This is a genomic window from Micromonospora gifhornensis, assembly GCF_016863515.1.
GTDB classification, from domain to species: Bacteria; Actinomycetota; Actinomycetes; order Mycobacteriales; family Micromonosporaceae; genus Micromonospora; species Micromonospora gifhornensis.
The window spans coordinates 113,844-170,472 of sequence record NZ_BOPA01000021.1 but is presented as its reverse complement, the minus strand read 5'-3'; the positions used below and the strand labels follow the sequence as shown (position 1 = coordinate 170,472).

The window sequence follows — 56,629 nt, the reverse complement described above, 5'->3', positions numbered from 1 at the left end:
GCGTCACCTCGCGCGCCGTCGCCCGCGCCGTCTCCAGCTCCGGTACGGCGGCGGTGACCGCCGTGGCCAGCTCGGTCATCCGCGCGACCTGCTCGGTGGCCCGTTCCAGGGTGGCGTCGTCGGTGTCGGCGAGCCCGGCGAGCAACTGGTCGACCGTCTCCAGCTTCGCCTCGGCCTGCGCGGCCCGCCCGGTGGCCCGCTGCTGCACCTGCTCGTAGACGCCGAGGCCGAGCAGGTTGACCAGGATCTGCTGCCGGGTGGCCGGCCGGGCGTGCAGGAAGTCGGCGAACTGCCCCTGCGGCAGCACCACGCAACTGGTGAACTGTTCGTACGGCAGGCCGACCGCCGCCAGCACCGCCTCGTCCATCTCGCCCGGGGTGCCGGCGACCACCTCGCCGAGATCCTCCGGGCTCAGCCCGGTGTCCAGCTTGGTGACGTCGAAGCCGTCCGGCATCAACTGCAACCCGGCGTTGGCGGTCTTCACATTGCCCCGGCCGTCGCGGCGCACCACCCGGGTCGCGACGTACCGGGCCCCGGCCGACTCGAACACCAGCCGCACCCGGGCCTCCGTCGCCGACGGAGCCAGCGCGTTACCCAACCCGCGCGTGCCACCCCAGCGGGGCACCGTGCCGTAGAGGGCGAAGCAGATCGCGTCGAGCACCGTCGACTTGCCGGAACCGGTGGGCCCGACCAGGGCGAAGAAGTCCGCGTCGGTGAAGTCGATGGTGGTCTCGTCGCGGAACACGGTGAAACCGGCCAGGTCCAGTCGCATCGGCCGCATCAGTGCTCGACCTCCTCGAGCAACTCGTCGAAGAGGTCCCGGACACCGTCGTCGGCGTGCCCCCGACTGTCCAGGTAGTCGGCGAACAACTGCCGGGGGGAACGCCCGGATCGTTGGGCGACCCGGGTGCCGCTGCCCGGCGCCGGCACCAGCTCCGGGTCGATGCGGATCTCCAGCGCCCGGGGGAACAACTCCTGCACCTCCTCGCGCAGCCCGGCGCGGGGCTGCTCGCGCACGTACACCCGCAGCCAACCCTCCGGTGCGGTGATCCCGGCGAGCTGCGCCAGCGTGCCGCGTACGGTGTGCAGCGCCGTCGCCGCCGTCACCGGCACCTCCCGCACCTGCGCCGCGGTGGTCGCGCTCACCTCGACCAGGGTCACCGACGGGACGTTCTCCTGCTCGCCGAAGTCCACCGCGAGGGGTGCCCCGCTGTAGCGGATCGGGCACGGCCCCTGCACCCGCTGGGCGCGGTGCAGATGCCCGAGCGCGACGTAGTGCGCGGTGCCGGGGAAGACCGTGGCGGGCACCGCGTACCCCATCACCGTGTGCGCGTCCCGTTCACCGCCGCCGGTGGCCGCCCCGACCACGGTCAGGTGGGCGGTGACCAGGTGGACGCGGTCCGGCTCGGTGAAGCCCTCGGTCAGCCGGGACAGGATGCGGCCCAGGTGATCGGCGTAGGTCTGGGTGGTCTCCGCGGCGGTCAGCTCGTACATCTCCACCGCGCGGATGGCGTACCGCTGGGACAGGAACGGCAGGGCGGCCAGCTGCCAGCGTTCCCCGCCGGCGGTGGTGCCGTCGATGACGTGCTCGGCCGGGTCCTCGCGGACCGCGCCGCGCAAGGTGATGCCGGCGGCCTCGGCCCAGGGACGCAGCGCGTCAAGCGCCGGGCCGTTGTCGTGGTTGCCGCCGATGGCGACCACGTCCGCGCCGGTACGCCGCAGCGCGGTCAACGCCCGGGTGACCAGCCGGGTCGCCTCCGCCGTCGGCGCGGCGGTGTCGTAGAGGTCACCGGCGATGACGACCAGGTCCGGCCGCTCCTGCCGGGCGATGTCGATGACCCCGGCCAGCACGTTCTTGTGCTCCTCGGCCCGTGACTGTCCCTTGAGGACCTTGCCCACGTGCCAGTCGGAGGTGTGCAGGATCTTCACTGGGCCGGCCTCCTCGCGCTCACCACAACCAAGCTCCTCAGAACGGGATGTCGTCGTCGACGCTGCCGCCACCGGAGCCGACCACGGCGAACGGGTCGGCGGACTGGGTGATCGAGCGCAGTGTCTGCGACGGCGCGGCCCCGGCCTCGGAGACCCGGGTCGCCCAGGCCGGGAAGGGGAACTCCAGGCAGAGCGGGACCGGGATGTCCGGCTGGTTGACGAACATCGTGCCCGGCTTGGCCAGCAACGCGCGTTGCCGCTGGGCCGGCGGGAGGAAACCGTACTCGGGACGGGACGCCTCGGCCGGGTCGAGCCGACCCACCACCCGGATCGCCGAGTTGGTGACGATGCGGCGTTCCACCTCGCTGGCGGTCTGCTGGGCCCCGATCAGGATCACCCCGAGCGAGCGGCCCCGCTCGGCGATGTCGAGCAGCACCTCCTTGATCGGGGAGGAGCCCTCCCGCGGGGCGTACTTGTTCAGTTCGTCGAGCACCACGAACAGCAGTGGCTTGGCGGTGCCGGCCTTCTCCTTGCGCTCGAATTCGCTCTTGAGCGTCACACCCACCACGAACCGCTGCGCGCGGTCGGGCAGGTTGTGCAGGTCGACCACTGTCACCTGGGCGCTCTCCGCGGTGTTGATCGAGTGCGGGCGGCGGGTGGCCAGGTCGCCCCGGATCAGCCGGGACAGGTCCTTCTTGCTGCCGATCAACCGCCGGGCGAAGGCGTTGACCGTGCCCAGGCCGACCGCGCTTCCGGCCCACTCGCCGCGGGTCTCGTCGTCGCTGAGCTGCTCGACGATGTGGTCGACCAGGTCGCCGTAGCTGCCCAGGCGCACCCCGTCGAGGCTCACCCCGCCGTCGGCCGGCTGGGCGTAGCGGGCCAGGTGGGCGGCGACCGAGTGGACCACCATCGTGTACTGCTGGCGTTCGTCGTCGGCGTCGGCGAAGACGTACGGCAGGAGCCGGTCGGCGCAGAACTCCGACAGCGTCCAGTAGAAGCTGTCGACCCCGGTCAGTCGGCTGCTCACGTCGGGGGTGCCGGAGGAGTCACCGACTCGGGGCGGGGCGTACACCCGTACGTCACCGAAGGCGTCGGCGACCAGGCCGAGGCGGGCGTACGCGGCCCGGGTGGCGTCGTCGAGCCGGGTGTTCGGGTGGTCGAGGAAGAGCAGGTCCTCGCCCTTCACGTTGAAGATCAGCGCCTTGGCGTTTACCGCGTCACCGCCCAACTGGCCGGAGCGGAACACCGAGTAGAGCAGGAAGGTGGCGAAGCTGGTCTTGGTGGCCACCCCGGAGATGCCGGAGATCGACACGTGGGCACCCCGGGTGCCGTCCAGGAAGTCGGCGTTGAGGTAGACCGGCACCCCGTCGCGGCCGGTGCCCATCGGGATGCGGCGCTCCATCCGGTCGAAGTGCAGCGCCCGCGCCCGGGCGTCACCCTCGGCCCGGTGCACCACCGCGCCGGGCTGCGGCGGCACGTAGAACTCCGGGTCGACCCGGGTGGTGGTGATCTCGGCGGCCTCCTGCACCTGGGCGGGCAGGGTGCCGTCGGCGATGGCGAACACGTCGGAGTCGAACTGGGCGCCCTCGTGCCGCGCCCGGACCTGGGTGACCACCCCGGCGATGGTCACCGGCTCCCGGTCGGGCAGCTCCCGGCGGGTCACCACCACGTCGTCGAGTTGCAGATAGCTGCCGGGGGCGACGGCCGTCCAGAACTGCAGGGGAGTGGCGTCGGCGGTGCCGAGCACCCGGCCGACCCCTTCGCCCGGACCCTCGCCCGTGACGTCGAACCCCGGGTCAGTCATCGGGCGGCTCCTCCTGAGCGGTCTTCGCGGTCGGCACGCACGCCCTGCATCCTGCCGGAGGAGTACGACACACCGCCACGCGACGCGGCGGAGGCCACGTCGGGACTCCGGGGCCGACCGCGCAGCGCGACGACGCCCCCACCGCGCGTGCCGGTAGGCGGGATTCCTACCGGTCCGGGCCGAGGTGGAGCAGGTCCGGGTCGAGTCGCCCGGCCAACTGCCGTACGGCAGCCTCGTACTGCGGATCGGTGTGGTACGGCCAATGCTGGTCGATGCGGGGCGGCACGGTGTCGTCCGGCGGCACGGTGACCTCGACCGGGTCCCGCAACCGGCGGTCGACGGTGCCGGCCGGCGGCGGCACCCGGGGCGGCTGCCCGGGCCAGTGCGCGGAGAAGACGGGACCGCCGATCGGGTCGGTGTCGCGCCACAGGTTGATCCATCGCCAGCCGACCCGGTCGCCGACCTCGTGCAGCACGTCGTCACCGAGGAAGGCCGGACAGAGCCGCGAGTAGAGCCGGTGCAACGGGCTGCCGTGGGTCAGCAACGCCACCCGGGGCAGCACCTCCGGCGGCAACTGGAGCAGGGTGGCGGCGGCGAGCACCGAGCCGTGGGAGTGCCCGGAGAGGATCACCCCTCCTTTGCGGGCCAGTGCGCTGACCCGCTTGGCGAGTTCCGGCACGGCCCGCTCGGCGTAGCAGGGCGGCGCGAACGGATGCACCGTACGTGGCCAGAACGTGCCCAGGTCCCAGAGCACCGCGACCGAGCGGCGGGTGCCCTCCGAGCGGTAGGAGACCACCCCGAGGACCACGATCCCGACCGCGACCAGCCCGATCACGTAGATCCCGGCGTCGGTCGCGAGCGCCAGGTTGGTGGTCGCCTGACCGTCGGTCCTGGCCAGGTGCCGTGACAGCTCCGACGGCCCGATGCCGATCAGGTCCAGGGCGACGATCGCCACGCCGAGCAGGGACAGCACCAGGAAGACGACGAAGATCGGCCCGAGTTGTTCGGTGAACGCCGCCCGGGCGACGACCTCCCGGACGGCGGTGCGCTGGGCCAACGCCTCCGGCGGGGGATCGGGGAAGTCTCGTCGGACGATCTGCTCGGCCAACCGGCGTCGCCGTCGCCTTGTCGCGACGATCCGCCAGAGTGCCGCGATCGCGACGACCATGATCGCCGCCAGCCCGGCAAGTGCCGCCCAGCGGTAGGAGACCGGTGGCTCCAGCGGTGGTGCGCCGGGTCGTACCGGCCGTGCCGGGTTCGGGATGTCGCTGCGGTCGAGAAAATCGGCCACCCGGTACACCAGCGCGGCGGCGAATCCGTAGGCGGCGGCGACCGCCGCGGTGGCGAGCATCGGGCCGGCCAGACCACCCAGCCACAACGAGGTTCCCGCGCGGCTGCGCCGCCGCTGGTGCCAGGTGGTGACGGTAAGCGCGATCAGCAGGCCGGCCTGGACCGCGATCAACGCGGCCACCGCGCCCTCGTATCCGGGTAGTTGCCCGTGCGGTGGCTCCGGTTCCAACGGCACCACGGTGTAGGCGAGCGACAGCAGGGTGACCACCGTCGTGGCCTGGCGCAGCCGCCGTACGCCCCGCATGTCGACAGGTCCCCGGCCCGGCCCCTCGTCGACGGCGCGGGCCGGGCGGCAGAGCAGGACGGCCGCGACGGCGAGCAGACACCAGGCCGCACCGAAGAGCACGTACACCACGGGCGTGGGACGGAGGTGGATCTGCGCGCCGAGCAGGATCGTGTCGAGGGTGCCGAGCCCGACCGCGACGTGCAGTGTCAGCAGTCGACGCACCACGATCGCGTCGTTCCAGAAGCCGGGTTCGTCGATGCGGTCCTCGCCGAGGGCGTCGCGCGCCTGCCCGGGCACGGCCGGGAACGCTTCGAAGGCCCGGGACGAACGTGCGCCGAGCCACCACAGCAGCCGCAGCGCGGCGATGGGCGCCAGCGCGAGGATCGCCAGGCGTGGCCCGAGGGGGATGCTGCCGAGCCAGGCCAGGTAGCCGCGGCCCGCCCGGCAGGGCTGGTAGCCGACGCACTGCCAGCCGACCAGGTCGATGCTCACCCCCACGACGGACAGCACGAACGCCGCGGTCAGGGTGGCGGCGAGCAGCCGGCACAGCGGGCCGATCAACCCGCCGGCCCCGCCGGTCGCCGGCCGCGCCCAGACGGCGAGGTTGACAAGCATGAACGGCAACAGGAACAGCAGGGAGAGGGTACGCACCGTGGCGCCGGCGGTGAGCGCCCCCCAGCGGTACGCTTCGATCTTCAGTCCGCCGGGCCGGTCGCTGATGCCGAACCCGGGCCGGGGGCGGTAGAAGGCGGCGTTGTCGTCACCGGCGACCCGGATCACCACCGGGTGGTCCAGCAGCGTCTCGGCGGAGGTGCCCGAGACGCCGTGCACCCGTAGTTCGACCACCTCGTGCGTCAACGTCCCGTCCTCCGGCACCTGCCGATCCCGGTTCACGGTATTGAGCTGACCTGGGCGCCGTTGGCGGTTCGGCCATTTCCGCCGACACTCGTGCAAGCGGTCAGGCGGCTGTCGCGCAGGTGGCTGCCGTGCTGTTGGCTGTCGTGCTGGTGGCTGCCGGGGCCGGCGTCAGGGGCGGGCGTGGCGCAACAGCAGGGTGCCGTCGCCCGCGAGCAGCACGTGGCGCAGCGGCAGGTGCCGTGCCGGGCTCGGCGTACCGGCGGTGATCCGGCCGGCGCCGGCACCGGCGAGCAGCGGCGCCACCGACAGGCAGACCTCGTCGACCAGGTCGGCGGCGGTGAGCGCGCCGAACAGGTGCGGGCCGCCTTCGCAGAGCACCTGTTCGAGGCCACGCCGCCGCAGTTCGGCCAGGCCGACGGCGAGGTCGACCTCGTCGGCGCCGCAGTGCACCAGGTCGGCCACGGCGGCCAGGTCCGGTGCCGCAGGCGCGCCGTCGCGGGTGAGCACCATCGGGCGTACCGGCGCGTCGGCGAAGGCGGCCTGGGCGGGGTCGAGGTCGAGGCTGTTGGAGACCACCACGAGCGTCGGATATTCGGCCAGTCCGTGCCGGCGTCGCCAGGCGCGGCGCTGTTCGTCGAGCCGCAGCGCCCGGTAACCCTCGTGGCGCAGCGTGCCGGCGGCCACCAGCAGCGCGTCGCAGACCATGCGCAGTAGCCGGAAGACCCGCTTGTCGGGCTCGCCGGACAACCCGGCCGAGTAGCCGTCGAGGCTCACCGCGCCGTCGACGCTTGTCACGAAGTTCATCCGCAGCTGCGGCGTGTCGGCCCGGCGATAGAGCGCGGTCAGCGCATCGTCGTCCAGCGGGGCGGGTGACGGATCCGGCCAGAGGGCGGAAATCGGCGCGTCGGCGGTCATTCGCTGGCCGGACCGGTGACGACGGGGGTGGGTCGAGGGGTACGGTGCTGGCAGTCGCACCAGTTCCGGCCCGGGCAGTCGTCGTGCCGCCGCGCCCGGCACGCTCGGCAGATCATGCTCGCAGCCTATGCCGAGGAAGGATGGGACACGCATGCCGCGTCAGATCTTCCAGCTGAGGATCTCGCTGTCCGGGGTTCGTCCCACGATCTGGCGGCGGGTGCTCGTGCCCGGTGGCTACACGTTGGATCGCCTGCACCGGGTGGTGCAGCACGCGATGGGTTGGCGCGACTGTCATCTGCACTCGTTCGAGATCGACGGCGTGCAGTACGGCGAACCGGACCCCGACGGCGATCTGGCGCTGGACGACGAGTTGACCCTGCACGACGAGTTGGACGTGCGGCTGGACGCGGTGGCGGGCAAGGGCAGCCGGTTGCAGTACACGTACGACTTCGGTGACTGGTGGGAGCACGACCTGCTGGTGGAGGACGTGGTCACCGCCGATGCCGACGAGCGTTACCCGAGGTGTGTCGACGGCGAGCGGGCCGCTCCGCCGGAGAGCGTCGGCGGTGCGCAGGGGCACCTGCTGCTGCTCGCCGCACTCGCCGATCCGGGGCACCCGGAGCACGCGGCGATGCGCGCGTGGGCCGGTGACGGTTTCGACCCGGAGGCATTCGACGCCGGCCGGGTGACCACACTGCTGCGGCGCTTCTGCTGATCAAGGACGTTCCGGCAACGTGGCCGGCCGGTCTTCGAGGCTGGCACGAAGCGGGATCAAACCGGTTCGGTGGTAACGATCTGGGAACGCTCCCAATGGCCTATTGACACTCCTGATACCTCCCGGCAATCTCATGGGAGCGTTCCCAAGGGGCGTAGATCACATCTCAGCGCGCCCCGGGGCGTCGACGACCGGCTGACCAGCCGGCGGCCGGCAGACGCTGCGGTACCCCCCCCCACCACATAAACCAGCCTCACCACTGAAAGAGGGGTCAGGATGAACCTCACCAAGCGGCGTGCCCGCCTGGCGGCAGCCACCGTGGCGGCGATCACCGCCGTCGGTGGCCTCGCGGCCTGCGGTAACGACGACGACAACACCTCGACTGACGGCGGCAAGCCCGCCAAGCTGGTCGTCGACACCTTCGGCGAGATGGGCTACGACGAGCTCGTCAAGCAGTACGAGCAGCAGACCGGCATCAAGGTCGAGCTGCGCAAGACCGCCCAGCTCGGTGAGTACCGGCCCAAGCTGGTCCGCTACCTGGCCACCGGCAAGGGCGCGGCGGACGTGACCGCCCTGGAGGAGGGCATCCTCAACGAGTTCAAGGCCAACCCGCGTAACTGGGTCGACCTGAACCCGCTGATCGACTCCGGCATCACCGACGACTACCTGCCCTGGAAGTGGGAGCTGGGCAAGGCGCCGGACGGGCGACTCATCGGTCTGCCCACCGACGTCGGCAGCCTCGCCGTCTGCTACCGCAAGGACCTCTTCGAGCAGGCCGGCCTGCCCACCGAGCGGGACCAGGTCGCGGCCCTCTGGCCGGACTGGAACGGCTACCACGAGGCCGGCAAGAAGTACAAGCAGGCCACCGGCAAGGCCTTCGTCGACTCGATCACCGCAGTCTCGAACGGCGTGCTGTTCCAGCAGGGCAGCGACCTGTTCTACGACAAGGAGAACAACATCATCGCGGACAGCAGCCCCGCGGTGAAGAACGCCTGGGAGACCGCCACCTCGATGGTGGACATCTCCGCCAAGGCGTCCACCTGGTCGGCGGAGTGGAACGGCGGCTTCAAGCAGGGCACCTTCGCGACCACCTTCTGCCCGTCCTGGATGCTCGGCATCGTGCAGGACAACTCCGGCGCCGAGAACAAGGGCAAGTGGGACGTGGCGGCCGTGCCGGGCGGCGGCGGCAACTGGGGCGGCTCCTGGCTGGCCGTGCCGGAACAGAGCAAGCACCAGAAGGAGGCGGCGAAGCTCGCCGAGTTCCTGACCAACGCCACCAGCCAGGTGGAGGCCTTCAAGGCCAAGGGTCCGCTGCCGACCAACCTGGAGGCGCTGAAGAACGAGGAGTTCCTCAGCTACACCAACGAGTACTTCAGCAACGCCCCGACCGGCAAGATCTTCGGGGAGAGCGTCGCCAAGATCGAGCCCGTGCACCTCGGCCCGAAGCACCAGGCCGTCAAGGAGAACGCGTACGAGCCGGCACTGCGAGCGTTCGAGAACGGTCAGGCCGACAAGAACAAGGCCTGGGAGCAGTTCACGAAGGACGCAGCGACTCAGGGTGCCTTCTGAGTGAATCCTGACACCGGTGGCGTTCGGGGACGGGGCCCGAACGCCACCGGTCGGTCCCCATCCGGGTAGCCCCCTGCGTGTGGGCTACCCGGGCCTTGCCGGCAAAGGAAACCAAGCCATGAGCCTCTCGGCCACGACGGCGCCGCCGTCGCCCGCACCACCGCCTTCGGAGACACCACCTCGGCGGCGGGGGAGTCTGCTCAACCGCCTCGACATGAAGTACTCGCCGTACCTCTACATCGCGCCGTTCTTCGTGATCTTCGGCGTTTTCTCGCTGTACCCGATGGTCCGTACCGCCTGGATGTCCCTGCACGACTGGGACATGATCGGCGAGAAGGAGTTCATCGGGCTCGACAACTACACCGCGCTGCTGTCCGACGACTACTTCTGGAACGCGCTGGGCAACACCTTCGGCATCTTCGCGCTGTCGACCATCCCGCAGTTGCTGCTGGCGCTCTTCCTGGCGAACCTGCTCAACCGCTCCATGCTGCGGGCCAAGACCTTCTTCCGGATGGCGATCTTCGTCCCGAACGTGGTCTCGGTGGCCGCGGTCGCGATCGTCTTCGGCATGCTGTTCCAGCGCGACTTCGGTCTGTTCAACTGGCTGCTCAGCACCGTCGGGGTGGACGCGATCGACTGGCGCAACCAGACGTGGAGCTCCTGGACCGCGATCGCCACCATGGTCAACTGGCGGTGGACCGGTTACAACACGCTGATCCTGCTCGCCGGCATGCAGGCCATTCCGAAGGACCTGTACGAGGCCGCCGCGATCGACGGGGCCAGCCAGTGGCGACAGTTCTGGCAGATCACCCTGCCGATGCTCAAGCCCACCTTCCTCTTCGTGGTCATCCTCTCCACGATCGGCGGCATGCAGCTCTTCACCGAGCCGCTGCTCTTCGCCAACGGCAGCGTCATCGGCGGCAACCAGCGGGAGTACCAGACGCTGGCGATGTACATGTTCGAAAAGGGCATCTACAACCTGAGCACCGCCGGCTACGGCGCCGCGGTGGCCTGGGCGATCTTCATGATCATCGTGTTGGTGTCGCTGGTCAACTTCCTACTCGTGCGCCGCTCGGCCAAGTGAGGAGAGATCGGAAATGATCTCGGCTTCCCAGCGCCTGTGGCGCACCAGTCCGCTGACCTACGTCGCGCTCGTGATGGCGGCGCTGTTCTCCATCTACCCCTTGTACTACATGGTGGTGGTCAGCACCCGCACGTTGGACTCGATCAACGACGTGCCGCCGCCGATGACCCCGGGCGGAGCCTTCGGAGACAACTTCGGCCGAGTGCTCGACAACGAGGCGGCCAACTTCCTCACCGGTCTGATGAACTCGATCATCGTGTCCTCGGTGGTCACCCTCGCGGTGGTGCTCACCGGCTCGCTGGCCGGCTTCGCCTTCGCCAAGCTGCGTTTCCGGGGCCGCAACATCCTGCTGCTGTCGATCATCGTCACCATGATGATCCCGACCCAGATGGGCCTCATCCCGCTCTGGGGCATGATGCAGACCCTGGGGTGGTACGACAGCCTGCTCGCGGTCACCGTGCCGTTCCTGGTCACCGCCTTCGGCGTGTTCATGATGCGGCAGTACGCCACTCAGGCGATCTCCGACGAGCTGATCGAGGCCGGTCGGGTCGACGGCGCCAGCACCTTCCGGATCTACTGGAACATCGTGCTCCCCGCGCTGCGTCCCGCCGCCGCCGTGCTCGGTCTGCTGACCTTCATGGAGCAGTGGAACTCCTTCCTCTGGCCGTACGCGATCCTCACCCCGGAGAACCCGACCCTCCAGGTCTCGCTCTCCTTCCTCTCGTACGCCTACTACACCGACTACTCCCAGGTCTTCGCCGCCACCGCGGTCGGCACCCTGCCGTTGGTGATCGTGTTCATCGTGTTCGGCCGTCAGATCATCGGCGGCATCATGGAAGGTGCAGTCAAGTCGTGAGCAACCCTGCCACCCCGCCCGCAGTCGGCGTCCTCGACGAGCGTGCGCCGCTGACCTTCCCGCCGGGCTTCCTCTGGGGAGCGGCCACCGCCGCCTACCAGATCGAGGGGGCCGCGGCCGAAGGTGGGCGTACCCCGTCGATCTGGGACACCTTCAGCCACACCGAGGGACGCACGGTCGCCGGGCACACCGGTGACGTCGCCTGCGACCACTACCACCGGGTCGGCGACGACGTACGGCTGATGGCCGAGCTGGGGCTCAAGTCGTACCGGTTCTCGGTCTCCTGGCCCCGGGTGCAGCCCGGCGGGTCCGGTCCCGTCAACCCCGAGGGGCTCGACTTCTACAAGCGGCTGGTCGACGACCTGCTGGCCAACGGGATCGAGCCCTGGCTCACCCTCTACCACTGGGACCTGCCCCAGGAGTTGGAGGACGCCGGGGGCTGGCCCGCCCGCGACACCGCCGCCCGCTTCGCCGAGTACGCGCAGTTGATGGCGAACGCCCTCGGCGACCGGGTGAAGTACTGGACCACGCTCAACGAGCCCTGGTGCTCGGCCTTCCTCGGCTACGGCTCCGGGGTGCACGCCCCGGGCCGTACCGACGGGGCGGCTTCGGTCCAGGCCGGGCATCACCTGATGCTCGGGCACGGGCTCGCCGTGCAGGCGCTGCGTGCCACGCTGCCCCAGGCGCAACTCGGTGTCACCGTGAACCTCTACCCGGTCACCCCGGCCAGCGACGCGCCCGGCGACGTCGACGCCGCGCGACGCATCGACGGGTTGGCCAACCGGTTCTTCCTCGACCCGATGCTGCGGGGCCAGTACCCCGACGACCTGGTCGCCGACCTGGCGAAGGTGACCGACTTCGGGCACGTCCGCGACGGGGACCTGGCCGTCATCTCCACGCCGATGGACCTGGTCGGGGTGAACTACTACAGCCGGCACGTGGTCGCCGCGCCGGTCCCCGGTGAGCAGCCCGAGCGGTACTGGCGGGCACCGACCAACTGGCCGGGCAGCGAGGACGTGCGGTTCGTCACCCGGGGCGTGCCGGTCACCGACATGGACTGGGAGATCGATGCTCCCGGGCTGGTGGAGACGCTGCGTCGGGTGCACGAGGAGTACACGGATCTCCCGCTCTACGTGACGGAGAACGGTTCCGCGTTCGTCGACGCGGTGATCGACGGCCAGGTCGACGATGTCGATCGACTGGCGTACTTCGACGCGCACCTGCGTGCCGCGCACGAGGCGATCAGCGCCGGTGTCCCCCTGCAGGGATACTTCGCATGGTCACTGTTGGATAATTTTGAGTGGGCCTGGGGCTACACCAAGCGGTTCGGCATGATCTACGTCGACTACGACAGCCAGACTCGCATCCCCAAGTCCAGCGCCAGGTGGTACGCAGAGGTGATCCGACGCAACGGTCTGGCCGCACAATAAGGCGACGGCCAGTCAGTAACGGGCGGCCCGGCACCGACGCTCGACCAGGTGCCGGTGCCGCCTGACGTCGGAGGAGCAGACGATGACAACGCAGCGCACCCGGTCACTCGGGCGCCCGACCCTGGACGCGGTCGCGGCGCGTGCGGGTGTTGGCCGTGGGACTGTCTCCCGCGTGGTCAACGGCTCTCCCCAGGTGAGCCCGGAGGCCCGTGCCGCCGTGCAACAGGCCATCGCCGAACTGGGGTACGTGCCGAACCGGGCCGCCCGCGCGCTGGTCACCCAGCGGACCGACTCGGTGGCGCTGGTGGTCAGCGAGTCCGGTGAGCGGATCTTCGCCGAGCCGTTCTTCGCCGGCATCGTGCGGGGGATCAGCTCGACCCTGCTGGAGACCCCGCTTCAGCTCTGGCTGGCCATGGCGCAGTCCCCGCTGGAGCGGGAGCGGGTCGAGCACCACCTGACCAACCAGCACGTCGACGGCGTACTGCTGCTGTCGCTGCACGACGACGACCCGTTGCCCACGCTGCTGGAGGAGCGCGGCCTGCCGACGGTGCTCGGTGGTCGGCCCGCGCGGATGCTGCACCCGGAGGCCCAACCCGCCTCCTTCGTCGACGTGGACAACGTCGGCGGGGCCCGCCAGGCCGTGGAATACCTGGCCGGTCGCGGCCGGCGACGCATCGCCACCATCGCCGGCCCGCAGGACATGGGCGCCGGTCTGGCCCGCCTCTCCGGCTACCGGGACGCGGTCCGCAGCGCCGGGTTCGGCATCAACCCCGACCTGATCGGGTACGGCGACTTCAGCGAGGAGAGCGGCGCGACCGCCATGCGGCACCTGTTGGAGCGCTGCCCCGACCTGGACGCGGTCTTCGTCGCGGCCGACCTGATGGCGTTCGGCGCGATGCGTACGTTGCGGGAGTCCGGCCGCCGGATACCCGAGGACGTGGCGGTGATCGGCTTCGACGACGCGCCCATCGCCCGGCAGGCGGTCCCTCCGTTGACCTCGGTCTTCCAGCCGGTGGAGGAGATGGGACGGCAGATGGCCCGGCTGCTGGTCGCCCGGATCCGCGGTGACGAGATCCCCGCCCCGCACATCGTGCTCCAGACGCAGCTGGTGGAACGCGCCTCCACCTGACCAGCGCTTCAGTCCGCAGCCCAGCGGCGTAGTTCGCGTCTGGCGAGGCTGGCGCGGTGCACCTCGTCGGGGCCGTCGGCGAGCCGCAGCGTGCGGGCCTGGGCCCAGAGCGCGGCCAGCGGGGTGTCCTGACTGACCCCGGCGGCGCCGTGTGCCTGGACGGCCTTGTCGATCACCCACTCGGCCATCGCCGGGGTGGCGATCTTGATTGCCTGGATCTCGGTGTGCGCGCCCTTGTTGCCGACCGTGTCCATCAGCCAGGCGGTCTTGAGCACCAGCAGGCGGGCCTGCTCGATGCGGACCCGGGACTCGGCGATCCACTCGCGTACCACGCCCTGCTCGGCAAGCGGGCGGCCGAACGCGACCCGCTCGGTGACCCGCCGGCAGAGCAGTTCCAGTGCCCGTTCGGCCATCCCGACCAGCCGCATGCAGTGGTGGATCCGGCCGGGGCCGAGGCGGGCCTGGGCGATGGCGAAACCGGTGCCCTCGGTGCCGATCAGGTTTTCCACCGGCACCCGTACGCCTGTGAAGTCGATCTCGGCGTGCCCGCCGTGCGGGCCGTCGCTGTAGCCGTACACCGTCATGCCTCGGCGGACCGTGACGCCCGGGGTGTCCCGGGGGACCAGGACCATGCTCTGCTGCCGGTGCCGCTCGGCGCCCGGATCGGTCTTGCCCATCACGATGAACAGCTCGCAGGCCGGATCCATCGCCCCGGACGACCACCACTTGCGTCCGTCGATCACATAGTGGTCGCCGTCGCGGCGGATCGAGGTGGCGATGTTCGTGGCGTCGGAGGAGGCCACCTCCGGCTCGGTCATGCAGAACGCGGACCGGATCTCACCGGCCAACAGCGGGGCCAGCCAGCGTTCCCGTTGGGCGGGGGAGCCGAACTCGGCGAGCAGTTCCATGTTGCCGGTGTCCGGTGCCGCGCAGTTGAGCGCCTCCGGGGCGAGATGCGGGCTGCGGCCGGTCAGCTCGGCCAGCGGGGCGTACTGGAGGTTGGTCAGCCCGGCACCGTAGCGCGGGTCGGGCAGGAAGAGGTTCCACAGGCCGCGCCGGCGGGCCTCGGCCTTCAACTCGGCAAGCACCGGCGGACGGACCCACGGGTCACCGGCGGCGGCCACCTGCGCCGCGTGCACCGCCTCGGCCGGGTGGACGTGCTGGTCGAGGAAGTCCGTCAGCTCCGCGCGCAACTGCTCGGTGCGGGCGTCGTACCCGAAGTCCATCAGCTCTCCCTTACCGCGTTCAGTCCGTGCGTGACCAGCGGCGCCACCATGTCCCCGATGGTGTCGAAGCCCTCACCGAGGGTCTGCCCGAGGGTGTACCGGTAGTGGATGCCCTCGCAGATCACCGCGAGCTTGAAGCAACCGAGGGCGATGTGCCAGTGCAGCGGGCCGACGTCGACGGCGCTGCGGTCGACGTACCGGTCGATCAGTTCGGTGCCGGTGGGGAAGCCGGCCCGTGGGCCCAGGCCGTCGGCGACCGGGTTGCCGTCGGCGATGTCGCTGCCGCCGAGCACCTCCCAGTACGTCAGCAGCAGACCGAGGTCGGCCAGCGGGTCGCCGAGGGTGGCCATCTCCCAGTCCAGTACGCCCGCCACGGTCACCGGATCGACAGTCGCGAGCAGGTTGTCCAGGCGGTAGTCGCCGTGCACGATGCGGCCGGCGTTGCGGCCCTCGGGTGCGGTGGTGGCGAGCAGGTCGCGCAGGTCGTCGATGCCGGGCAGCGGCCGGCTGCGGGAGCGGTCCAACTGCCCGGCCCAGCGGCGTACCTGCCGGGCGAGGTAACCCTCGGGGCGGCCGAAGTCGGCCAGGTCGACCGCCTCCGGTTCGACCGTGTGCAGGGCCGCGAGGGTGTCCATCATCGCCATGGCCAGCCCGTGTCGCTGCGCGGCGGTGAGCCGGTCGGTCTGCCGCCGGCTGCGGAACACCTCGCCGGGCACCCGTCGCATCAGGTAGAAGGGCGCGCCGAGCACGTCCGGGTCCGAGCACAGCAACACCGCGTCCGGCACCGGTACGTCGGTCGGGGCGAGCGCCGAGATCACCCGGAACTCCCGGGCCATGTCGTGCGCGGTGGCCAGCACGTGCCCGAGCGGCGGACGGCGCAGCACCAACTCCTGTCCGCCGGCCCACAGCAGGTAGGTCAGGTTGGACCGGCCGCCGGTGATCAGCTCGGCCCGCAGCGGGGCGGTGGCCAGTTCGGGTCGGTGTTCGGCCAGGTAGCGGCCGAGTCGACCCAGGTCCAGACCGGCGGGGGAGTCGCCGTCGGTGTCCCGGTGCCGCTCCGGCGTCGGGTGGCGGGTGGCCGGATCGGTCATCCGGACAGTTCAGGGCAGCTCGGACCGCTTGTCAAGGTCAGGTTTGACCCTCGGGTCATGCCGCCGCAACAGGGACGAAATGGTCACCTGGCAGCCTGGTGATCAGCCTGCCGGCCCTGGTGCTGGCCCGCCGAGCGGAGGGGTTCGAGATGTTGTTGCGCGTACGGGTCACCCTGCCGGACCGCCCGGGCACACTCGGCCAGGTGGCCCGCACCCTCGGGGTGTCGGGCGCGGACATCGTCCAGGTGGTCGTGCTGGAACGGCTCGGCGGGCGCGCGGTCGACGACTTCACCGTGGTGTGGCCCGGCGCCGCTCGGGTCGAACGGCTGCTGGCGGGCCTGGCGGCGATCCCCGGCGTCCGGGTGGACGGGGTGTGGCGGGCGATCGGCGCGCCCACCACCACCGGCCAGGACGCCGAACTGTTGGCACAGGTCGCCGCCAACCCGACCGACGGGCTGGCCACCCTTGTCGACGCGGTGCCCGGACTGCTCGCCGCCGACTGGGCGGTCGCCGCGGTGGTGCCCGTCGACTGGGCCAGCCGCACCGGCGGCGGTGGGGCCACGGTCGCGCACGCCAGCTGGCGTACGCCGGTGCCGCCGTGCCTGCCGGAGGTGACCCCGCTGCGGGCCCGGTCGATGACCATGCGCGACGGCGGGCACTTCGCGGTCGCGCCGTTCGGTCGGGCCGGGCTGGTCATGGTCGTGTGCCGCGAGCACAGCGAGTCGTTGACCCCGGCCACGTTCCACTCCACCGAGGTGGACCGGCTGGCGCAGCTGGTCCGGGCCAGCGCGGTGATCCTCGGCGACCGGCTGGACCTGGTCGACGTTCCGCCGATCACCGCCACGCCGTGACCGCCCCTGGCCAGCTGTGACGTACGCCGCAGGGCCGGACGCGGCTCGACACGGCGGGGCAATCGGCCGGCAACAGGCGGGCGCGAGGGTGGTACGCGAAGGGAGGCACCAATGACCCTCTGGCGAATTCGGGCCACCGTCGACGACCGACCGGGCTACCTGTCGGTGCTCACGGCGAGCCTCGCGTTGCGCGGCGTCAACATCCTCACCGTGCAGGTGCACACCACCGAGCACGGTGCCGTCGACGATTTCCTTGTCGACGCGCCGGACACCCTCGACGAGGCGGACCTCGTCGCCGCTGTCGAGCGGGGTCGGGGGCGGGACTGCTGGGTGGCGCGCAGCGAGGCGCGTGGCCTGGTCGACCAGCCGACCCGGGTGCTCGCTCTGGCGACCCGGTTGGTGCGTGACCCGGACGCGACCGGGGAGGTGTTGCGGGCCCTGCTCGGTGCCGACGAGGTGACCTGGCGCCCGGCGTCCGAGGCGGCCCGGTGTGGGATCGACGGCCTGACGATGCTGCTGGCCGACCCCAACGGGGGCGCGTACCACCTGCGTCGGGCCGCGCCGAGCTTCACCCCTGCGGAGTACGCGCGAGCCCAGGCGTTGCTGGAGTTGGGCGCCACCGCGGCGGGCCGGGGCGCTGACCAGATCACCGTCGTTCTGCCCGACGGGGCCGAGTTGACAGTCCGTCCGGCGGTCGCCGAGGACCTGACCGCGGTGGTCGAGCTGCACGAGGCCTGCTCGGCCCGTACCCGCCAGCGGCGCTACCTGGGTGGGGCGGCGTCGCCGACACCGGCGCGGCTGCGGCGGCTGCTGGAGCCGACCCGTGGACTGACTCTCGTCGCGGTCACCAACGACGCCGATCCGTCGACGGAGACGGTGGTGGCGATGGCGAACCTGCTCGCCGAGGGCGACGAGGCCGAGTTGGCGCTGCTGGTACGCGACGACTGGCAGCGGCGTGGGCTGGGTTCGATGCTGTTGCGGCGGCTGGTCCGGCAGGCCGAGTCGAGTGGGTACGCGGCCACGGTGCTGCACACCCAGGCCGACAACACGCCGATGCTGCGTACGCTGCGCCGGCTGCACCGACCGACCACGATCGAGCAGGACGGTGGCCTGCTGACCGTGACGGTGCCCCTGGTCGCCGAGGTGCCGGCGGAGAGCGCGGGCTGACCGGGGGAATCAGACGACCGACCTCCGATGCGGAGGACGGTGAGAAGGGCAGGACTTCCGGTGCGGAGGCCCTGCCCTTCGCCTGTGGCACGACAAAAACGGCCGCCGGAGGGACACCGGCGGCCGTTTTCTGGTGGTTGGTATGCAGCGAGCTTTCCCGACCTGGTCGGGGGATGACACAAGTTTGCCTGCCGACCGCCCGTGTTGATCTCAGGTGAACGGTCTGACCTGGGCGGACGGGAGGATCTCCTGTCGCGACGACGGAGACGATTCGAGGGCTCAAGACGGCGTGTCGGCGTAACACGCCGGGCCTGCTCGGCGCTGCTCGCGGCTCCGCGTCGGCCTTCCCAAAGTGGTCGGTGCCAGATTACATTGCTACCTATCCATGGGAGCGCTCCCGGTCCTGCTGGATCCCATCCTCCGCCACCTTGCCGGCAGCCGTCCATCCCGACGCGGCACGCGTCGGCGCTGCCTGCCCCGCACCGACAGGAGCAGCCGCATGCACCACACCAGAGGGCCGCGTCGCGCCCGCGGCGACGAGCCCGGCCACCACCAGCCCTGGTCCCGCCGGCTCCGAACCGCCGGCACCGCCCTCGCCACCGGGCTCGCGCTGGTGCTCGGCGTACCGGCGGCCGGTGTCGCCGCGCCGACCACCGGCGACGCCTCGACCAGCGCCGCCGCGCCCGCCTTCAACTACGCCGAGGCGCTGCAGAAGTCCCTGCTGTTCTACGAGGCGCAGCAGTCCGGGAAGCTGCCGGACTGGAACCGGGTCTCCTGGCGCGGCGACTCCGGCCTGCGCGACGGCTCCGACGTCGGGCTCGACCTGACCGGCGGCTGGTACGACGCCGGTGACCACGTCAAGTTCGGCTTCCCGATGGCGTTCACCACCACCATGCTCGCCTGGGGTGCGGTGGAGTACCGGTCCGGCTACGCCGCCTCCGGTCAGCTCACCCACCTGCTGAACAACCTGCGGTTCGTCAACGACTACTTCGTCAAGGCGCACCCGGCCCCGAACGTGCTCTACGGGCAGGTGGGCAAGGGCGACGACGACCACAAGTGGTGGGGCCCGGCCGAGGTGATGCCGATGGCGCGGCCCGCGTACAAGATCGATGCCAGCTGTGGCGGCGCGGACCTGGCCGGGGAGACGGCGGCGGCGATGGCCGCCTCCTCGATGGTGTTCCGACCCACCGATGCCGCGTACGCCGACAAGCTGCTCACCCACGCGCGGCAGCTCTACACCTTCGCCGACACGGTGCGCAAGAACTACCACGAGTGCATCACCGACGCGACAAGCTTCTACCGCTCCTGGAGCGGCTACCAGGACGAGTTGGTCTGGGGTGCGATCTGGCTGTACCGGGCCACCGGCGACGCCACCTACCTGGCCAAGGCCGAGAGCGAGTACGACAAGCTCGGCACCGAGCCGCAGACCACCACCCGCTCCTACAAGTGGACGGTGGCCTGGGACAACAAGCAGTTCGGGGCGTACGTGCTGCTGGCCAACCTGACCGGCAAGCAGAAGTACATCGACGACGCCAACCGCTGGCTGGACTTCTGGACCGTCGGCGTCAACGGCGAGCGGGTGCGCTACTCGCCCGGCGGGATGGCCGTGCTCGACTCCTGGGGCGCGCTGCGCTACGCGGCCAACACCGCGTTCGCCGCCCTGGTCTACAGCGACAAGACCACCGACGCGACCCGCAAGGCCCGCTACAAGGACTTCGCCGTCCGGCAGATCAACTACGCGCTCGGCGACAACCCGCGCAACTCCAGCTACGTGATCGGCTTCGGCGCCAACTCCCCGAAGAACCCGCACCACCGCACCGCGCACGGCTCCTGGTGGGACAGCATGACCGTACCCACCGAGACCCGGCACACCCTCTACGGCGCCCTGGTCGGCGGGCCGTCCTCGCCGAACGACGCGTACACCGACAACCGGTCGGACTACGTGATGAACGAGGTCGCCACCGACTACAACGCCGGCTTCACCTCCGCGCTGGCCCGACTGACCCAGGAGTACGGCGGCACCCCGTTGGCCAACTTCCCGGTCGCCGAGCAGCCCGACATCGACGAGCTGACCGTGGAGACCACGGTCATGCAGAACGAGACCCGGGCCACCGGGATCAAGGCCATCGTCTACAACAAGTCGGCCTTCCCGGCGCGGGCGCTGACCGACGCCAAGTTCCGCTACTACTTCCGGGTCAGCGGCCTCGGCCTGTCGCCGGTGGTGGTCACCCCCGGCTACACCCAGGGCTGCCCGGCGCCCACCTCCGCCCGCAACGTAAGCGGCGATCTCTATTACGTCGAGGTCGACTGCACCGGGCACACCATCGCGCCGGCCGGTCAGTCGCAGCACCGGATGGAGGTGCAGTTCAAGATCGGCGTCCCCGAGGGTGTCGCGTGGGACCCGAGCGACGACCCGTCGTACCAGGCCACCGCCGGGCCCAACCGCAAGGTGCCGCTGTACGTCGGCGGCCAGCGGGTGTGGGGCGAGGAGCCTGCCACCAGTACGGACACCACACCGCCGACCGTTCCCGGCACGCCCGTGGCGACCTCGGTCGCCTCCCGTTCGGTGAGCCTGACCTGGGCGCCGTCGACCGACAGCGGCAGCGGTGTCGACGTCTACATCGTCAACACCCACGTGGTCGGCAGCGACACCTACAGCTGGTATCCCGCGAGCACGAACTCGCTGGTGCTCAGCGTGTCGCCGGGACGCACCTACGAGATCAACGTGCAGGCTCGGGACAAGGCCGGCAACACCTCGTCCCACTCGCCGACGCTGACCGTGACCGTGCCGGCCGTCGACGACGGGGACAACCAGCCACCCACCGCGCCCGGCTCGTTGACCGCTTCGCAGATCACCACGACCGGGGTGACCCTGAACTGGACGCCGTCGACCGACAACGTGGGCGTGACCGGCTATCGGATCTACCGGGGACCGGCGCTCGGTGACGTTCTGGTCGCCACGGTCACCGGCACCACGTACCAGGTGACCGGCCTGGAGCCGGACATCACGTACTACTTCTACGTGGTGGCGATCGACGCGGCCGGCAACGCCTCGTCGCCCTCGGACCGGGTGACCGTGACGACGTCGGCACCGCTGCCGACCTCGCCCTGCCGGATCACCTACGGCACCAACGACTGGGGCACCGGCTTCACCGCCAACATCACCATCGCCAACACCGGCACCACGGCGATCAACGGCTGGACCCTGGCGTTCACCTTCCCGCACAGCGGCCAACGGGTCGGCCAGAGCTGGTCGGCGACCTTCCAGCAGACCGGCACCTCGGTGACCGCCACCAACATGTCCTACAACGGCACCATCGCGCCGGGTGCCTCGACAAGCATCGGCTTCAACGGCACCCACACCGGCAGCAACCCGAGGCCGACCAGCTTCACCCTCAACGGCAACACCTGCACCATCGGCTGACGGACGCATCGTGGGTCGGGGCGGCTCACCGACCGGTGAGCCGCCCCGCCCTCGTCCACATCCGCCGGCGGGATCCCAGCGGCTATGGTGCCGGCATGCCGATCAGCGATGCGGACCTGGTCGTTGCCGCGGCGCAGGCCGGGGCGGCGGTCGTCCGCTCGCACTACGGGTCGGCGCTGACGCACTTCCCGAAGTTCGCTGGTGACTTCGCCACCACGGCCGACGTCGAGGCGGAGGCGGCGATCCTCGACGTCCTGCGCAGCGCGCGCCCGAATGATCTTTTCGTGGGCGAGGAGAGCGGACGCACAGGTACCGGTGTCAGCGGCCGCGTGTGGTTTGTCGATCCGCTGTGCGGAACCCTGAACTACGCGGTCAGGAACATGCTGGCCGCGGTGAACGTGGCTCTGCGGGTCGGGGAGCAGGTCACCGTGGCCGCCTCTGCCGACCCGTTCAGTCATGAGGTGTTCTGGACCGACGGTGCCGGTGCGTACGTGCGTCACGGTGGTGTGGACCAGCGACTCGATCCGTCATCCGAGTCAAGGCTGGTCGACGTCAATCTCGACCCGCCCTTTCCCAACATCGACGTCTTCTCGGCTGCCCGGTTGCTCGCCGACCAGGGCTTCATCGACACCTTCCGCCCGCGGGTGGTCTCCACCACCCTGGCCGTGGCCTGGGTCGCCGCCGGTCGCCGAGCCGCCTACATCACCGACGGCCACCTGCGCGACAACGTGCATTTCGCGGCCGGCATCGCACTGTGCCAGGCGGCCGGCTGCGTGGTCACCGGCATCGACGGCAAGCCGCTCCACACCGGCCTCGGCGGCCTCGTCGTAGCTGCCGACGAGCAGACACACGCCGCCCTGCTCACTCTCGTCCGAAACCAAAGTGCAAGATCACGCTCGATCTGAGATCGAGTGGTCTTCGAGCGGCACGGTAACCACTCGATCCGACATCGAGCGTGATGTTGGGACCGTGGAGGCGCGTGCCGTCCAGGGGACGTCAGTCGGCCAGTTCGTCGGCGAGCAGGTCCATCAGCAGGCCGTCGTGCCAGCGGCCGTCGGCACCGCGCTCGTAGCGGCGCAGCACCCCGACCGGACGGAAACCGACCTTGGCGTACGCCCGGATCGCGGGGGTGTTCGCTGCGGCCGGGTCGATGGTGAACCGGTGATGGCCGTGGTCGTCGATCAGGTGTCGGACCAGGGTGCGGATGGCGTCGCCGCCGAGCCCGGCACCGCGTACCGCCGGGTCGAGGAAGATGTCCAGGCTGGCGTGCCGGTAGTCGCGGTCGTCCTCGGCGTACCACTGGATCGCGCCGACCACCCGGCCGCCGTGCTCGATGGCGTACACGGTCAGGTCGTGGTCGGCGAGATCGGCGGCGACGGCGGCGGCCAGGTCGTCGTCGCCGCGCCACCAGCGGCGCACCTCCGGCTCGGCGCGGATCGCCGCGAGAGCCGGTACGTCCGCTGCGGTCACCGGTCGCAGCACCACCGATCGTCCCCGCAGCAGCATGCTCAGCCTCGCAACTCGCCGTGTTCGACACAGACCGCCGACCAGCCGACCGGCAGCACCTGCACCTTCATCCGGCGCCGGCAGTGCGCACAGTAGCGCGGCGGCTCCAGCGCGCGCGCCGCCGCGCAACCCGGGTGGGTGCCGGTCGTCGCGGCCTCGCCGCACCTGTCACACCACATCCCGATCGCCTCGTCCATCGGGATCACAGCGTCGCCGACAGCGCCTTGACCGGCATCTTCAGGTCGTCGAGCAGCTTCAGGTCGTCGGTGGCGGATCGACCCAGGGTGGTCAGGTAGTTGCCGACGATCACCGCGTTGATGCCACCGAGCAGCCCGTCGCGGGTGCCCAGGTCACCCAGGGTGATCTCGCGGCCACCCGCGTATCGCAGGATGGTGCGCGGCATGGCCAGCCGGAACGCGGCGATGGCCCGCAGCGCGTCCTTGCCCTCGACCACCGGCCGGTCGCCGAGCGGCGTGCCGGGGCGGGGGTTGAGGAAGTTCAACGGCACCTCGTGCGGGTCCAGCTCGGCCAGCTGGGCGGCGAACTCGGCCCGCTGCTCCACCGTCTCGCCGAGGCCGAGGATGCCGCCGCAGCAGACCTCCATGCCGGATTCGCGGACCATCCGCAGGGTCTCCCAGCGCTCCTCCCAGGAGTGCGTGGTGACCACGTTCGGGAAGTAGGAGCGGCAGGTCTCCAGGTTGTGGTTGTAGCGGTGCACACCCATGTCGACAAGCTCGTCGACCTGCTCCTTCGTGAGCATGCCCAGCGAGGCGGCGACCTGGATGTCGACCTCGGCCTTGATCGCTGCCACGCCCTCGCGCATCTGCTTCATCAGCCGGGCGTCCGGGCCGCGTACGGCGGCCACGATGCAGAACTCGGTCGCCCCGGTGGCCGCGGTCTGCTTGGCCGCCTTGACCAGCGACGGGATGTCCAGCCACACCGACCGCACCGGGGAGGTGAACAGGCCGGACTGGGAGCAGAAGTGGCAGTCCTCCGGGCAGCCGCCGGTCTTCAGCGAGACGATGCCCTCGACCTCCACCTCCGGGCCGCACCAGCGCATCCGCACCTCGTGGGCGAGTTGAAGCGTGGCGGTCAGGTGCTCGTCGGGAAGGTTGAGCACCGCGAGGACGCCCGCCTGGTCGAGGCCGACGCCGCCCTCCAGCACCTGGTTACGGGCCTGGTCGAGGATCTCTGGCATGGCACGTACCCTACAAGGCCGCCAGACGGGCGGAAACGGGCGCGGCGAGCCAGCACGAACGGACGGCCGGCGTTGCCCGGCGAGCCGTACTGCGCCACGCCGGGCTCGACCGTACGGGTGGTAATTTCGCCCGGCGGAAACCCGGGGGAGGGACGTGGCGGTGGCGGACTGGCTGGCGGCGCTGACCCGCCGCGCCGACTTGCGGGCGAAGGCCGGACTGACCCGCCGGCTGCATCCGCGTGCCGCCGCCGACGCCGTGGTCGACCTCGCCGGCAACGACTACCTGGGCCTGTCCACGCACCCTCAGGTGATCGCCGCCGCGACGCAGGCGCTGTCCCGGTACGGGCTGGGGGCGACCGGCTCCCGCCTGGTCCGTGGCTCCACCGAGGCGCACCACGCGTTGGAGGACTCCCTCGCCGGTTGGCTCGGCACCGATCGGGCTCTGGTCTTCTCCTCCGGCTACCTGGCCAACGTCGGTGCCGTCCGGGCGCTGGTGCGTCCCCGTACGCTGCTGGTCTCCGACGCGCACAACCACGCCAGCCTGATCGACGGGTGCCGCATCTCCGGTGCGGAGACCGTGGTCACCCCGCACGCCGACGTGGCGGCCGTCGCGGCGGCGCTGGCCGCGGCACCCGGACGGCCGGCGGTGGTGGTCACCGAGTCGGTCTTCTCCGTCGACGGTGACCTGGCCCCGCTGGTGAGTCTGCACCGGGTCGCCCGCGAACACGGGGCGTTGCTGCTTGTCGACGACGCCCACGGGCTCGGCGTTACCGGGCCGGCCGGTGCCGGTGCGGTGGCCGCCGCCGGGCTGGCCGGCGAGCCGGACGTGGTGGTCACCGCCACGCTGTCCAAGGCGCTCGGCGGCGCGGGTGGCGTGGTGGCCGGCCCGGCCGAGTTCGTCCGGCATCTGGTGGAGACCGCCCGCACCTTCATCTACGACACCGCCCTGCCGCCGGCGGTGGCCGCCGGGGTGCACGCCGCCGTCGAGGTGGCCCGCACCGGCGACGACAGGCGCGCCGTCCTGACCGAGCGGGCCGCGACTGCGGTGCGTCGGCTGCGCGCCGCCGGCCTGGACGTCTCCAACCCCGATGCCGCCGTCGTGTCGGTCACCGCCCCCGGCCCGCAGGCGGCCACCGAGTGGGCCGCCGCCTGTCGGGACCGGGGTGTGGCGGTCGGCTGTTTCCGTCCGCCCTCCACCCCGGACAGCCGCTCCCGGTTGCGGTTGACGATCGGTGCCGGGGTGCCGCGGGCGGACTTCGAGCATGCCCTGGAGGTCATCGTGGAATGTGCGCCATGACGGATCAGTGGCGGGGACCGGTGCTGGTCACCGGGACCGACACCGAGGTCGGCAAGACTGTGGTGACGGCGGCCATCACCGCCGCCGCGCAGGCGGCCGGGCTGCGGGTCGCGGTGGTCAAACCAGGTCAGACAGGTACGGCCACCGGCGAGCCCGGTGATGTCGAGGCGGTCACCCGGTTGGCCGCCCCGATGACCGGCCGTACCCTGGCCAGCTTCCCCGACCCGCTAGCCCCGCTGGTCGCCGCCCGGGTGGCCGAACTGCCGCCCCTGGAGCTGTACAACGCGGTCGACGCGATCCGCGACGAGGCCGACAAACACGACCTGGTGCTGGTCGAGGGGGCCGGTGGGCTGCTCGTACCGATGGGGGTGCGCCCCTCCGGCGAGCCGTGGACGGTGGCCGACCTGGCCGTGTCGCTGGGCGCCCCGGCGGTGGTGGTGGCCCGCGCCGGGCTCGGCACCCTCAACCACACCGCGCTCACCCTGGAGGCGCTCGACCGGCGGGCCGTGCCGGCCGGGGTGGTGATCGGCGCCTGGCCGACCGATCCGGAGCTGGTGCACTGGGCCAACCTGAGCGACCTGCTGCCGAACCTGCTCGGGGCCCTGCCCGCCGGTGCCGGCGCGATGGACCCGGGAGTGTTCCGCCGGTCCGCGCCGGGCTGGTTGACCCCGGCGTTGTACGGCGTCCTCGACGACTGGCGCGCCTGGGCCGACGAGATCAACTGATCGGCGCGCCGGTCAGCGGGCCACCAGGAAGGTGTCCGGCATCCGGAAGGTGAGGTTGTCCGGGTACCAGGGTGCGCGCAGCACGCGGACCTCGGCCAGCAGCGGGGCCACCTCCGCCACCACCGTCGCGGCTTCCATCCGGGCCAACTGGTCGCCGACGCAGCGGTGTGTGCCTGCCCCGAAGGCCAGGTGCCGGCGCGACCCGCGCTGGCCCGGCCGGAACTCCTCGGGTGACTCCACCACCGCCGGGTCCCGCCCGGCACCAACCAGCCACAACACCACACTGGTGCCCGCCGAGACCGCCGTCCCGCCCAGCGTGGTGTCCACGGCGGCGACCCGCCGCCAGGTGACGATCGGCGGCTCCAGCCGCAGCCCTTCCTCGACCACGTCGGTGACCGCGACCGAGCCGTCCCGCAGCCCGGCGAGCACGGCCGGCTCGCCGACGAGTCGGTGCATCAGCAGGGTGAGGAACTGGGACGTGGTCTCCTGGCCGGCGACCAGCAGGAAGAACAGCGCGCCGACGACCACGTCGGGTGGGTGCCCGGCGGCCCGCAGAGCGCCGGCCAGCCCGCCGCCGGTGGTCGCGAACTCGCGCAGCACCCGGTGGAAGCGACCCACCTCGGCGGCGAGCTGCTGCTGCCGGTCGGCGTCCAGCGGTGCCCAGAACAGCTCCAGGGCCGCGCGGGCGAAGCTCTTCACCGCGGTGACCGGGGTGTCGGGCAGCTCGACCAGCCGGGCCAGGACCAGCAACGGCAGGTCGGCGGCGAGCCCGGCGTACAGGTCGACCGGTCGGCCCGCGTCCAGCTCGGCGGTCAGCGTCGCCACCCGCCGGCGGACCAGCGCGGTCAGCCAGTCCCGCTGGTCGGCCACCCGCTTCGGGTGCAGGGCGTCGGCGACCAGCGCCCGGATGCTCGGATGGCTGGCGTCGCCGTTGTTGGCAAGCGTCGGCGGCAGCCGGAACCGGTGTGCGGCGAGGATCCGCAGTGCGGCTACCGGTATCGGGGTCACCGCGTCCAGGGCGTTGTCGGGCCGGTACGTGTGCGGGTCGGTGAGCACCTGCCGGACCAGCGCGTGCCGGGTCACCAGCAGATGCTCGACCCCCACGTGATCGACGACGCGGGCCACGCCGCTGCCGGCCCAGGCGTCGTCGTGCACCGCCGGGGCCTGCTCCCAGCTGCGGAACAGCACGCGCGCCACGCTAGCCGGTCGTCTCCGGCCGTCCCGCGCGGAGCTGCCACACGGTGGTGCGCTTCACCCGTACGCTCTCCAGCGCCTCGCTGACCGGTACGTCGTAGCTGGCGAGTTCGTCGAAGCGGTCCCGGGGCAGGAAGGCCCGGCCGGGGTCACCGACGAACACCTGTGCTCCGCCGCGGGCGGCGCGCAGCAGGAAGCGCAGCACCCGGTTGGTCATGGCCGCGCTGTAGAAGACGTCCCCGGCGAAGATCACCTCGGCGTCGCCGGCGTCGCCATCGAGGATGTCGGCGAGTTCGGCGTCGACGCGTACCCCGTTGGCTTCGGCGTTGAGGGTGATCGCCGCGACGGCCAGGGGGTCGATCTCCACCGCGCGCACCGCGGCGGCGCCGACCCGGGCGGCGGCGATGGCCACCAGCCCGGAGCCGGACGCCAGGTCGAGCACCCGGCGGCCGGCGGACAGCTGCGGATGGTCGGTGACGTACCGGGCCAGGCCCTGCCCGCCGGCCCAGGCGAAGGCCCAGAACGGTGGCGGCTGGTCGCTGCGGAACTCGCCCTCGGTCAACTCCCACAACCCGATCGGCTCGTCGGCCTGATGCAGTCGCACCTCGGGCACGAAGGCGACGGGCGCGAGCCGGGCGTGCAGCCGGACGAAGGCGGTGGAGAGCGCGGACATCCGGTGATTGTCCATCGGTGCGTTTTCCGGCGTGTCGCGGGTCGGCGGTGAGCGGTTCAATACCGTACGTGAAAACGGGCATCTTGCTTCACCATCCGTGCGAACACACCCGTCTACCGGGTGGCCTCCGGCGCTCCTAGCGTTGCCGATGGAGACGACCAACGGGAGGGCGGATCGTGAAGAGGCTGTGGCACAGCACGCTACGGATCGGGGTGGTGCTGGCCTGTCTCACCGGGGTGGACGTCGCCATGGCCGCGCCCGCGCACGCGGCGTTCGCCACCGAGCTCAGCGGTCTGCCGGAGCGGTTCACGGCGGGCGGGCAGGCGGCGACGGTGTCCGCCGTGGTGTCCCGCGACGATCCCGGCGGCTGCCTGAAGGTCCGCTGGTCGCTGGTGCTCGCGGTGCAGGGGCTGCGCCTCGATCAGGTGCGGGTGGACCGGATCGAGGAGACCGGCTCGTTCCCGGTGCAGGTGCGCATCGACGGTGACGTGGCACGGTTGACCGACCGGCAACTGGACCCGGGCACGCTCTGCCGGGGGCGTACGGTGACCGCCCAGTACCGGATCGGGTTCGCCGCGGATGCAACTGAGGGCAGGGTGAGCCTGGCCGCCGAGGCGTACGACCGCAACCTGCGGCTGTTGTCGCGCCAGACGGCGACGCGCGAGGTGATCGGCCGGGCTGCGGTGGCGCCACCCACCACGGCGGCGCCGACACCGAGTTCGGTGCCGACGGTTGACCCGACCGACGAGCCGACCGAGGTGCCGACGGTGGATCCGGTCGACGAGGAGGTCGACACCGCCGACGAGGCGGACGCGGGCGCTGCGGCCGATCCGCCGGCGGCCGGCAACCAGGTTTCGCAGTCCGGCACCGGGATCGGTCTGACCGAGGCCGCCTTCCTGCTCGGTGGACTGCTGCTCTTCCTCGGCGTCGGCCTGCTCATGCGGCTGCGGCAGTTGACCCGCGAGCCGGAGGTGCCCGAGCCCGCGACCGTCACCGTCGGCCCGGGTCGGGTCGGGGAGTGGGAACGGCCGCCCGGCGAGTGGGAACAGCCGCCGGACCGACGGCGATGGCGGACGGTGCCCCGCTGATCGGGCGTCCGGTGGTGTCGGTGGCCGACCGGGCCGTCACGGGACCCAGTCGGGGTCACGGCCGAAGGCGGCGATGAGCCGGTCCTGTTCGTCGGCTTCGGCCGGAACACCCACCTCGGCGTGGACCAGGCCGTTGCTCCGGTAGGCGTCGACCTCCCCGGCGAACCAGCGGGCGCACTCGGCGACGGCCTCGGCGTCCAGCTTCGGATCGGCGCCGATCGCCACGGCGAGGTCCCAGCCGTGCACGAGGTGTTCGGCGATCAGTTGACGCAGGTACTCCTCGGCCGGGGTGTCGCCGGCCGACAGGTGCACGGTGGCGTCCCGCGCCCCGGGGCGGGTGGCGGCCAGCTCGGCCTGCGCCGCCGCGTCGCGGGCGGCCTCGACCGGGTCCGCGCCGAGTTGGTCACCGTCGTACCGGTCGCCGACTTCGGCGATGGTCCGCCCGGCGAGCAGGGCGACGCTCCAGCGGTCCTCGCCGACCACGTGGTTGACCAGCGTTCGGACGTCCCAGTCGGCGCACGGGGTGGGCGCCGACCATTGTCCGGGGGCGACAAGCGGCACCCGGTCGGCGAACTCGGCCACACTGCGCCGGTACGTTTCCAGCAGGTCCATGGCGTCATTGTGGCCGCCAGGAGCGCCGCCGGTGACCGGTTCCCGGGCTCAGTCCAGTTGTGTCGGGTCGAGTCCGAGTTCCCGGGCGGTCACCAGGCGTACCCATTCGGCGAACTGCCGGCGGGAGATCACCCGCTCGTGCACCGCGAGTTGCACCGCCAGGCCGTCCATCACCGCGCTGATCCGCCACGCCGCGCCGGCCGGGTCCGCGCACTCGAAGACCCCGTCGCGTACGCCGTCGGAGATGACCGCGGCGAGGTCCTGCCGCCAGCGCAGGTCCAGGCGGCGGGACAACTTCTCCAGCTCGGGGGTACGCAGTGACTCCGACCAGCCGTCGATCCACATCGACCAGGAGGTGGGCCGCCCGGTCGGGGTGTAGAGCCGCAGGATGCGCCGCAGTTTGGTCAACGGCGGGGCGTTGGACCGTGTGATCGTGTCCAGCCGGGCCAGATCCTGCTCGACGGCGTAGGCGAACGCCTGCGCGAGCAGGCGTTCCTTGGTGGCGAAGTGGTAGAAGACAAGTGCCTGACTCACCCCGGCGGCCTGCGCCACATCCGCCGTGCGGGTGTTCGCCAATCCGCGCTGCGCAATCACGTCACACGCGGTGCGTAGCAGGGCATCCAGGCGGATTTCAGCCGCACGTCTCGTCACGTCCGTCACCGTAGCCCATCGAAGCGGATACGGCCTGTCACCAAAGCCCGGTAGATCCATCTTGCGACAGTCGGACACCAGACAATTGTTCGTGGGGAATTTTCTCGTTTGGCATTCACCTTCCCGACCTGCGCGGCAAGCCCACCTACCCATCCTCCTAGGAAGCCCGGCGGTGGAGGTTTCCGACGGGGCGGAGCGTTCCTGACTCGCCGGAGGGCGGTACCCGATTTGGCAACCGTTCCATGGCTCGGCTAAAGTTCTCATCCGTCACCGGAGAACGCTCCGGGGGCACGCGGACGTAGCGCAGCTGGTAGCGCATCACCTTGCCAAGGTGAGGGTCGCGGGTTCGAATCCCGTCGTCCGCTCGGAGCTGCCGCCACGCTTGACGGGGGCAACCTCGGTGGGGTGGCCGAGAGGCGAGGCAACGGCCTGCAAAGCCGTGTACGCGGGTTCAAATCCCGTCCCCACCTCGGACAACAGCAAGGGCGATTGGCGCAGTGGGAGCGCGCTTCCTTGACACGGAAGAGGTCACTGGTTCAAACCCAGTATCGCCCACCAGAAGAATTCGACGACGAAGCCCGTCACCGGACAGCGGTGACGGGCTTCGTCGCACCACAGGAAACCGTCCGGGACAGCGCCCGACCCGAGCGGACCGTGTACGCGATCACCGACGAGGGTCGGCACGAGGTGCACGACTGGCTGCGTACGCTGCTCGCCCAGCCACGCCAGGAGTACCCGCACTTCGCCGTCGCGCTGTCCCTGTTGAGCCTGTTGCCGCCCGACGAGGCAGTCGAGGTGCTGCGCCGTCGCTCGGCGGCGCTGGCCGGACAGATCGAGGAGACCCGGACCACCGTGGCCGAGGCCCGCGCCGACGGTCTCGCCTGGATCTACCTGGTCGAGGAGGAGTACAGCCTCGCCCTGCTGGAGGCGGAGCGGCGTTTCGTCGCCGACCTCATCGAGTCGCTCAAGCAGCCGGACTACGCCAGGTCCTGGCAGGAAACCATGGGGGATCGAACATGACAGCTGTCCGTACCGCCCTGGTCGTCGGCGGTGGCATCGCCGGACCGGTGACCGCGATGGCCCTGCGCCGCGCCGGGATCGAAGCCACCGTGTACGAGGGCCACCCGTCGGCCGCCGAAGGCGTCGGCGTCACCCTGACCCTGGCCCCCAACGGGCTCGCCGCGCTGCGCGCCGTCGACGCCGAACAGGCCGTCCGGGAGGTCGGCCTGCCGATGCGCCGGACGGTGATCACCGACGGTCGCGGCGGGCTGATCGGCACCCTTCCACACGTCGCGGTGGAGCCGGTCACCGTCGGTCTGTGGCGCGACGACCTGGCGCGGGCCCTGCGCGAGCGGGCCGAGGCGCAGGGCGTGCCCATCGTGTACGGCAAGCGTCTCGTCGACGCCGAGTCGACCGCCGACGGGGTGCTGGCCCGGTTCGGCGACGGCTCGACCGCCACCGCCGACCTGCTGATCGGTGCCGACGGCATCCGCTCCCGGGTGCGTACCCTGATCGATCCGGCCGCCCCCGACCCGCAGGTGCTGCCGCTGCTCAACCTCGGCGGCGCCGCCCGGTACGCGGTGCCCGACGCCGACCCGGAGGCGATGTACCTGCTCTTCGGAGCCCGGGGTTTCTTCGGCTACTGGGTCGAGCCGGACGGCCGGACGGCCTGGTTCGCCAACGTGCCCGACCCGCGACCGACCACCTGGGCCGAGGCCAACCAGACCCCGTCGGACCAGTGGCTGCACCGGCTGCGTGAGGTGTACGCCGACGACGTGCCGGCCCACCAGGTGCTCGCCCACACCGAGCCCGCCGACGTGGTGGCGATCGGGTCGATCGAGAGCATGCCGTCGGTGCCGCGCTGGTACCGCGACCGGATGGTTCTGGTCGGCGACGCGGTGCACGCCCCGTCACCCAGTTCCGGCCAGGGCGCGTCACTGGCCGTGGAGAGCGCCGTACAGTTGGCGCGCTGCCTGCGCGACCACCCGGACCTGCCGGCGGCGTTCACCGCCTACGAACGGTTGCGTCGCCCGCGGGTGGAGAAGGTGGTCCGCCGTGGCCGGCAGACCACCTCCACCAAGACGGCCGGACCGGTCGCGAAGCGGATGATGCGGATCATGATGCCGCTGGCGCTGCGGACCTTCCTCAACCCGGAGCGGTCCCTCGGCGCCGAACAGCGTTACCGCATCGACTGGGACGCCCCGGTCAGCGCGGAGTTGGCGCAACACTGACCGGCGGCGCTGCGATCCGTGCTCGGACACGACGGTGGCGGCCACCAACCTGGTGGCCGCCACCGCTCGTCGATCGCTCAACTTGTTGGGCCGCTTGTCACAGCGGCGGTGCGACGTCCCGACGCTCCTCGACCCGGCGGTACTCCACCGGCTCCTCGGTGGTGGCGACGACCTCACGCCGGCGTCCCCAGACGAGCGTGGTCATGATCAGGCCGACCACACCGGCTGCCATCAGAATCCAGCCGACGACGTCCAGGTCCAGACCGCCGATGCTGGCGTTGAGCGCGAAGGTGAGGATGGCGCCCACCGCGAGCAGAAAAATACTGGTGCCGATACCCATGACAGCCTCCTTTTCCGGGGGATGCGGTGTGCTGTCGAAGGGCTCTGTACCCCGGCGGTGACCGGCGCAATCACCCGCACTGTGGGGTGGCCGCTCGGGCGATCTTGTCATCGGGTACAGTTGGCCCGTCCCCGGCGGTGCCGGGGCAGGCGGACGTAGCGCAGCTGGTAGCGCATCACCTTGCCAAGGTGAGGGTCGCGGGTTCGAATCCCGTCGTCCGCTCGCGATTCGCCCACACCCGATCGGGTGTGGCGGTCACCACGGGCGATTGGCGCAGTGGGAGCGCGCTTCCTTGACACGGAAGAGGTCACTGGTTCAAACCCAGTATCGCCCACTCGAAACGCACCTCATCCTCGGAACGTGCGACGGTAGGTGTCCGGCGGTACGCCGACGGTGCGGTGGAAGTGGCGGCGCAGGGTCGTCGCAGTGCCCATGCCCGCAGTCGAGGCGATGGTGTCGACGCTGTCGTCCGTGGTCTCCAGCAGTTCCTGCGCGCGGCGGATCCGCTGCGTCAACAGCCACTGCAACGGGGTGGTGCCGGTTACCGCGTGGAAGTGGCGGGCCAGGTGGCGCGAGCTCATGTTCGCCTGGCGGGCCAGGTCCTCCACGGTCAGCGGCTGGTCCAGCCGCCGCATCACCCAGGGGAGCAACGTGGCGAGCGGATGGTCGTCGTGGGCGGGTACCGGTGTGGTGACGAACTGGGCCTGGCCACCGGCCCGGTGCGGCGGCACGACCAGGCGGCGGGCGACGACGTTGGCGACTGCCGAGCCGTGGTCGCGGCGGACGAGATGGAGGCACAGGTCCATCGCCGCAGCCTTGCCCGCGGACGTGAGCACGCTGCCGTTGTCGACATAGAGCACATCCGGGTCGACCTTCACCAGGGGATAGCGCGTGGCCAGTTGCTCGGTGTGGGCCCAGTGCGTGGTCGCGCACAACCCGTCGAGCAGACCGGCGGCGGCGAGCACGAACACGCCCGTACACAGGGAGACCACCCGCGCGCCTGACGCGTGGGCCGCACGTACCGCCTCGACCAGGTCGGCCGGTGGCTCCTCGTCGACATCGGCCAGGGCGGGGACGATCACGGTGCCGGCATCTGCCAGCCGGTCGAGCGCGCAGTCCGGCTCCAGCAGGAACCGGCCGACCCGGACGGTCTCCGTGCCACACACCCGGACGTCGTACCAGGGGCCGGGCACGGCGTCCGACTTGGAGCCGAAGACTTCGTAGGCCAGGCCCAGCTCGAAGTGCAGCATCCCGTGGGTAGCGGCGAGCGCAACGGAGCGCCGCGCAGAACTCATGTCGGGAATTGTACGAGGCGTGTCGTTTCAGACACTGGTCCGGGTGGGTCGACGGGGAAAGGATTGTCCGCAGTGGATCACTTCGAGTACCTGGGAGTAAGCGTGGGATCAGGTCAGACCGTGGCGGTGTTCGGCGCGTACGGGCACACTGGGCGCTTCGTGGTCGCGGAGTTACGCGAGCGTGGATACGTACCGCTGCTCCTCGGCCGCGACCAGGACAAGTTGCGGGCGCTTGCGCAGACCCACCCGGGGCTCGGGGTGCGTCAGGCGTCGGTCGACGATCCGGCCTCGCTCGACCGCGCGCTGCAGGGCGCAGCCGCCGTGATCAACTGTGCGGGGCCCTTCGCCGCCACGGCGGCCCCGATTGTCGAGGCGGCGCTGCGCGCCGGCATCGCGTACGTCGACGTGGCGGCCGAGATCGAGGCGAACCTCGACACCTTCGCGCACTTCGCGGAGCGCGCCAACGCCGCGGGCACCGTGGTGGTGCCGGCGATGGCTTTCTACGGTGGCCTCGGTGACCTGCTGGTCACCACCGCGATGGGCGACTGGACGACGGCCGACGAGGTGCACGTCGCCTACGGCCTGAGCAGTTGGAGCCCCACCGGCGGAACTGTCGCCTCGGGTGTGGTGTCGCAGCAGCGACGCGGTGGCCGGCGGGTCCGCTACACCGGCGGACAGGTGGAGTACCACGACGACGCTCTGCCGACCGTGCAGTGGGACTTCCCTGCTCCGCTCGGCTCCCAGAGCGTCATCGCGGAGTTCACCATGGCCGACATCGTCACCATTGCCAGCCACCTGGCCGTCCCGGAGATTCGCACCTACATGACCGCCAAGGCGGCTGCGGAGCTCTCCGCTCCGTACGCTTCGGCGCCGGACGCCGTCGATGAGCGCGGCCGTTCCGCGCAGACCTTCGTCGTCGACGTCCTCGTTCGCTCCGGCGCAACGGAACGCCGCCTGGCCGCCACCGGCCAGGACATCTACGCCGTCAGCGCACCCCTCGCGGTGGAGGCCGTCGACCGCATCCTCACGGGCCGGACCAGGGGCACCGGCGTGGCCTCCGCGGGCGCGATCTTCGACGCCCCGGATTTCCTCCGCGCCATCTCCTCGCACCTCTCACTGCACGTCGCACCGGCGTACGCGGCTGACCAGCGATCCGGACCGCGGCCAGGAGTGTGGTCGATGAGCAGGCGCTGATTCGCGTTCTGCCGGGCGCTAAGCCCGGGCCGCAATGCTCGATCGAGCTGCCAGACTTCCCGCATGGGCACCCCGGCTTTCGTTCGTTCGTCACCGTACTGGCCGGTGGTCCGACACCGGATCCTGCGCCGGCTGCTGCCGGGATTCGCGCTGTCGTACCTCGGGGAGGGGATGGCGCTGCTGGCGGTCAGCTGGCTGGCCATCCAGCTGGCGCCCCGGGCGAACGCCGGCGTCTGGGTGGCCGCCGCGGTCGCCGCGTACACCCTGCCGGGTGCCCTCGGCACCGTGCTGTTCGCCCGGATGCTCAGTGGGCGCAGCGGGGCTCAGCTGGCCGCCTGGGACGCGGTCGTCCGGGCGGTGATGCTCGGGGCGATCCCCGTCGTCCACCTCGCCGGAGCCCTCGACATCAAGTGGTTCACGCTGCTGCTCGGATGCTCCGCACTGCTGCGCTCGTGGGGGTCGGCGGGCCGGTTCACCCTCATCGCCGAGCTGCTGCCGGTCGAGCACCGGCTGGCGGGCAACGCGCTCATCGGACTGTTCAGCGAGGCGTCGACCCTGATCGGGCCGGCCCTGGCGGCACTGCTCATCGCGGCCGCCGGGCCGGTGCTCGTCATCGGCGTCGCCGCCGGCACGTACGCCGTCCTCGCGGTCAGCTACCTGGTCGCCGTGCCGAGGACGGCCCGGGCCCCCATCGAGCAGCGGCAGGGATCGAGCCTCGCCGGCTTCGCCGCGATCTGGCGCGATCGACCGTTGCTCGGACTGTCCGCGCTGACCTTCGGGTTCTTCTTCCTCTACGGGCCCGTGCAGGTGGCGTTGCCGATCCACGTCGCCGAGTCGCTCGGCAACTCCGCCGGCACCCTCGCCGCATTCTGGACGGCGTTCGGCGCCGGGGCGCTGATCGGCGGATTCGTCGCCGGCTACCTGCGCCGTTGGCGGCTGTGGCCGACCATCATCGCCATCGTCGTCGGCTGGGGTGCGGCCCTGCTGCCACTGGGCCTCGGCGCACCGACCGCCGTGGCCCTGGTCGCCATCGCGATCGGCGGGCTGATCTGGGCCCCGTATCCGGCCGCCACGATGGCGTTGCTGCAACGCAGCACCGACGGCGCCGGCAGAGCACCGGTCCTCGCCGCGTACGCCGCGATCGCGACGCTGTCCGTACCGCTGGGCACCATCACCGCCGGGCCGTTGATCACCGGCATCGGTGCCGAGTTCACCATCCTGGCCGCAGCGGTGCTGACGGTGGCCTTCGGCGTCATCGCCGCGGCGATCGCGATCTGGCGGGCGGTCAAGGGCGCAACGGTCGGCCCGGTGTCGTCAGATGACAGCCAGGACGAGCAGACCCTGATCAAGGCTCACCCGTGACGTGTCGGTTCACCTGCCGGCGGAGGCTCCGGCTGATGCGGGCAGGGCGAATCGCCAGCCGTCGGCCAGCAGCGGGGGGATGACGAGGTCGACGGCGTCGACGGTCTGGCTGCGGTCGCCGCCGCCGCCGTCGTGCAGCAGCACCACCGCGCCGGGGGTGACGCCCTCGGTGAGGCGGCGGGCCAACTCGTCGGTGCCGGGTGGCACCCAGTCGGTGACGGCCAACTGCCAGCCCAGCGGTCGCATCCCCAGCGCGGTCGCCACGGTCGGGGTCTGACCCCAGGCGCCGTACGGGGCCCGGAAGTAGGGCAGTGGCGTATAGGGCACGGCCCGGCGGATGACCGCGTTGGTTTCCAGCAGGTCGGAGGCGATCCGGCCGGGAGTCCAGTCGCTCATGTCGTCGTGGTGCATGCTGTGGTTGCCCAGCGCGTGGCCGGCGGCGACGATCCGGCGGACCAGGTCCGGGTGGCTGGCGGCCTGGTCGCCCTGGAGGAAGAAGACCGCCGGCACATCGTGGGCGGCGAGTACGTCGAGCAGGCGTGGGGTGTGCACCGGATGCGGTCCGTCGTCGAAGGTGAGACAGAGGACGCGGTCGGTGCCGATCGTCGCTTCGGGGCAGGCCGGGGTGCCCGGCATGGAACTGTTGTGCCGCGCGGTCATCGGGGGTGAGGGGTGAGGGGACATCGGTCAGCCCTTTTGGTGGTAGGTGGCGTGGTCGAAGTCGGCGTAGTGGCCGTCGCCGCCGATGTCCTGCACCCAGAGGCCGAGCAGGGCGCCGGTGAAGCCCCAGGCGGCGGGTTCCCCGTCGACGATCTGGGCTGCGTGCTCGTCGGAGAGGATGGTGGCGTCGAGGGTGACGGGCAGTTCTCGCCAGCCGTCGCCGAGGTCGTACGCGAAGTGCAGCGCCGGGCCGTCGAACCTCACCCGTAGCCCGACCCGGCGGGCACCGCCGGTGTCGACGGTGAGTTCGGGGTACGGGGTGCGTCGTCCGCTGTCGCAGCTGAGCAGTTCCAGCACGGTCCGCCCGTCGTCGGCCCGGGTCAGGTACAGATAGTGCCAGTTCTGGGTGTTGTAGTAGCCGGTGATGCCGGCCAGGTGGCGGTGGTTGCCGGGGTCGAACTCGACGACCGTCTCCAGCGCGCAGCGTGGTGCATCGACCCGCCGCGCCACCAGGCTCGGGGTCTGTTTGCCGACCGGCGACTGCCCGCCGTAGACGCGCAGGTGCGAGGGGCGCGACCGCAGGTCGATCCAGTCGTCGGTGGCGGGCCGGCGCAGGGTGGACCACCAGCTGGCCAGTTCCGGCGCGTCGAAGTGGTCGGTGGCCGGTTCGGCAGGCCACGGATGGGCGGGCAGGTCGGGGGCGGCGATCTCGTCGGCCGGGATGCCGCCGGGGATCCTCGGCCAGCCGCCGGGAGACCATTCGACCTTCTGCAGGGCGGTTTCCCGGCCGAGGACGCAGTTGCCCAGCGGGGTGTAGGGGCGGCCGACCAGGTGGGCGAGGTACCAGTCGCCGTGCTGGGTGCGGACCAGGCTGCCGTGGCCGGCCTTCTGCAGGGTGAGGTCCGGTCGGCCCACCGAGGTGAGCAGCGGACCGGCCGGGTCGACCTCGTACGGTCCGAACAGCTCACGCGAGCGTGCGACAGTGACCTGGTGTTCCCAGCTGGTCCCGCCCTCGGCGGTGACCAGCCAGTACCACCCGTCGTGGCGGTAGATGTGCGGTGCCTCGGTCAGGCCGACCTCGGTGCCGGTGAAGATGAGTCGGGTCGGGCCGACCAGTTGCCGGCGGTCGGGATCGTATTGCTGGATCTCGATGCCGCCGAAGCGGTTGCGGCCGGGACGCCAGTCGGCGCTCATGGCCAGCAGCCACACCGTGCCGTCGTCGTCGTGGAACAGTGAGGCGTCGAAGCCGTGCGAGTGCAGTCGGACCGGATCCGACCAGGGGCCGGTGATGGCCGGCGCGGTGGTGAGGAAGTTCTGGGCGTCCCAGTAGCCGCTGGCGAAGCTGGCCACGTCGCTGTAGACGAGGTGGAACAGGCCGTCGTGCCAGGTGAGGTCGGGAGCCCAGATGCCGTTGGAGTCGCCGCAGCCGCGCAGGTCGAGCAGCCGGCGTTCGGTGACGATGCCGCCCAGCGCCCGCCAGTGGACGAGGTCTCTGGAGTGGTGTACGCGTACCCCCGGGTACCACTCGAAGGTCGAGGTGGCCAGGTAGTAGTCGTCGCCGACCCGCAGAATGGACGGGTCCGGGTGAAAGCCTGGGAGCACGGGATTGCGGATCGACCGGGTGGTCGTCACGTCTGCGGTCTCGGTCGACATGTTCGACTCCTTCAGGCTCTGATCCCGGAGTACTTCCGGAAAAGTCGCCGTTGGACACGCCAGGATTTCCTCACGGTATCGGCTGGCGTCTCCTTGCGACACCCCTCTTGACCGCGTGTGTCAACGCGTCGTAACGTGCCGGCCATCACCTCGAAAATACCGGCATCAGGCTGAAAACTTTCGGGCTGCCGACTGGCCTCTCGCCGTTTGTGGTGTTGCGCGCGCACGTCACATGGGTTGAAGGGATGAGGCATGACAACGCACGTTTCCCGCAGATCGCTGCTCGGCCTGGCTGGTGCGGGTGTCGGCGCGGTTCTGCTCGGCGGCTGTGCGGACGACGAGCCCAGCGGCCCGACCAGTCCACAACGGATCAACTGGTGGCACATCCAGAACACCGATCCCATGCTGCCGGTGTGGGCCGAGATGGCGCGGCTGTACACCACCCGGCACGACAAGATCACCATCGAGGTCAATCCGCTGGAGAACGAGGTCTTCAAGGCGGAGCTGGCCAAGGTCACCAAGGCGGGCTCGCCGCCGGACCTGTTCCAGTCCTGGGGCGGTGGTCTGCTGCGCGAACAGGCCGAGGCGGGGCTGGTCAAGGACATCACCTCGGAGGTGTCGCCCTGGATCGGTCAACTGCTGCCGGCCGCGTTGCAGCCGTACACCATCGAGGGCCGGATCTACGGCATCCCGTTCGACATCGGCATGATCGGTTTCTGGTACAACCGTGACCTCTTCGCCGAGGCCGGGATCACCTCGCCGCCGACCACCTGGGCCCAGTTGCTGACCACGGTGCAGAAGCTCAAGTCCGCGGGCATCGTGCCCATCGCGTTGGCCGGCAAGGACAAGTGGCCCGGGCACTACTACTGGGCGTACCTGGCGATGCGGATCGGTGGCCTGGGTGCGTTGCGACAGGCGGCCGAGGATGGCAACTTCAACACTCCGGACTTCGTGGCGGCCGGCGAACACGTCCGCCAGCTGATCGACCTGCAACCGTTCCAGCCTGGCTTCCGGCGCGCCGAGTACGGGTCGTCGAACGGGCAGGCCGCGGCGATGGGCAACGGCGAGGCGGCCATGGAGTTGATGGGCCAGTGGGCCCCCTCCATCCAGGCGTCGTCGTCGACCAGCAAGCTCGGCATCGGCGGGCAGCTCGGCTTCTTCACCTTCCCGACGGTGGAGGGTGGCAAGGGTGAGGCCACCGACGCCTTCGGCGGTGGCAACGGCTTCGCGGTCGGTCGCAACGCACCACCGGCCACTGTGGATTTCCTGCGGTCGCTGCTGCGGTCGGAGAATCAGCGTTGGGCGGCGGAGACCGGCGCGGTGCTGCCCACCAACCTGGCGGCCGTCGGCCGGATCAAGGATCCGAACAACCAGGTGGTCGCGGCGCATCTGGCCGTCGCCAGCGGGTTCCAGCTCTATCTCGACCAGGCTTTCCCGCCGGCGGTCGGTGAGCAGATCAACAAGAGCGTCGCCGATCTGATCGTCGGTTCCAAGAAGCCGGAGCAGATCGTCAAGGACATCACCCGAGTGGCGCAGAAGCAGTAGTGGTGTCCGTCGGCCGACGGCCGGCAAGGAACATGAGCAAGGGGGAGGGCCGCGTGGGTGCCAACGACAACCGCACGGTGACCATCGCGGCGATCGCCCGCCTGGCCGGGGTGTCGGTGCCGACGGTGTCGCGGGTGATCAATGGTCGTTCGGATGTGGCTCCGCAGACGCGTCAGCGGGTGGAGGAGTTGCTGTCGCGGCATGGTTACCGGCGTCGGCCGCCGAGCATGCGGGCGAGTTCGGGGCTGGTGGATCTGGTTTTCAACGACCTGGACAGTCCGTGGGCGGTGGAGATCATCCGCGGGGTCGAGGACGTCGCGCACGCCGCCGGGGTGGGCACGGTGGTCTCCGCCATCCACCGCCGTACGTCGTCGGCCAAGCAGTGGCTCGACAACATCCGGACCCGGTCCACCGAGGGGGTCATCTTCGTGACCTCGACCCTTGAGCCACCGCAGCAGGCCGAGTTGCGCCGGCTCAACATTCCCGTGGTGATCGTCGACCCGGCCGGTGTCCCCTCCCAGGACGCGCCGACCATCGGTGCCACCAACTGGGCGGGCAGCCTGCGTGCCACCGAGTACCTGATCGGTCTGGGGCATCGGCGGATCGGGTTCATCGCCGGACTGCCGCAGTTGATGTGCAGTCGGGCCCGGATGGACGGCTACCGGGCCGCCCTGGAAGCCGCCGGACTGCCGATCGACGACCGGCTGATCCAGCCCGGCAACTTCTACCACGAGGCCGGGTTCGCGGGCGGGGCACGGTTGCTGGCGTTGGCGGACCCGCCGACGGCGATCTTCGCGTCGAGTGACCAGATGGCGTTGGGCGTCTACGAGGCGGTACGGCAGCGCGGGCTGCGGATGCCCGGCGACATCAGCGTGGTCGGCTTCGACGACCTGCCCGAGGTGCGCTGGTGCTCGCCGCCGCTGACGACGGTGCGTCAACCGTTGGCCCAGATGGGGATGCTGGCCGCGCGTACGGTGCTGCGGCTGGCCAAGGGGGAGAAGGTGGAGAGCCCTCGGGTGGAACTGGCCACCGAACTCGTCATCAGGGACAGCGCGGCACCGCCAAAGGTCTGACCTGGCCGGAGAGGCACGGCAGCAGCCCGACTGCTGCCGTGCGATGACCGTTGGCCCGATGTGAATTGCACCAATTACCGGTAGGCGGCTGGAATTTCTCGGCACTAGGGTAGGGGAGGCAGCCGGCAGCCCGTCCCGGCCGCTCCTCGTCGCCGCGCGGGCTGTCGCCGTACCGGTTGGGAGTGCAGTGGCTGCCAGAGAGACCCGCAAGGTCACCATCTCCGTGATCGCCGATCTGGCCGGGGTGTCGGTGCCGACGGTGTCGCGGGTGATCAATGGTCGTTCGGATGTGGCTCCGCAGACGCGTCAGCGGGTGGAGGAGTTGCTGTCGCGGCATGGTTACCGGCGTCGGCCGCCGAGCATGCGGGCGAGTTCGGGGCTGGTGGATCTGGTTTTCAACGACCTGGACAGTCCGTGGGCGGTGGAGATCATCCGCGGGGTCGAGGACGTCGCGCACAGCGCCGGGGTGGGCACGGTGGTCTCCGCCATCCACCGCCAGAACACCTCCGCGGAACAGTGGCTCGACGGCATGCGGCGGCGCGGCACCGAGGGCGTCATCTTCGTGACCTCGATGGTCGAGGCGCCGCTGCAGGCCGAGTTGCGTCGGCTCGACGTGCCCGTGGTGATCGTCGATGCGGACGGACTGCCGGCCCAGGAAGCGCCGACGATCGGTGCCGCCAACTGGGCCGGTGGCCTGCGTGCCACCGAGTACCTGATCGGTCTGGGGCATCGGCGGATCGGGTTCATCGCCGGGCCGCCGCAGTTGATGTGCAGTCGGGCCCGGATGGACGGCTACCGGGCCGCCCTGGAATCCGCCGGGATCGCCTTCGACGAGGCACTCGTCTGCCCCGGCGACTTCTACCACGAGGCCGGCTTCGTCGGTGGCGGGCGGCTGCTGGGGCTGGCGAAGCCGCCGACAGCGATCTTCGCGTCGAGCGACCAGATGGCGTTGGGCGTCTACGAGGCGGTACGGCAGCGCGGGCTGCGCATCCCGGACGACATCAGCGTGGTCGGCTTCGACGACCTGCCGGAGGTGCGCTGGTGCTCGCCGCCGCTGACCACCGTGCGTCAACCGCTGAGCGAGATGGGGATGCTGGCCGCGCGTACGGTGCTGCGGCTGGCCAAGGGGGAGAAGGTGGAGAGCCCTCGGGTGGAGCTGGCCACCGAGCTCGTGATCCGGGACAGCGCCGCCCCCGCCGCATAGGAATTTACCGATAGTTTTCCGGAAGTTGTTGACCGGCGTATCGGCCGCGGCCGACGATGGAGTCGGTCACCCGTTCTCGTAACGACGTGATCAGGTGGTCGCCCGCCGTGCCCGCGGCACCGCCGAACCTGGCCCGCGTCGACCGGACAACTGATCGTCCGGGCGGCGCGGGCACCCTCGTTCTGCCGTCGGCAGATCCGCTCACGGCGAACCGGACTCGCGTCCGTCCGCAAGCGACGGCAGGGTGGCGGTATGCGACTGCTGATGCTGGGTGGAACGGGTTTCGTCGGCGGGGCGACGGTCCAGGAAGCGTTGTCCCGTGGCTGGTCGGTGACGGTGTTCAACCGGGGGCGGCACGGGGCTGCTCCGGCCGGCGTACGACGGCTGGTCGGTGACCGCCTCGCTCCCGACGGGCTGGCCGCCCTCACCGACGGCGAGTGGGACCTGGTCGTCGACACCTGGGACGGCGCACCCCGGGCGGCGCGGACGGTGGCGCGGCTGCTCGACGGTCGGATCGGCCACTACGTCTACGTCTCCAGCGGCTCCGTCTACGCCCCGCCGGTGCCGGTCGGGGTGACCGAACAGAGCCCGGTGGTGGACGCCGACCCGGATGCCACCGAGGGCGACTACCCGCAGTTGAAGGCCGGCGCCGAACGGGCCCTGCGCGAGGTGTTCGGCGAGCGTGTGCTGCTGGCCCGGGCCGGGCTGATCCTCGGGCCCGGCGAGCACATCGGTCGGCTGCCGTGGTGGCTCGGTCGCCTCGCGCGTGGCGGTGACGTGCTGGCACCGGGACCGGTGGACCTGCCGGTGCAGTACATCGACGTCCGGGACCTGGCCGCCTTCCTGCTGGAGGCCGGCACCGCGGGCCGTGGCGGACCGGTCAACGTGGTCGGTCGACCGGGGGCGGCCACCTTCGGCGAACTGCTCGACGCCTGTCGTGCCGTCACGGGCGCCGACGCCCGGCTGCGCTGGGTCGAGCCGGAGCGCATCCTCGCCGCCGGTGTGGTGCCGTGGAACGACCTGCCGATCTGGATCCCGCCGGGCCACGACTGGCGATGGATCCAGGAGAAGGACGTCACCCGCGCGTACGCCGACGGACTGCGCTGCCGGCCCCTGGCCGACACGGTGGCCGACACCTGGTCGTGGTTGCGTCGGGTCGGTGAAGTGCCGTCCCGGGCCGGTCGTCCGGCCCGGCCGCCGGTCGGTCTGGACCCGCAGCGGGAGGCCGCTCTGCTCGCCTCGCTCGCTGCGGACCGGAGCATGTAGCCGGCGCTACATCTGGTGCACCGGCAGGTCCAGCACCTCGTCGACGTCCCGACGCGGGGTGGGCCAGCCGGGTTGGCCGTACCCGATGCGCATCACCATCTGGGGGGTGCCGAAGCGTCCCAGCGACACGCGCAACTGCTCCCGCGCCGAAGGCACCTCCACCGGTTGGGACAGCATCGACACCGACAATCCGCAGTCGGTGGCGGTGAGCAGCACCCGCTGCAACGCCTGACCGGCGACGACCTGGTCGACGGCGGTGTTGCCGGTCGAGCCGAGCACCGCGACAAGCGGTTCGGGTTCGAAGTCGCGGCCGGGCGGGCGGTACCGGTCGCCGAAGCCCCGCGCCGGCAGCAGGTCCTGCGGCTCGGCGCGAGGGCCGCCGGCAGCGGCGGGTACGCCGTCGAGGGCGTACTCACGGCGGATCCAGGCCTGCCGTTCCGCCCGGTAGGCCGGGTCGCGTTCGAGGACACGGTTCGCGCCGTGGGCGATCTCGGCGAACGCGTTGACCGCACTGACCCCGATCACCAGCTCCAGCCAGCAGTGCTCGGCGCGCGCCGCGTCGCCGAGGCGCCAGCGGGCGTCGGCGGGTACGGGATCCGGCCAGAAGGGGGCCCGGTTGCTGAACCGGCGGGGAATGGCCGCGTACAGGTTCTGTTCGGTCGGGGTGGGTCGGCGTGGCACGTCCGGCACCAGCCGGGCGACCACGTCCGGTTCCGCCGGGTACGGTCGCAGCCGGACCGTCGCCGGGTTGCCGGCCACCGCGAGGGCCAGCCGCAGGTTGAACAGTGCCGCGCCGGCGGCGACCCGGGCACCCCATCCGCTGGGGTCGGTGGCGGGCAGCCGGCGGGCCGGGTCGACGAGGATCTCGATGCCGCCGTCGCGCAGCCGGAACCGCCACGGCTGGACGTTGTGCAGGGACGGCGCGCGTACCGCATCGGTGGCCGCAACCCGCAACTGTTCGACGCTGTAGCCGATGTCCATGGTCGGACCCCCTCACACTCTCCCGTTACCCCTTCCACGGTGCCCTCCCACCACCCCCTGACAGCAGGGCCACTGGTCCCAACCCCTCAGGACCCCCCGCCCACCCTCCCCACCCCCTCCGCCCGTGTTGATCAAGAGCTATTGGTCTGGATCCGGCGCGATGGCGACGCAAACTTCTTGATCAACACGGGTGGAGGAGGGGTTGGGACCTTTGGCCCGTGCGGGGGGTGGGGTGGAGGGGGTAGAAACGGGGGATGATCCGGGTGTTCTTGCTCGACGACCATGAGGTCGTCCGTCGTGGTCTCGCCGATCTGCTGCACGCCAGCGGAGACATAGAGGTGGTCGGAGAGTCCGGTTCCGCGCAGGAGGCGGCCCGGCGGATCCCCGCGCTGCGTCCGGACGTGGCGATCCTCGACGCTCGGCTGCCCGACGGCAACGGCATCGACGTCTGCCGGGACATCCGGGCAGTGGACTCCTCGATCAAGGGGTTGATCCTGACGTCGTACGAGGACGACGAGGCGCTGTTCGCCGCGATCATGGCCGGTGCCTCCGGCTACGTGCTCAAGCAGATCCGTGGCACCGACCTGGTCGACGCGGTGCGCCGGGTGGCGGCCGGTCAATCGCTGCTCGACCCGGCGATCACCACCCGGGTGCTGGATCGCATCCGCAGCGGCGTGGAGCAGCCGCGCGAGTTGCAGTCCCTCACCGAGCAGGAACGGCGCATCCTGGAGTACGTGGCCGAAGGGCTGACCAACCGGGAGATCGCCGGCAAGATGTTCCTGGCCGAGAAGACCGTCAAGAACTACGTGTCAAGCGTGCTGGCCAAGCTGGGGCTGGAGCGGCGCACCCAGGCCGCCGTCCTCGCCACCCGGCTGCTCGGCAAGGGCCACTGACCAGCCGCGGCCAGGCCCACCGGGGTCTGGCCGCGCCACGCCGAAACCACCGGCCCGCAGGGGATCAGCGTCGCCGGTCAGTCCCGGAGCGGGATCGACCAGTGCAGTCGGGTGCCGCGCGGCTCGGTCGGGTGCACCTCGAAGGCTCCGCCGTGGCGTTCGGCGCGTTCGCGCAGGTTGATCAGCCCGCCCCGGGCGGCGGCCGGGTCGCACCCCACCCCGTTGTCGGTGACGATGACGCTGACCCGGGTGGCTTCGACGCTCACGGTCACCGACACCGCCGACGCCTCGGCGTGGCGTACGGCGTTGGAGAGGGCCTCGCGCAGCACGGCGGTGAGGTCGGGGCGGACCGGGTCGGGCACGGCGCTGTCGATCGGCCCGATCAGCTCCAGTCGGGGCCGGAAACCCAACGACTCGGCGGCCACCTCGACAGCCTCCCGGATCTCGGTGCGCAGCGCCGCGCTCACCGGGCTGCGCAGCTCGAAGATAGTGCGCCGGATGTCCTTGATGGTGGCGTCCAGGTCGTCGACCGCGGCGTTGATCCGCTTCGCCAACTCCGGACGACCGGCGAGCGGCACCGCGCTCTGCAGTTGCAGACCGGTGGCGAACAACCGCTGGATGACCACGTCGTGCAGGTCACGGGCGATGCGTTCGCGGTCCTCCAGGACCACCAACTGCTCCCGTTCCTCCTGCCCCCGGGCCCGCTCCATGGCCAGCGCGGCCTGCCCGGCGAAGCTGCCCAGCAGCACCACGTCGTCGTCGGTGGCGCCGTCGTGGTCGACGCTGTGCGCGATCACCAGGACACCGTGCAGCGTGTCGGCGGTGGCCAGCGGTGAGATAACCGCCGGCCCGGTGTGCAGCACCGCCGGCCAGGGCGCGGCGTGCGCGAGGTCGTCCACCGAAGCGTGCCGGCCCTCGGCGACCGGACCGGCGAAACTCGTGTCGTCGGCCGGCAGCACCGTGCCGACCAGCGCGCGGGCCTGCGTGCCGGAACCGTCGACGACCTCGACGGTGAAATGGTCGGCCATGTCGTCGTAGAGCAGCACCAGGGCCAACTCGGCTTCGGCGACCTCGCGGGCGCGGCGCGCCACCAGGGTCAGCGCGTCGGTGCGGCGTACCTCACCGAGCAGCAGCGAGGTGATCTCGGCGGTGGCGGCGAGCCAGCGTTCCCGCCGACTGGCCAGCGCGTACAGCCGGGCGTTCTCGATCGCCACGCCGGCCGCCGCGGCGAGCGCCACGACGATCTCCTCGTCGTCGTCGGTGAACTGCGCGCCGCCCTGCTTCTCCGCCAGGTAGAGGTTGCCGAAGACCTGGTCCCGGATCCGGATCGGCACCCCGAGGAAGGTGTGCATCGGCGGGTGGTTCGGTGGGAAGCCGTACGAGTGGGGGTGCTGGGTGATGTCCGGCATCCGCAGCGGCTTCGGGTCGTCGATCAGCAGGCCGAGCACGCCCCGCCCGTGCGGCAGGTCACCGATCTTGGCGTGCAACTCGGGGGAGATGCCGTGCGTGATGAAGTCGTGCAGGGTCCGGTCGGTGCCGATCACACCGAGCGCGCCGTACCGGGCGCCGGCCAGTTCGCAGGCCGACTGCACGATCCGTCGCAGGGTGCTGTGCAGATCCAGGTCGGTGCCGATGCCGACGACCGCGTCGAGCAGCGCGCGCAGCCGTTCCCGGCTGGTCACCACCTCGCCGACCCGGTCCAGCATCTCCTGGAGCAGCTCGTCGAGGTGGACGCGGGACAACGGACTGAGCCCGAGCGAGGGGGGCTCGTGGCGGGGGTTCGGTGCGCCGTCGGTCACCCGGCGATGCTATCCGGCGTACCGGCGGGACAGAACGCCTGCGCGATCGGTCAGTCGTCCACGGCCGTGGTATCCACCACCTGTTCGCGCGGCAGCCGTGGGGTGTGCGGCGGACCGGCGTGTTCCGGGTCGGCGATCCCCAGGCGCAGGACGAGGTACGGGTGACCGAACCCGGCCAGCACCTGGCGCAGGATCTGGCGGGTGCCACCGACCTCCACCACCCCGCTCAACGGGACCACCGACACACCCAGCCGGGTGGCGAACAGCCAGGCGGCGGAGAGCGCCTCCCCGGCGCGCAGCCAGGCGCGCGGGTCGTCCTCGTCGCCGTAGAGCACCCCGTACGAGGCCGCCCGGTCGTGTCCCGGACCACCGGACAGGGTGCCGGGACGGCCGAAGTCGCGGCCCGGCACGGTGGTCTGCGCGGGCTGCTGGAGCAGCACCTCCGGCGGGAGCCCGCTGCCACCGGCGCGGCTGGTCCAGTAGTCGAGCTCGGCCCGCAGTTGGGAATCCTCCGCCTCGACCTCGGCGGCGTGCGAGGCCGCGGCGGCCAGTTGCAGTACCTGGTCGCGGTCGAGGATCTCCAGGTGGGCGCCTTCCCCGGCGGCGGCCGACGCGATCGCGGCCAGGTTCTCCTCGCTCACCGGTTCCTCGCTGACCGGCCGTCGGTCGGTGTGCCGCACCTGCATGCACTGCACCATGCGCATCGCGTCCGGGTCCACGCCGGAGGCCTGCGGATCGGTCAACCGGGCGAGCAGTTCCGGCTCGCCCGGATCGGGCATCCGGTGCACCGTCGCCGTCCAGCCTTCGGCGGCCAGCGCCAGGCGCGCGTGGTGCAGGGCGGCACCGCAGCTGAGCATGACCAACTGGCCGGTCGGGTCGGTGGCCGTGGGCTGGCGGTCGGAGACCAGCCGCAGCTCCAACGCCTCGGGAAGCACCCGCCAACGCCAGGGCTGGGTGTTGTGCACCGACGGCGCGTGACCGGCCATCGCGGCGGCCTCCGCGAGGGCGGTGGTCAACGGGCGGCGGGTAGCGGGCGTCTGGTGGCTCATCGTCACGACCTTTCCGTATGTCCCCATCGTGCCGCACCTCGGTACGGCTGTGGGGCGGGTCCCGTTCATCCTGGGCCACACGTCGGTCGTTCGCACGGACCGCTGGGCCCGCCGGCGGGGGCACTCCGGCCCGGATTCCGCCCGCAAGGGGGATTCGGCATCCGCTGTCGGCCGCGACATCGGAAGGCTCGTTGGTCGGAAGTGGCCGACGTCGGGGCTCGCGGGTTGGGACGATCCGCTGGTGGGGGCGCAGTCGGGGGCCAGCGGGCCGGGGCACGGCGGCAACGAGTGCCTGCCGGAGCATCCGGCGCAGCACGGCCGGTCCGGCGGTCCGCTGCGCCGGCGGTGGGGGTTGTGGGCGCCGCTGACCGGGCTGACCGTGCTGGTGCTGGTCGGCGCGGGGCTGCGGTGGGCCGGGCGGCCCGGCGTCGCCGATCTGGTGTGGGCGGCAGTCACCCTGGTCGCGCTGGTGCCCGCCGCCGTCTCCGTGTTGCGTGATCTGTGGCGGCGCCGGTTCGGCGTGGACGTGATCGCGGTCCTGGCGCTGGTCGGGGCGCTCGTCGTCGGGGAGTACCTGGCCGGTGCGGTGATCGCGGTGATGCTGGCCACCGGCCGGACCCTGGAGGCGTACGCGCAGCGGCGGGCGACCCGGGACCTGCGGGCCCTGCTGGAGCGGGCACCGCGAACGGCACGACGGCGCACCGCCGACGGCGGCATCGAGGTGGTGCCCGTCGACCAGGTGGCGGCGGGCGACCGGCTGCTGGTCGGCCCCGGTGACGTGGTCGCCGTCGACGGGGTCACCGAGGACCCGGCGACGCTCGACGAGTCGGTGGTCACCGGGGAGTCCCAACTCGTCGACAAGGGCGTCGGTGCGGCAGTGGCCAGCGGCGTGGTCAACGCCGGCGCCGGGTTCGGGCTGCGGGCCACCGAGAGCGCCGCCCGCAGCACGTACGCGGGAATCGTGCGGCTGGCCGAGGAGGCGACCGCCCGCAAGGCGCCGACGGTACGGCTGGCCGACCGGTACGCCGCGGCCTTCGTACCGTTCACCCTGGTGCTGGCCGGGCTGGGCTGGCTGCTGTCCGGCGACATCATCCGCGCGGTGGCGGTGCTCGTGGTGGCGACCCCGTGTCCGCTGCTGCTGGCCACCCCGATCGCGATCGTCTCCGGGCTGTCGCGGGTGGCCCGCCGGGGCGTGCTGGTACGCGACGGCGGCTCGCTGGAGGTGCTGGGCCGGGTCCGTACCCTGCTGGTGGACAAGACCGGCACGCTCACCGTCGGCCGCCCCCGGGTGGCCGAGACCGTCGTCGCGGCCGGCGGCGACCCCGACGAGGTGTTGCGGCTGGCCGCGTCGGTGGAACAGCTGTCTCCGCACGTGCTGGCGGCGGCGCTTGTCGAGCACGCCCGCGACCGGGGATTGCGGCTGACCATGCCGACCGAGGTGACCGAGGAGCCGGGCCGGGGGGTGCACGGCCGGGTCGACGGGCGGCGGATCCGGGTCGGGCAGCTCGACGGCGACCCGCCATCCTGGGCCCTACCCCGGATCGAGGAACCGGGACACTCCGTGGTCTGGGTGGCCGACGACACCGGGCCGATCGGCGCGATCCTGCTGGAGGATCCGGTACGCCCCGACGCCCGCCGAGCCGTCGACCGGCTGCGCGCGGCCGGCCTGAGCCGGATCGTGATGGTCACCGGCGACCGGCCGGACGCCGCCCGGCGGGTCGCCGAGGCGGTGGGTGTCGACGACGTGCTGGCCCGGTGCACACCGCAGGAGAAGGTGGCGCGGGTACGGGCCGAGGCCGACCGGGCGGTCACGGTGATGGTCGGCGACGGGGTGAACGACGCCCCGGCGCTGGCCGAGGCGCACGTGGGGGTGGCGATGGGGGCCACCGGGGCGACCGCCTCCGCCGATGTGGCCGACGCGGTGCTCACCGTCGACCGGCTCGATCCGCTCGCCGACGCGGTCGAGATCGCCCGGTACGCCCGCCGGATCGCCGTGCAGAGCGCCACCGTCGGCATGGGGCTGGCGGTGTGCGCGATGGGGTTCGCGGCGGCCGGCCTGCTGCCACCGGTGGCCGGTGCCTTCCTCCAGGAGGGCATCGACGTGCTGGTGATCCTCAACGCGCTACGCGCCCTGTACGGCGGTCTGCACGCCACCGGTTCCCCGCCGGCCTGAACGACCGAGGGGGAACCGGTGGCGTGAGGCTCAGCGTTCCCGGACCACCGCCACCGGGCAGTGCGCGTGCTGGATGAGTTGCTGGCTGACCGAGCCGAGCAGCATGCCGCGCAGCCCGCCGCGGCCTCGGGTGCCGACGACCATCAGTTGAGCGTTGCGGCTGGCGTCGATCAGCAGCCCGGCGGGGGCGGCGGCGGCCGTCTCGACGCTCACCTCGACGTCGGGGAAGGTCGCCTGCCAGCGGCGCAGCGGTTCGTCCAGTTCGGCGCGCTGGGCGGCGAGCGCCGCCTCGCGGGCCTGCTCGCCGGTCAGGTTCCACTGCTCCCGGCCGGGCTGCCAGGCTCGCAGCACGTGCAGCGGTACCCGACGCAACGCCGCCTGCTCGATGGCGAAGCCGAGCGCCAGCAGGGACTGCTCCGAGCCGTCCACGCCGACCGCGACGTGTCCGGCGCGGGTGACGTCGGCCGTCTCGCGGCGCACGACCACCACCGGGCAGTGCGCGTGTGCGGTGACGCTGACGGCGGTGGAGCCGGCGAGCAGGCCGGTGAAGCCGCCGTGCCCACGGCTGCCCAGCACCACCAGGCCGGCCGCGGTGGAGCACTCCTCCAGCACCAGGGCGGGTGGCCCGTCGAGCACCTCACCGCTGACCGTCAGGTCGGGGTGCGCGGCGGCGGCGTCGGAGGCCGCCTTGCGCACCAACTCCTCGACCTGCTGCCGGGCCTGCTCGTCCGGCCACATCCCGGGCGTCATGCCGGGCCCGACCCAGCCGGCCACGGTGAGCCATTCGAAGATGTACGCCAGCCGTACCGGCCGACCGTCCCGTCCAGCCTGCGCCAGGGCCCATTCCAGGGCAGCTGCCGCGTCCGGCGAGCCGTCGTAACCCACCAGAATCTGCTCGTCGCTCACGATGTCACCTCGCTACGGGTTGGTCTGGTCGGTTTCGCGGACCCAGCGCCACTCGGCGACCCGGGGATCGTCCTCGCCGTACTGCCGGGTGTAGTCGCGGCAGGACTGCCGGGCGTCGGTCATCTCCTGGCGCAGGTGTGCGGCGCGGGCCGCCAACCCGGGCACCCGGTCGATCACGTCGATCACCAGGTGGAAGCGGTCCAGGTCGTTGAGCATCACCATGTCGAACGGAGTGGTGGTGGTGCCCTCCTCCTTGTACCCGCGCACGTGCAGGTTGTCGTGGTTGGTACGCCGGTAGGTGAGCCGGTGGATCAGCCACGGGTAGCCGTGGTACGCGAAGATGATCGGCTTGTCCCGGGTGAACAGCGTGTCGAACTCGTTGTCCGGCAGCCCGTGCGGGTGCTCGCTCGGCGGTTGCAGCCGCATCAGGTCCACCACGTTGATCACTCGCACCTTGAGCTCGGGCAGGTGCTGGCGCAGCAGGTCGGCCGCGGCCAGCGTCTCCAGCGTCGGTACGTCGCCGGCACAGGCGAGCACCACGTCCGGCTCGCTGTCGCCGTCGGTGCTGGCCCAGTCCCAGATCCCCAGGCCGCGCCGGCAGTGCTGGACGGCCTCGGTCATGGTCAGCCAGTTCGGTGCGGACTGCTTGCCGGCCACCACCACGTTGATGTAGTGCCGGCTGCGCAGGCAGTGATCCATGGTGGACAGCAGGGTGTTGGCGTCCGGCGGCAGGTAGACCCGGACCACTTCGGCCTTCTTGTTCATCACGTGGTCGATGAAGCCCGGGTCCTGGTGCGAGAAGCCGTTGTGGTCCTGCCGCCAGACATGGCTGGAGAGCAGGTAGTTCAGCGACGCGACAGGCAGCCGCCACGGGATGTCCCGGGTCACCTTCAACCACTTGGCGTGCTGGTTGACCATCGAGTCGACGATGTGGATGAACGCCTCGTAGCTGGTGAAGATGCCGTGCCGGCCGGTGAGCAGGTAACCCTCCAGCCAGCCCTGGCACAGGTGCTCGGAGAGGACCTCCATCACCCGGCCGTCGGGGGAGAGGTGGTCGTCGCCGGGGACGATGCCGGCCATCCAGGCGCGGTCGGTGACCTCGAAGGCCGCCTGGAGCCGGTTGGAGGCCACCTCGTCCGGGCCGAACAGCCGGAACGTCTGCGGGTTGGCGACGATCACGTCGCGGATCCACTTGCCCAGCTCACCGGTGGCTCCGGCGACCGTCGCACCAGGTCGGGGCACCTCGACCGCGTAGTCGCGGAAGTCCGGCAGGGTCAGGTCGCGCAGCACCTGCCCGCCGTTGGTGACCGGGTTGGCGCTCATCCGCCGGTCACCGGTGGGCGGCAGCGCGGCCAGCTCGGCGACCGGTGCGCCGGTGGCGTCGAACAGCTCCTCCGGCCGGTAGCTGCGCAGCCAGCGCTCCAGTTCGGCCCGGTGCGCCGGGTTCGTGCGTACCTGCGACAGCGGAACCTGGTGGGCCCGGTACGTCCCCTCGACCTGCTTGCCGTCGACCTCGCTCGGCCCGGTCCAGCCCTTCGGCGTACGCAGCACGATCATCGGCCAGCGCGGACGGGTGACGGTTCCCCCGGAGCGGGCCTGCCGCTGGATCTCCGCGATTTCGTCGAGCGCCCGGTCGAACGTGGCGGCCAGCAACTCGTGCACGGCGGCAGGCTCGTCACCGGCCACCACGTACGGCTGGTAGCCGTAGCCGCGCATCATGTCGAGCAGATCGGACTCGGGGATCCGGTCCAGCACGGTCGGGTTGGCGATCTTGTACCCGTTGAGGTGCAGGATGGGCAGCACCGCGCCGTCGCGGGCCGGGTTCAGGAACACGTTGGACAGCCAGCTGCCCGACAGCGGGCCGGTCTCGGCCTCCCCGTCACCGATCACGCAGGCGACCAGCAGGTCCGGGTTGTCGAAGGCCGCGCCGTAGGCGTGGCTCAGCGCGTACCCCAGCTCGCCGCCCTCGTGGATCGAACCCGGCACCTCCGCGGCCACATGGCTGGGGATGCCGCCGGGGAAGGAGAACTGGCGGAACAGCCGGGCCATGCCGGCCTCGTCGCGGTCGATGCCGTGGTACCGCTCGCTCCAGGTGCCTTCCAGCCAGCTGTTCGCGACCAGGGCCGGACCGCCGTGGCCGGGGCCGGTGATGTAGATCGTGGACAGGTCCCGCGCCACGATCACCCGGTTCAGGTGGGCGTAGATCAGGTTCAGGCCGGGGGAGGTGCCCCAGTGGCCGAGCAGCCGGGGCTTGACGTGTTCGGCGGCCAGCGGCTCGCGCAACAGGGGATTGTCGAGCAGGTAGATCTGGCCGACGGTCAGGTAGTTCGCCGCCCGCCAGTACGCGTCCAGCCGGCGCAGCTCCTCATCGGTCAGGGTGCTCTTCGGATTCAGGGCGGTGTCCATACTGGGTGAGCCTCTCCCTGTTCGGCGGATTCCGCATCCGCAACACGTGGTTTCCTCCTTGAGTCTGGCGACATCGGCAGCCATGAATCAGGGCCATTGGTCCCGCCCGCCCGGGTGTCACGACCCGTCGGCATCCGGTCCGCCGGTCACTCCACGCACCACGATCACCGGTGACGGGGCGTGGTAGAGCACCGCCTGACTGACCGCGCCGAGCATGCCGCGCCACGGCTCGTCGCCGCGCGCGGCAACCACCGTCAGCTGCGCCGACCGGGACTGGTCGACAAGCACCGAGCCGGGATCACCGCGTACGACGTGGCATTCGACGGCCGTGTCGTCGGCGCTCACCCGGGCCACCAGGTCGCCGAGCCGCTGGGTGGCCGCCTCGATGGCGTCGTCGGTGTCGACCACCCACACGGCCATCAGCCGGGCCCGCAGTTCTCTGGCCGCGGCGAAGGCCCAGGCCAGCGCGGTCTCCGCGGAGGCCGACCCGTCGACCCCCACGAGCACCGGGCCCTGCGGCGGTGGTTCCCGTCGGACGACAAGCACCGGGCAGTCGGCCCGGGCGGCCACCTGGACCGCGGGGCTGTCCGCCGGGATGCACCTGTCGCAGTGGGCCATCCCGCCGTCGCCGACGGCCACCAGGAAGGCCGACTCGGACTTGCGTACCAGGTTCGCCACCGCCGGACCCTCGACGATCTCGGTGGTGATCGGGACCTTCGGCTGACTGAGCCGGACCGCCTCGCTGGCCTCGGCGATCAGCCGCTCGGCGTCGGCCCGCGAACCGGAGACCGCCGGCGCCGCCATCGCCGCCCAGTTGAAGGCGTGCAGCAGGTGTACGCCGCAGCCGTGCCCGGCGGCCACCCGCGCGGCCACCCGGGCCACCGGCAGGGCGTCGCTCGGACCGATGCCGGCCAGCACCGGCGCGTCGTTGGTTGAGGCCACCCCGACCTCACCCCCTGTCCCCGCCTGACCTGCGTACGAGGCTAGTCGTGGCGGTGCTGCTCAGGGGCGCGATCGGAAGACTGGGTGTCAACATTGGTTGACGACGGGGCGTTGTCAATGTAAGTTGACAGCATGAGTCAGGCTACCGAACTCGCCGCCGCGGCCGGCAGCACCGATCCCCGGGTCGGCCTGCGCGCGGTCCGCGCACTGCGTCGGCTGCTCGAACGACTGGAGGTGGTCCAGGTGGACAACGCCCGACGACAGGGCTGGTCCTGGCAGGAGATCGCCGACGCGCTCGAGGTCAGCCGGCAGGCGGTCCACAAGAAGCACGCCGGGCGTCCGGCGGTCGAATCCTCCTGGGAGGCGTGATGTTCGAACGGTTCACCGACCGGGCACGCACCCTGGTGCGCCAGGCCCGCGACGAGGCCCGGGCCGAGGGGCAACGACCCGTCGGCACCGAGCACCTGCTGCTCGCCCTGCTCGCCGACGGCGACAGCCTCGCCGTCCGGGTGCTGCGCGACGCCGGCGTCACCGCCGAGGACCTTCGCGCGCGCATCCGCCGACACACCGAGACCGGCAGCACCGGGCTGGCCGAGGCCGACGCCGTCGCGCTGCGCGAGATCGGCATCGATCTGGCCGCCATCGTGGCCCGGATCGAGGAGTCCTTCGGCCCCGACGCGCTGCGCGAGGCCGTACCGCCGCCACGACGCCGGTGGGGCCGCCGCCAGCGGCCGGGCGGCCCGTTCTCGCACCGGGCGAAGAAGGTGCTGGAGTTGTCGTTGCGCGAGGCGATCCGGCTGCGTCACCGGCACATCGGCACCGAACACATCCTGCTCGGCCTGCTGCGCGAGGGCGGCGGGCTGGGCGCGCTGGCCCTCGCCGAGGCCGGCGTCGACCTGGCCGACACCCGTCGCCGGGTGGAAGCTGCCCTGCGTACCGCCGCCTGAGTCCTCGGCGCGATCCAAACGCGTCGGCCGGGTGAACCTGCCCACGCGCCGCCAGGGTGCCGAAGCCCGCACCATGGCGCACACTGACGCCGTGGAAGCTGGACGGCAGACGCGGTCGCTGCGCAGCGCGGTGGTGGTCAAC

At 71.4% G+C, this 56,629-nt stretch carries 50 protein-coding genes and 5 tRNA genes (2 of these 55 only partly in view); 31 read left to right on the top strand and 24 right to left on the bottom strand.

All coding sequences use genetic code 11. The features are described from left to right. The 5 genes from Vgi01_RS16535 to Vgi01_RS16515 all read right to left on the bottom strand — a co-directional run. Positions 1-781, bottom strand: the beginning of a protein-coding gene (locus tag Vgi01_RS16535) for an AAA family ATPase (RefSeq protein WP_204291585.1). It extends 1,694 nt beyond the left edge of the window; only the first 781 of its 2,475 coding nucleotides appear in the window; its start codon is at positions 779-781; its stop codon lies beyond the left edge, outside the window. After that, positions 781-1,929 carry an exonuclease SbcCD subunit D gene (locus tag Vgi01_RS16530; RefSeq protein ID WP_102658006.1) on the bottom strand — a complete coding sequence of 383 codons (1,149 nt, stop codon included), beginning with the start codon at positions 1,927-1,929 and terminating at the stop codon, positions 781-783. The genes Vgi01_RS16535 and Vgi01_RS16530 overlap by 1 nt, the downstream gene beginning before the upstream one ends. 37 nt (positions 1,930-1,966) lie before the next feature. Further along, positions 1,967-3,733 carry an ATP-binding protein gene (locus Vgi01_RS16525; RefSeq protein WP_102658005.1) on the bottom strand — a complete coding sequence of 589 codons (1,767 nt, stop codon included), beginning with the start codon at positions 3,731-3,733 and terminating at the stop codon, positions 1,967-1,969. 166 nt (positions 3,734-3,899) lie between these two features. After that, the gene (locus Vgi01_RS16520; RefSeq protein WP_204291584.1) at positions 3,900-6,203 is read right to left on the bottom strand and encodes a hypothetical protein; all 2,304 of its coding nucleotides are present in this window, start codon (positions 6,201-6,203) and stop codon (positions 3,900-3,902) included. Positions 6,204-6,335: 132 nt separating this feature from the next. After that, positions 6,336-7,082, bottom strand: a complete 747-nt coding sequence (locus Vgi01_RS16515; protein WP_204291632.1) for a pyrimidine reductase family protein — start codon at positions 7,080-7,082, stop codon at positions 6,336-6,338. A 151-nt stretch (positions 7,083-7,233) separates the two neighbouring features. On the opposite strand from Vgi01_RS16515, the gene Vgi01_RS16510 reads away from it, so the two are divergent. From Vgi01_RS16510 to Vgi01_RS16485, 6 genes are all read left to right on the top strand, one after another. Beyond that, complete coding sequence (locus tag Vgi01_RS16510) at positions 7,234-7,797, top strand: plasmid pRiA4b ORF-3 family protein (protein ID WP_102658002.1); 564 nt, start codon at positions 7,234-7,236, stop codon at positions 7,795-7,797. A gap of 276 nt (positions 7,798-8,073) precedes the next feature. Then, on the top strand, positions 8,074-9,366 hold the full coding sequence (locus Vgi01_RS16505) for an ABC transporter substrate-binding protein (RefSeq protein WP_102658001.1): 1,293 nt from the start codon (positions 8,074-8,076) through the stop codon (positions 9,364-9,366). Positions 9,367-9,484: 118 nt separating this feature from the next. Continuing rightward, entirely contained in the window at positions 9,485-10,450 is a 966-nt protein-coding gene (locus Vgi01_RS16500) for a carbohydrate ABC transporter permease (protein ID WP_204291583.1), read from the top strand. A 13-nt stretch (positions 10,451-10,463) separates the two neighbouring features. Beyond that, positions 10,464-11,306 (top strand): carbohydrate ABC transporter permease, encoded by an 843-nt coding sequence (locus tag Vgi01_RS16495; RefSeq protein ID WP_102657999.1) that lies wholly within the window; start codon positions 10,464-10,466, stop codon positions 11,304-11,306. Next, on the top strand, positions 11,303-12,736 hold the full coding sequence (locus Vgi01_RS16490) for a GH1 family beta-glucosidase (protein ID WP_102657998.1): 1,434 nt from the start codon (positions 11,303-11,305) through the stop codon (positions 12,734-12,736). Before Vgi01_RS16495 ends, Vgi01_RS16490 begins: the two co-directional genes overlap by 4 nt. An 82-nt stretch (positions 12,737-12,818) precedes the next feature. Next, positions 12,819-13,865, top strand: a complete 1,047-nt coding sequence (locus Vgi01_RS16485; protein ID WP_043720107.1) for a LacI family DNA-binding transcriptional regulator — start codon at positions 12,819-12,821, stop codon at positions 13,863-13,865. Positions 13,866-13,873: 8 nt separating this feature from the next. Here the strand turns inward: Vgi01_RS16485 and Vgi01_RS16480 are convergent, their stop codons facing one another. Together Vgi01_RS16480 and Vgi01_RS16475 are read right to left on the bottom strand one after the other, a co-directional pair. Further along, positions 13,874-15,091 carry an acyl-CoA dehydrogenase family protein gene (locus Vgi01_RS16480; protein ID WP_204291582.1) on the bottom strand — a complete coding sequence of 406 codons (1,218 nt, stop codon included), beginning with the start codon at positions 15,089-15,091 and terminating at the stop codon, positions 13,874-13,876. Further along, positions 15,091-16,182, bottom strand: a complete 1,092-nt coding sequence (locus tag Vgi01_RS16475) for a phosphotransferase family protein (RefSeq protein ID WP_204291581.1) — start codon at positions 16,180-16,182, stop codon at positions 15,091-15,093. Before Vgi01_RS16475 ends, Vgi01_RS16480 begins: the two co-directional genes overlap by 1 nt. Before the next feature lie 149 nt (positions 16,183-16,331). Between Vgi01_RS16475 and Vgi01_RS16470 the strand changes: the two genes are divergently transcribed. The 4 genes from Vgi01_RS16470 to Vgi01_RS16455 all read left to right on the top strand — a co-directional run bounded on the left by Vgi01_RS16470 (position 16,332) and on the right by Vgi01_RS16455 (position 22,529). Continuing rightward, a complete protein-coding gene (locus Vgi01_RS16470) occupies positions 16,332-17,033 on the top strand; it encodes an ACT domain-containing protein (protein WP_204291631.1) in 702 nt (233 codons plus the stop codon). A gap of 111 nt (positions 17,034-17,144) precedes the next feature. Beyond that, a complete protein-coding gene (locus tag Vgi01_RS16465; RefSeq protein ID WP_204291580.1) occupies positions 17,145-18,200 on the top strand; it encodes a GNAT family N-acetyltransferase in 1,056 nt (351 codons plus the stop codon). Positions 18,201-18,699: 499 nt separating this feature from the next. Next, the gene (locus tag Vgi01_RS16460; protein ID WP_204291579.1) at positions 18,700-21,624 is read left to right on the top strand and encodes a glycoside hydrolase family 9 protein; all 2,925 of its coding nucleotides are present in this window, start codon (positions 18,700-18,702) and stop codon (positions 21,622-21,624) included. A 95-nt stretch (positions 21,625-21,719) separates the two neighbouring features. Next, a complete protein-coding gene (locus Vgi01_RS16455; protein WP_204291578.1) occupies positions 21,720-22,529 on the top strand; it encodes an inositol monophosphatase family protein in 810 nt (269 codons plus the stop codon). A gap of 91 nt (positions 22,530-22,620) precedes the next feature. On the opposite strand, the gene Vgi01_RS16450 is transcribed toward Vgi01_RS16455, so the two are convergent. The 3 genes from Vgi01_RS16450 to bioB are packed head-to-tail and all read right to left on the bottom strand — an operon-like array spanning position 22,621 to position 24,328. After that, entirely contained in the window at positions 22,621-23,130 is a 510-nt protein-coding gene (locus tag Vgi01_RS16450; protein ID WP_373306967.1) for a GNAT family N-acetyltransferase, read from the bottom strand. Positions 23,131-23,132: 2 nt separating this feature from the next. Then, complete coding sequence (bsaP, locus tag Vgi01_RS16445) at positions 23,133-23,327, bottom strand: biotin synthase auxiliary protein BsaP (protein ID WP_102658045.1); 195 nt, start codon at positions 23,325-23,327, stop codon at positions 23,133-23,135. A gap of 5 nt (positions 23,328-23,332) precedes the next feature. Further along, the gene (gene bioB, locus Vgi01_RS16440) at positions 23,333-24,328 is read right to left on the bottom strand and encodes a biotin synthase BioB (protein ID WP_102657992.1); all 996 of its coding nucleotides are present in this window, start codon (positions 24,326-24,328) and stop codon (positions 23,333-23,335) included. Between the two features lie 160 nt (positions 24,329-24,488). Here bioB and Vgi01_RS16435 point away from each other — a divergent pair, with 160 nt between their 5' ends. Next, positions 24,489-25,625, top strand: coding sequence for an 8-amino-7-oxononanoate synthase (locus tag Vgi01_RS16435; protein WP_204291577.1), 1,137 nt, complete (start codon positions 24,489-24,491; stop codon positions 25,623-25,625). Beyond that, positions 25,613-26,350: a dethiobiotin synthase gene (bioD, locus tag Vgi01_RS16430; RefSeq protein WP_204291576.1), complete on the top strand. Its 738-nt coding sequence runs from the start codon at positions 25,613-25,615 to the stop codon at positions 26,348-26,350. Before Vgi01_RS16435 ends, bioD begins: the two co-directional genes overlap by 13 nt. 12 nt (positions 26,351-26,362) lie before the next feature. Here bioD and Vgi01_RS16425 read toward each other — a convergent pair whose 3' ends face one another. Continuing rightward, complete coding sequence (locus tag Vgi01_RS16425; protein WP_373306966.1) at positions 26,363-27,547, bottom strand: cytochrome P450; 1,185 nt, start codon at positions 27,545-27,547, stop codon at positions 26,363-26,365. Between the two features lies 1 nt (position 27,548). Further along, positions 27,549-28,217: a class I SAM-dependent methyltransferase gene (locus tag Vgi01_RS16420; protein ID WP_102658042.1), complete on the bottom strand. Its 669-nt coding sequence runs from the start codon at positions 28,215-28,217 to the stop codon at positions 27,549-27,551. A gap of 176 nt (positions 28,218-28,393) precedes the next feature. Here Vgi01_RS16420 and Vgi01_RS16415 point away from each other — a divergent pair, with 176 nt between their 5' ends. Beyond that, the gene (locus Vgi01_RS16415) at positions 28,394-29,305 is read left to right on the top strand and encodes a hypothetical protein (RefSeq protein ID WP_204291575.1); all 912 of its coding nucleotides are present in this window, start codon (positions 28,394-28,396) and stop codon (positions 29,303-29,305) included. A 36-nt stretch (positions 29,306-29,341) separates the two neighbouring features. On the opposite strand, the gene Vgi01_RS16410 is transcribed toward Vgi01_RS16415, so the two are convergent. Continuing rightward, complete coding sequence (locus tag Vgi01_RS16410) at positions 29,342-29,917, bottom strand: TIGR03086 family metal-binding protein (protein ID WP_204291574.1); 576 nt, start codon at positions 29,915-29,917, stop codon at positions 29,342-29,344. Between the two features lie 48 nt (positions 29,918-29,965). After that, positions 29,966-30,568: a TetR/AcrR family transcriptional regulator gene (locus Vgi01_RS16405; protein WP_204291573.1), complete on the bottom strand. Its 603-nt coding sequence runs from the start codon at positions 30,566-30,568 to the stop codon at positions 29,966-29,968. Positions 30,569-30,860: 292 nt separating this feature from the next. On the opposite strand from Vgi01_RS16405, the gene Vgi01_RS16400 reads away from it, so the two are divergent. The 5 genes from Vgi01_RS16400 to Vgi01_RS16380 all read left to right on the top strand — a co-directional run bounded on the left by Vgi01_RS16400 (position 30,861) and on the right by Vgi01_RS16380 (position 32,799). Further along, positions 30,861-30,933, top strand: a tRNA-Gly gene (locus tag Vgi01_RS16400). Positions 30,934-30,967: 34 nt separating this feature from the next. Continuing rightward, positions 30,968-31,038 (top strand) — tRNA-Cys (locus Vgi01_RS16395). A 13-nt stretch (positions 31,039-31,051) separates the two neighbouring features. Further along, positions 31,052-31,126: transfer RNA gene (locus tag Vgi01_RS16390), tRNA-Val, on the top strand. Between the two features lie 36 nt (positions 31,127-31,162). Next, complete coding sequence (locus Vgi01_RS16385) at positions 31,163-31,588, top strand: PadR family transcriptional regulator (protein WP_204291572.1); 426 nt, start codon at positions 31,163-31,165, stop codon at positions 31,586-31,588. Beyond that, positions 31,585-32,799, top strand: coding sequence for an FAD-dependent monooxygenase (locus Vgi01_RS16380; RefSeq protein ID WP_204291571.1), 1,215 nt, complete (start codon positions 31,585-31,587; stop codon positions 32,797-32,799). The genes Vgi01_RS16385 and Vgi01_RS16380 overlap by 4 nt, the downstream gene beginning before the upstream one ends. Before the next feature lie 97 nt (positions 32,800-32,896). Here the strand turns inward: Vgi01_RS16380 and Vgi01_RS16375 are convergent, their stop codons facing one another. Further along, positions 32,897-33,139 carry a DUF6458 family protein gene (locus Vgi01_RS16375; RefSeq protein ID WP_013732390.1) on the bottom strand — a complete coding sequence of 81 codons (243 nt, stop codon included), beginning with the start codon at positions 33,137-33,139 and terminating at the stop codon, positions 32,897-32,899. 149 nt (positions 33,140-33,288) lie between these two features. Between Vgi01_RS16375 and Vgi01_RS16370 the strand changes: the two genes are divergently transcribed. Beyond that, positions 33,289-33,361: transfer RNA gene (locus Vgi01_RS16370), tRNA-Gly, on the top strand. 40 nt (positions 33,362-33,401) lie between these two features. After that, positions 33,402-33,473 (top strand) — tRNA-Val (locus Vgi01_RS16365). Between the two features lie 13 nt (positions 33,474-33,486). On the opposite strand, the gene Vgi01_RS16360 is transcribed toward Vgi01_RS16365, so the two are convergent. After that, positions 33,487-34,434 (bottom strand): helix-turn-helix domain-containing protein, encoded by a 948-nt coding sequence (locus Vgi01_RS16360; RefSeq protein ID WP_204291570.1) that lies wholly within the window; start codon positions 34,432-34,434, stop codon positions 33,487-33,489. 72 nt (positions 34,435-34,506) lie between these two features. Between Vgi01_RS16360 and Vgi01_RS16355 the strand changes: the two genes are divergently transcribed. Beyond that, complete coding sequence (locus Vgi01_RS16355; RefSeq protein WP_239089008.1) at positions 34,507-35,628, top strand: saccharopine dehydrogenase family protein; 1,122 nt, start codon at positions 34,507-34,509, stop codon at positions 35,626-35,628. Positions 35,629-35,733: 105 nt separating this feature from the next. Then, entirely contained in the window at positions 35,734-36,990 is a 1,257-nt protein-coding gene (locus Vgi01_RS16350; protein WP_373306971.1) for an MFS transporter, read from the top strand. A gap of 9 nt (positions 36,991-36,999) precedes the next feature. On the opposite strand, the gene Vgi01_RS16345 is transcribed toward Vgi01_RS16350, so the two are convergent. Beyond that, complete coding sequence (locus Vgi01_RS16345) at positions 37,000-37,626, bottom strand: polysaccharide deacetylase family protein (protein ID WP_239089007.1); 627 nt, start codon at positions 37,624-37,626, stop codon at positions 37,000-37,002. A 51-nt stretch (positions 37,627-37,677) separates the two neighbouring features. Further along, the gene (locus tag Vgi01_RS16340) at positions 37,678-39,303 is read right to left on the bottom strand and encodes a glycoside hydrolase family 43 protein (protein ID WP_204291567.1); all 1,626 of its coding nucleotides are present in this window, start codon (positions 39,301-39,303) and stop codon (positions 37,678-37,680) included. A gap of 252 nt (positions 39,304-39,555) precedes the next feature. Between Vgi01_RS16340 and Vgi01_RS16335 the strand changes: the two genes are divergently transcribed. From Vgi01_RS16335 to Vgi01_RS16320, 4 genes are all read left to right on the top strand, one after another. After that, complete coding sequence (locus Vgi01_RS16335) at positions 39,556-40,848, top strand: extracellular solute-binding protein (RefSeq protein ID WP_204291566.1); 1,293 nt, start codon at positions 39,556-39,558, stop codon at positions 40,846-40,848. A gap of 53 nt (positions 40,849-40,901) precedes the next feature. After that, positions 40,902-41,921 carry a LacI family DNA-binding transcriptional regulator gene (locus Vgi01_RS16330; RefSeq protein ID WP_126712248.1) on the top strand — a complete coding sequence of 340 codons (1,020 nt, stop codon included), beginning with the start codon at positions 40,902-40,904 and terminating at the stop codon, positions 41,919-41,921. A 187-nt stretch (positions 41,922-42,108) separates the two neighbouring features. Further along, complete coding sequence (locus Vgi01_RS16325; RefSeq protein WP_102657980.1) at positions 42,109-43,125, top strand: LacI family DNA-binding transcriptional regulator; 1,017 nt, start codon at positions 42,109-42,111, stop codon at positions 43,123-43,125. 252 nt (positions 43,126-43,377) lie between these two features. After that, positions 43,378-44,391 carry an NAD-dependent epimerase/dehydratase family protein gene (locus Vgi01_RS16320; RefSeq protein ID WP_204291565.1) on the top strand — a complete coding sequence of 338 codons (1,014 nt, stop codon included), beginning with the start codon at positions 43,378-43,380 and terminating at the stop codon, positions 44,389-44,391. 6 nt (positions 44,392-44,397) lie between these two features. On the opposite strand, the gene Vgi01_RS16315 is transcribed toward Vgi01_RS16320, so the two are convergent. Further along, a complete protein-coding gene (locus tag Vgi01_RS16315; protein ID WP_204291564.1) occupies positions 44,398-45,372 on the bottom strand; it encodes an Acg family FMN-binding oxidoreductase in 975 nt (324 codons plus the stop codon). Between the two features lie 254 nt (positions 45,373-45,626). Here Vgi01_RS16315 and Vgi01_RS16310 point away from each other — a divergent pair, with 254 nt between their 5' ends. After that, a complete protein-coding gene (locus Vgi01_RS16310) occupies positions 45,627-46,265 on the top strand; it encodes a response regulator (protein WP_013732401.1) in 639 nt (212 codons plus the stop codon). A gap of 77 nt (positions 46,266-46,342) precedes the next feature. Here Vgi01_RS16310 and Vgi01_RS16305 read toward each other — a convergent pair whose 3' ends face one another. Together Vgi01_RS16305 and Vgi01_RS16300 are read right to left on the bottom strand one after the other, a co-directional pair. Then, positions 46,343-47,971 (bottom strand): sensor histidine kinase, encoded by a 1,629-nt coding sequence (locus tag Vgi01_RS16305; protein ID WP_239089014.1) that lies wholly within the window; start codon positions 47,969-47,971, stop codon positions 46,343-46,345. A 143-nt stretch (positions 47,972-48,114) separates the two neighbouring features. Next, on the bottom strand, positions 48,115-49,113 hold the full coding sequence (locus Vgi01_RS16300; RefSeq protein WP_204291563.1) for an Acg family FMN-binding oxidoreductase: 999 nt from the start codon (positions 49,111-49,113) through the stop codon (positions 48,115-48,117). Positions 49,114-49,354: 241 nt separating this feature from the next. On the opposite strand from Vgi01_RS16300, the gene Vgi01_RS16295 reads away from it, so the two are divergent. Further along, positions 49,355-51,286 carry a heavy metal translocating P-type ATPase gene (locus Vgi01_RS16295; protein ID WP_204291562.1) on the top strand — a complete coding sequence of 644 codons (1,932 nt, stop codon included), beginning with the start codon at positions 49,355-49,357 and terminating at the stop codon, positions 51,284-51,286. A 30-nt stretch (positions 51,287-51,316) separates the two neighbouring features. Here Vgi01_RS16295 and Vgi01_RS16290 read toward each other — a convergent pair whose 3' ends face one another. The 3 genes from Vgi01_RS16290 to Vgi01_RS16280 all read right to left on the bottom strand — a co-directional run bounded on the left by Vgi01_RS16290 (position 51,317) and on the right by Vgi01_RS16280 (position 55,540). Further along, positions 51,317-52,192, bottom strand: a complete 876-nt coding sequence (locus Vgi01_RS16290; RefSeq protein ID WP_102660811.1) for a universal stress protein — start codon at positions 52,190-52,192, stop codon at positions 51,317-51,319. Between the two features lie 12 nt (positions 52,193-52,204). Further along, positions 52,205-54,598 carry a phosphoketolase family protein gene (locus Vgi01_RS16285; protein WP_204291561.1) on the bottom strand — a complete coding sequence of 798 codons (2,394 nt, stop codon included), beginning with the start codon at positions 54,596-54,598 and terminating at the stop codon, positions 52,205-52,207. A gap of 117 nt (positions 54,599-54,715) precedes the next feature. After that, positions 54,716-55,540 (bottom strand): universal stress protein, encoded by an 825-nt coding sequence (locus tag Vgi01_RS16280; protein WP_204291560.1) that lies wholly within the window; start codon positions 55,538-55,540, stop codon positions 54,716-54,718. Positions 55,541-55,672: 132 nt separating this feature from the next. Here Vgi01_RS16280 and Vgi01_RS16275 point away from each other — a divergent pair, with 132 nt between their 5' ends. The 3 genes from Vgi01_RS16275 to Vgi01_RS16265 form a co-directional block, all read left to right on the top strand. Next, complete coding sequence (locus tag Vgi01_RS16275) at positions 55,673-55,909, top strand: HTH domain-containing protein (RefSeq protein WP_013732409.1); 237 nt, start codon at positions 55,673-55,675, stop codon at positions 55,907-55,909. Continuing rightward, positions 55,909-56,487, top strand: coding sequence for a Clp protease N-terminal domain-containing protein (locus tag Vgi01_RS31160; RefSeq protein ID WP_204291559.1), 579 nt, complete (start codon positions 55,909-55,911; stop codon positions 56,485-56,487). Before Vgi01_RS16275 ends, Vgi01_RS31160 begins: the two co-directional genes overlap by 1 nt. 73 nt (positions 56,488-56,560) lie before the next feature. Beyond that, positions 56,561-56,629, top strand: the start of a protein-coding gene (locus tag Vgi01_RS16265; protein ID WP_204291558.1) for a diacylglycerol/lipid kinase family protein. Its footprint extends 948 nt past the window's final position; only the first 69 of its 1,017 coding nucleotides appear in the window; it begins with the start codon at positions 56,561-56,563; its stop codon lies off the right edge, out of view.

Excerpts from the sequence above, each read along its gene's own strand:
- Vgi01_RS16525 (WP_102658005.1), bottom strand. The coding sequence starts at position 3,733 with ATGACTGACCCGGGGTTCGACGTCACGGGCGAGGGTCCGGGCGAAGGG.
- Vgi01_RS16515 (WP_204291632.1), bottom strand. The coding sequence starts at position 7,082 with ATGACCGCCGACGCGCCGATTTCCGCCCTCTGGCCGGATCCGTCACCC.
- Vgi01_RS16510 (WP_102658002.1), top strand. The coding sequence starts at position 7,234 with ATGCCGCGTCAGATCTTCCAGCTGAGGATCTCGCTGTCCGGGGTTCGT.
- Vgi01_RS16505 (WP_102658001.1), top strand. The coding sequence starts at position 8,074 with ATGAACCTCACCAAGCGGCGTGCCCGCCTGGCGGCAGCCACCGTGGCG.
- Vgi01_RS16500 (WP_204291583.1), top strand. The coding sequence starts at position 9,485 with ATGAGCCTCTCGGCCACGACGGCGCCGCCGTCGCCCGCACCACCGCCT.
- Vgi01_RS16495 (WP_102657999.1), top strand. The coding sequence starts at position 10,464 with ATGATCTCGGCTTCCCAGCGCCTGTGGCGCACCAGTCCGCTGACCTAC.
- Vgi01_RS16485 (WP_043720107.1), top strand. The coding sequence starts at position 12,819 with ATGACAACGCAGCGCACCCGGTCACTCGGGCGCCCGACCCTGGACGCG.
- Vgi01_RS16480 (WP_204291582.1), bottom strand. The coding sequence starts at position 15,091 with ATGGACTTCGGGTACGACGCCCGCACCGAGCAGTTGCGCGCGGAGCTG.
- Vgi01_RS16475 (WP_204291581.1), bottom strand. The coding sequence starts at position 16,182 with ATGACCGATCCGGCCACCCGCCACCCGACGCCGGAGCGGCACCGGGAC.
- Vgi01_RS16470 (WP_204291631.1), top strand. The coding sequence starts at position 16,332 with ATGTTGTTGCGCGTACGGGTCACCCTGCCGGACCGCCCGGGCACACTC.
- Vgi01_RS16465 (WP_204291580.1), top strand. The coding sequence starts at position 17,145 with ATGACCCTCTGGCGAATTCGGGCCACCGTCGACGACCGACCGGGCTAC.
- Vgi01_RS16460 (WP_204291579.1), top strand. The coding sequence starts at position 18,700 with ATGCACCACACCAGAGGGCCGCGTCGCGCCCGCGGCGACGAGCCCGGC.
- Vgi01_RS16455 (WP_204291578.1), top strand. The coding sequence starts at position 21,720 with ATGCCGATCAGCGATGCGGACCTGGTCGTTGCCGCGGCGCAGGCCGGG.
- Vgi01_RS16450 (WP_373306967.1), bottom strand. The coding sequence starts at position 23,130 with ATGCTGCTGCGGGGACGATCGGTGGTGCTGCGACCGGTGACCGCAGCG.
- bsaP (WP_102658045.1), bottom strand. The coding sequence starts at position 23,327 with ATGGACGAGGCGATCGGGATGTGGTGTGACAGGTGCGGCGAGGCCGCG.
- bioB (WP_102657992.1), bottom strand. The coding sequence starts at position 24,328 with ATGCCAGAGATCCTCGACCAGGCCCGTAACCAGGTGCTGGAGGGCGGC.
- bioD (WP_204291576.1), top strand. The coding sequence starts at position 25,613 with ATGTGCGCCATGACGGATCAGTGGCGGGGACCGGTGCTGGTCACCGGG.
- Vgi01_RS16420 (WP_102658042.1), bottom strand. The coding sequence starts at position 28,217 with ATGTCCGCGCTCTCCACCGCCTTCGTCCGGCTGCACGCCCGGCTCGCG.
- Vgi01_RS16410 (WP_204291574.1), bottom strand. The coding sequence starts at position 29,917 with ATGGACCTGCTGGAAACGTACCGGCGCAGTGTGGCCGAGTTCGCCGAC.
- Vgi01_RS16380 (WP_204291571.1), top strand. The coding sequence starts at position 31,585 with ATGACAGCTGTCCGTACCGCCCTGGTCGTCGGCGGTGGCATCGCCGGA.
- Vgi01_RS16375 (WP_013732390.1), bottom strand. The coding sequence starts at position 33,139 with ATGGGTATCGGCACCAGTATTTTTCTGCTCGCGGTGGGCGCCATCCTC.
- Vgi01_RS16360 (WP_204291570.1), bottom strand. The coding sequence starts at position 34,434 with ATGAGTTCTGCGCGGCGCTCCGTTGCGCTCGCCGCTACCCACGGGATG.
- Vgi01_RS16345 (WP_239089007.1), bottom strand. The coding sequence starts at position 37,626 with ATGCCGGGCACCCCGGCCTGCCCCGAAGCGACGATCGGCACCGACCGC.
- Vgi01_RS16340 (WP_204291567.1), bottom strand. The coding sequence starts at position 39,303 with ATGTCGACCGAGACCGCAGACGTGACGACCACCCGGTCGATCCGCAAT.
- Vgi01_RS16335 (WP_204291566.1), top strand. The coding sequence starts at position 39,556 with ATGACAACGCACGTTTCCCGCAGATCGCTGCTCGGCCTGGCTGGTGCG.
- Vgi01_RS16320 (WP_204291565.1), top strand. The coding sequence starts at position 43,378 with ATGCGACTGCTGATGCTGGGTGGAACGGGTTTCGTCGGCGGGGCGACG.
- Vgi01_RS16315 (WP_204291564.1), bottom strand. The coding sequence starts at position 45,372 with ATGGACATCGGCTACAGCGTCGAACAGTTGCGGGTTGCGGCCACCGAT.
- Vgi01_RS16310 (WP_013732401.1), top strand. The coding sequence starts at position 45,627 with ATGATCCGGGTGTTCTTGCTCGACGACCATGAGGTCGTCCGTCGTGGT.
- Vgi01_RS16305 (WP_239089014.1), bottom strand. The coding sequence starts at position 47,971 with ATGCTGGACCGGGTCGGCGAGGTGGTGACCAGCCGGGAACGGCTGCGC.
- Vgi01_RS16300 (WP_204291563.1), bottom strand. The coding sequence starts at position 49,113 with ATGAGCCACCAGACGCCCGCTACCCGCCGCCCGTTGACCACCGCCCTC.
- Vgi01_RS16285 (WP_204291561.1), bottom strand. The coding sequence starts at position 54,598 with ATGGACACCGCCCTGAATCCGAAGAGCACCCTGACCGATGAGGAGCTG.
- Vgi01_RS16275 (WP_013732409.1), top strand. The coding sequence starts at position 55,673 with ATGAGTCAGGCTACCGAACTCGCCGCCGCGGCCGGCAGCACCGATCCC.
- Vgi01_RS31160 (WP_204291559.1), top strand. The coding sequence starts at position 55,909 with ATGTTCGAACGGTTCACCGACCGGGCACGCACCCTGGTGCGCCAGGCC.